The sequence below is a fragment of the Pseudoxanthomonas jiangsuensis genome, assembly GCF_010093185.1.
Classification (GTDB): Bacteria; Pseudomonadota; Gammaproteobacteria; order Xanthomonadales; family Xanthomonadaceae; genus Pseudoxanthomonas; species Pseudoxanthomonas jiangsuensis.
Genome location: NZ_PDWL01000006.1, coordinates 107009 through 160968 on the forward strand (window position 1 = coordinate 107009; position 53960 = coordinate 160968).

The 53960-nt window shown below is 71.8% G+C and carries 44 protein-coding genes and 1 tRNA gene (1 of these 45 cut by a window edge); 20 read left to right on the forward strand and 25 right to left on the reverse strand.

Translation table 11 applies throughout. The annotated features are described in order from the left end of the window. Nucleotides 1-86, reverse strand: partial view of a fimbrial biogenesis chaperone gene (locus CSC62_RS05770; RefSeq protein ID WP_162405217.1) — the beginning only. It extends 745 nt beyond the left edge of the window; only the first 86 of its 831 coding nucleotides appear in the window; its start codon is at nt 84-86; its stop codon lies off the left edge, out of view. A gap of 17 nt (nt 87-103) precedes the next feature. Beyond that, nucleotides 104-610 (reverse strand): Csu type fimbrial protein, encoded by a 507-nt coding sequence (locus CSC62_RS05775; protein WP_162405218.1) that lies wholly within the window; start codon nt 608-610, stop codon nt 104-106. A gap of 336 nt (nt 611-946) precedes the next feature. Here CSC62_RS05775 and map point away from each other — a divergent pair, with 336 nt between their 5' ends. The 5 genes from map to dapE are packed head-to-tail and all read left to right on the forward strand — an operon-like array spanning nt 947 to nt 6814. Then, a complete protein-coding gene (map, locus tag CSC62_RS05780; protein WP_162405266.1) occupies nt 947-1726 on the forward strand; it encodes a type I methionyl aminopeptidase in 780 nt (259 codons plus the stop codon). A gap of 8 nt (nt 1727-1734) precedes the next feature. After that, nucleotides 1735-4404: a [protein-PII] uridylyltransferase gene (gene glnD, locus CSC62_RS05785; protein WP_162405219.1), complete on the forward strand. Its 2670-nt coding sequence runs from the start codon at nt 1735-1737 to the stop codon at nt 4402-4404. Next, the gene (gene dapD, locus CSC62_RS05790) at nt 4404-5309 is read left to right on the forward strand and encodes a 2,3,4,5-tetrahydropyridine-2,6-dicarboxylate N-succinyltransferase (protein WP_162405220.1); all 906 of its coding nucleotides are present in this window, start codon (nt 4404-4406) and stop codon (nt 5307-5309) included. Before glnD ends, dapD begins: the two co-directional genes overlap by 1 nt. Nucleotides 5310-5313: 4 nt before the next feature. Continuing rightward, nucleotides 5314-5670 carry a Spx/MgsR family RNA polymerase-binding regulatory protein gene (locus CSC62_RS05795; protein WP_162405221.1) on the forward strand — a complete coding sequence of 119 codons (357 nt, stop codon included), beginning with the start codon at nt 5314-5316 and terminating at the stop codon, nt 5668-5670. Nucleotides 5671-5683: 13 nt separating this feature from the next. After that, the gene (gene dapE / locus CSC62_RS05800) at nt 5684-6814 is read left to right on the forward strand and encodes a succinyl-diaminopimelate desuccinylase (protein ID WP_162405222.1); all 1131 of its coding nucleotides are present in this window, start codon (nt 5684-5686) and stop codon (nt 6812-6814) included. Between the two features lie 11 nt (nt 6815-6825). On the opposite strand, the gene CSC62_RS05805 is transcribed toward dapE, so the two are convergent. After that, entirely contained in the window at nt 6826-8418 is a 1593-nt protein-coding gene (locus CSC62_RS05805) for an ABC1 kinase family protein (protein WP_162405267.1), read from the reverse strand. A 472-nt stretch (nt 8419-8890) separates the two neighbouring features. On the opposite strand from CSC62_RS05805, the gene asnB reads away from it, so the two are divergent. Further along, the gene (asnB, locus tag CSC62_RS05810) at nt 8891-10585 is read left to right on the forward strand and encodes an asparagine synthase B (protein ID WP_162405223.1); all 1695 of its coding nucleotides are present in this window, start codon (nt 8891-8893) and stop codon (nt 10583-10585) included. Between the two features lie 190 nt (nt 10586-10775). Here the strand turns inward: asnB and CSC62_RS05815 are convergent, their stop codons facing one another. Beyond that, nucleotides 10776-13130: a penicillin acylase family protein gene (locus CSC62_RS05815; protein WP_162405224.1), complete on the reverse strand. Its 2355-nt coding sequence runs from the start codon at nt 13128-13130 to the stop codon at nt 10776-10778. 192 nt (nt 13131-13322) lie between these two features. On the opposite strand from CSC62_RS05815, the gene bfr reads away from it, so the two are divergent. Beyond that, nucleotides 13323-13814: a bacterioferritin gene (gene bfr / locus CSC62_RS05820; RefSeq protein WP_162405225.1), complete on the forward strand. Its 492-nt coding sequence runs from the start codon at nt 13323-13325 to the stop codon at nt 13812-13814. Nucleotides 13815-13823: 9 nt separating this feature from the next. On the opposite strand, the gene CSC62_RS05825 is transcribed toward bfr, so the two are convergent. The 4 genes from CSC62_RS05825 to CSC62_RS05840 all read right to left on the reverse strand — a co-directional run bounded on the left by CSC62_RS05825 (nt 13824) and on the right by CSC62_RS05840 (nt 18874). Continuing rightward, entirely contained in the window at nt 13824-14480 is a 657-nt protein-coding gene (locus tag CSC62_RS05825) for a thiopurine S-methyltransferase (protein WP_162405226.1), read from the reverse strand. A gap of 26 nt (nt 14481-14506) precedes the next feature. Continuing rightward, nucleotides 14507-16753: a DNA topoisomerase IV subunit A gene (parC, locus tag CSC62_RS05830; protein ID WP_162405227.1), complete on the reverse strand. Its 2247-nt coding sequence runs from the start codon at nt 16751-16753 to the stop codon at nt 14507-14509. Between the two features lie 63 nt (nt 16754-16816). Continuing rightward, a complete protein-coding gene (locus CSC62_RS05835; RefSeq protein WP_162405228.1) occupies nt 16817-18637 on the reverse strand; it encodes an SLC13 family permease in 1821 nt (606 codons plus the stop codon). A gap of 152 nt (nt 18638-18789) precedes the next feature. Further along, nucleotides 18790-18874 (reverse strand) — tRNA-Leu (locus CSC62_RS05840). A 126-nt stretch (nt 18875-19000) separates the two neighbouring features. On the opposite strand from CSC62_RS05840, the gene rnr reads away from it, so the two are divergent. The 4 genes from rnr (at nt 19001) to CSC62_RS05860 (ending at nt 26263) form a co-directional block, all read left to right on the forward strand. Further along, the gene (gene rnr / locus CSC62_RS05845; RefSeq protein WP_162405229.1) at nt 19001-21556 is read left to right on the forward strand and encodes a ribonuclease R; all 2556 of its coding nucleotides are present in this window, start codon (nt 19001-19003) and stop codon (nt 21554-21556) included. 7 nt (nt 21557-21563) lie between these two features. Then, nucleotides 21564-22082, forward strand: coding sequence for a GFA family protein (locus CSC62_RS05850; RefSeq protein ID WP_162405230.1), 519 nt, complete (start codon nt 21564-21566; stop codon nt 22080-22082). Nucleotides 22083-22386: 304 nt separating this feature from the next. Beyond that, a complete protein-coding gene (gene rlmB / locus CSC62_RS05855; RefSeq protein WP_162405231.1) occupies nt 22387-23133 on the forward strand; it encodes a 23S rRNA (guanosine(2251)-2'-O)-methyltransferase RlmB in 747 nt (248 codons plus the stop codon). 37 nt (nt 23134-23170) lie between these two features. Continuing rightward, a complete protein-coding gene (locus tag CSC62_RS05860; RefSeq protein ID WP_246194219.1) occupies nt 23171-26263 on the forward strand; it encodes a ligand-binding sensor domain-containing diguanylate cyclase in 3093 nt (1030 codons plus the stop codon). Between the two features lie 9 nt (nt 26264-26272). On the opposite strand, the gene rnt is transcribed toward CSC62_RS05860, so the two are convergent. The 10 genes from rnt to pstS (CSC62_RS05910) form a co-directional block, all read right to left on the reverse strand. After that, on the reverse strand, nt 26273-26869 hold the full coding sequence (gene rnt, locus CSC62_RS05865; protein ID WP_425501994.1) for a ribonuclease T: 597 nt from the start codon (nt 26867-26869) through the stop codon (nt 26273-26275). Between the two features lie 653 nt (nt 26870-27522). Next, nucleotides 27523-28275, reverse strand: a complete 753-nt coding sequence (locus CSC62_RS05870; RefSeq protein WP_162405233.1) for an HvfC family RiPP maturation protein — start codon at nt 28273-28275, stop codon at nt 27523-27525. Continuing rightward, nucleotides 28268-29131, reverse strand: coding sequence for an HvfB family MNIO-type RiPP peptide maturase (locus CSC62_RS05875; protein WP_162405234.1), 864 nt, complete (start codon nt 29129-29131; stop codon nt 28268-28270). Before CSC62_RS05875 ends, CSC62_RS05870 begins: the two co-directional genes overlap by 8 nt. Before the next feature lie 40 nt (nt 29132-29171). Beyond that, nucleotides 29172-29603, reverse strand: a complete 432-nt coding sequence (locus CSC62_RS05880) for an HvfA family oxazolone/thioamide-modified RiPP metallophore (protein ID WP_162405235.1) — start codon at nt 29601-29603, stop codon at nt 29172-29174. A gap of 143 nt (nt 29604-29746) precedes the next feature. Continuing rightward, complete coding sequence (gene phoU / locus CSC62_RS05885; protein ID WP_162405236.1) at nt 29747-30460, reverse strand: phosphate signaling complex protein PhoU; 714 nt, start codon at nt 30458-30460, stop codon at nt 29747-29749. Next, nucleotides 30460-31290 carry a phosphate ABC transporter ATP-binding protein PstB gene (gene pstB / locus CSC62_RS05890; RefSeq protein WP_162405237.1) on the reverse strand — a complete coding sequence of 277 codons (831 nt, stop codon included), beginning with the start codon at nt 31288-31290 and terminating at the stop codon, nt 30460-30462. The genes phoU and pstB overlap by 1 nt, the downstream gene beginning before the upstream one ends. A gap of 19 nt (nt 31291-31309) precedes the next feature. Then, the gene (gene pstA / locus CSC62_RS05895; RefSeq protein ID WP_162405238.1) at nt 31310-32185 is read right to left on the reverse strand and encodes a phosphate ABC transporter permease PstA; all 876 of its coding nucleotides are present in this window, start codon (nt 32183-32185) and stop codon (nt 31310-31312) included. Continuing rightward, a complete protein-coding gene (gene pstC / locus CSC62_RS05900) occupies nt 32185-33156 on the reverse strand; it encodes a phosphate ABC transporter permease subunit PstC (RefSeq protein ID WP_162405239.1) in 972 nt (323 codons plus the stop codon). Before pstC ends, pstA begins: the two co-directional genes overlap by 1 nt. Before the next feature lie 91 nt (nt 33157-33247). Then, nucleotides 33248-34345, reverse strand: coding sequence for a phosphate ABC transporter substrate-binding protein PstS (gene pstS / locus CSC62_RS05905; protein WP_162405240.1), 1098 nt, complete (start codon nt 34343-34345; stop codon nt 33248-33250). Between the two features lie 192 nt (nt 34346-34537). Next, a complete protein-coding gene (pstS, locus tag CSC62_RS05910) occupies nt 34538-35560 on the reverse strand; it encodes a phosphate ABC transporter substrate-binding protein PstS (RefSeq protein WP_162405241.1) in 1023 nt (340 codons plus the stop codon). Nucleotides 35561-35867: 307 nt separating this feature from the next. Here pstS (CSC62_RS05910) and CSC62_RS05915 point away from each other — a divergent pair, with 307 nt between their 5' ends. The 4 genes from CSC62_RS05915 to CSC62_RS05930 all read left to right on the forward strand — a co-directional run bounded on the left by CSC62_RS05915 (nt 35868) and on the right by CSC62_RS05930 (nt 42293). Further along, nucleotides 35868-37163 carry an OprO/OprP family phosphate-selective porin gene (locus tag CSC62_RS05915; RefSeq protein ID WP_162405242.1) on the forward strand — a complete coding sequence of 432 codons (1296 nt, stop codon included), beginning with the start codon at nt 35868-35870 and terminating at the stop codon, nt 37161-37163. 165 nt (nt 37164-37328) lie between these two features. Beyond that, nucleotides 37329-38039 carry a TetR/AcrR family transcriptional regulator C-terminal domain-containing protein gene (locus CSC62_RS05920; RefSeq protein WP_162405243.1) on the forward strand — a complete coding sequence of 237 codons (711 nt, stop codon included), beginning with the start codon at nt 37329-37331 and terminating at the stop codon, nt 38037-38039. Between the two features lie 64 nt (nt 38040-38103). Next, the gene (locus CSC62_RS05925) at nt 38104-39210 is read left to right on the forward strand and encodes an efflux RND transporter periplasmic adaptor subunit (protein WP_162405244.1); all 1107 of its coding nucleotides are present in this window, start codon (nt 38104-38106) and stop codon (nt 39208-39210) included. Next, nucleotides 39207-42293, forward strand: coding sequence for an efflux RND transporter permease subunit (locus CSC62_RS05930; RefSeq protein WP_162405245.1), 3087 nt, complete (start codon nt 39207-39209; stop codon nt 42291-42293). The genes CSC62_RS05925 and CSC62_RS05930 overlap by 4 nt, the downstream gene beginning before the upstream one ends. A 275-nt stretch (nt 42294-42568) precedes the next feature. On the opposite strand, the gene nth is transcribed toward CSC62_RS05930, so the two are convergent. From nth to CSC62_RS05945, 3 genes are read right to left on the reverse strand one after another with little or no spacing between them, the layout of a single operon-like run. Beyond that, entirely contained in the window at nt 42569-43297 is a 729-nt protein-coding gene (gene nth, locus CSC62_RS05935) for an endonuclease III (RefSeq protein WP_162405246.1), read from the reverse strand. After that, nucleotides 43294-43680 (reverse strand): hypothetical protein, encoded by a 387-nt coding sequence (locus CSC62_RS05940; protein WP_162405247.1) that lies wholly within the window; start codon nt 43678-43680, stop codon nt 43294-43296. The genes nth and CSC62_RS05940 overlap by 4 nt, the downstream gene beginning before the upstream one ends. 17 nt (nt 43681-43697) lie before the next feature. Then, complete coding sequence (locus CSC62_RS05945) at nt 43698-44480, reverse strand: enoyl-CoA hydratase/isomerase family protein (protein WP_162405248.1); 783 nt, start codon at nt 44478-44480, stop codon at nt 43698-43700. Between the two features lie 175 nt (nt 44481-44655). On the opposite strand from CSC62_RS05945, the gene CSC62_RS05950 reads away from it, so the two are divergent. The 3 genes from CSC62_RS05950 to CSC62_RS05960 all read left to right on the forward strand — a co-directional run bounded on the left by CSC62_RS05950 (nt 44656) and on the right by CSC62_RS05960 (nt 47202). Next, a complete protein-coding gene (locus tag CSC62_RS05950; protein ID WP_162405249.1) occupies nt 44656-45357 on the forward strand; it encodes an FKBP-type peptidyl-prolyl cis-trans isomerase N-terminal domain-containing protein in 702 nt (233 codons plus the stop codon). A gap of 133 nt (nt 45358-45490) precedes the next feature. Then, nucleotides 45491-46312: a CoA pyrophosphatase gene (locus CSC62_RS05955; protein ID WP_246194221.1), complete on the forward strand. Its 822-nt coding sequence runs from the start codon at nt 45491-45493 to the stop codon at nt 46310-46312. Next, on the forward strand, nt 46309-47202 hold the full coding sequence (locus CSC62_RS05960) for a sulfurtransferase (RefSeq protein WP_162405251.1): 894 nt from the start codon (nt 46309-46311) through the stop codon (nt 47200-47202). The genes CSC62_RS05955 and CSC62_RS05960 overlap by 4 nt, the downstream gene beginning before the upstream one ends. 16 nt (nt 47203-47218) lie before the next feature. Here the strand turns inward: CSC62_RS05960 and CSC62_RS05965 are convergent, their stop codons facing one another. Beyond that, a complete protein-coding gene (locus CSC62_RS05965; RefSeq protein WP_162405252.1) occupies nt 47219-47989 on the reverse strand; it encodes an SDR family NAD(P)-dependent oxidoreductase in 771 nt (256 codons plus the stop codon). 114 nt (nt 47990-48103) lie between these two features. Between CSC62_RS05965 and CSC62_RS05970 the strand changes: the two genes are divergently transcribed. Next, complete coding sequence (locus tag CSC62_RS05970; RefSeq protein ID WP_162405253.1) at nt 48104-49036, forward strand: LysR family transcriptional regulator; 933 nt, start codon at nt 48104-48106, stop codon at nt 49034-49036. Between the two features lie 13 nt (nt 49037-49049). On the opposite strand, the gene CSC62_RS05975 is transcribed toward CSC62_RS05970, so the two are convergent. Further along, the gene (locus tag CSC62_RS05975) at nt 49050-49829 is read right to left on the reverse strand and encodes an enoyl-CoA hydratase/isomerase family protein (protein WP_162405254.1); all 780 of its coding nucleotides are present in this window, start codon (nt 49827-49829) and stop codon (nt 49050-49052) included. Nucleotides 49830-49874: 45 nt separating this feature from the next. On the opposite strand from CSC62_RS05975, the gene CSC62_RS05980 reads away from it, so the two are divergent. After that, nucleotides 49875-50345, forward strand: a complete 471-nt coding sequence (locus CSC62_RS05980; RefSeq protein WP_162405255.1) for a copper chaperone PCu(A)C — start codon at nt 49875-49877, stop codon at nt 50343-50345. Between the two features lie 176 nt (nt 50346-50521). Here the strand turns inward: CSC62_RS05980 and CSC62_RS05985 are convergent, their stop codons facing one another. After that, a complete protein-coding gene (locus CSC62_RS05985) occupies nt 50522-50938 on the reverse strand; it encodes an acyl-CoA thioesterase (protein WP_162405256.1) in 417 nt (138 codons plus the stop codon). Continuing rightward, entirely contained in the window at nt 50935-53859 is a 2925-nt protein-coding gene (uvrA, locus tag CSC62_RS05990; protein ID WP_162405257.1) for an excinuclease ABC subunit UvrA, read from the reverse strand. Before uvrA ends, CSC62_RS05985 begins: the two co-directional genes overlap by 4 nt. Nucleotides 53860-53960 lie beyond the last annotated feature (101 nt).

Below are 53960 nucleotides of genomic sequence, written 5' to 3' on the forward strand. Positions count from 1 at the left end.
AGCAGCCAGCCGATGCCGCGGAGGCGGCCGCGCGCCGGGCGCGGCCTTTGCGCCCGGGAGGCCGGGCCGGTACCTGCGTGGTCCATCGATCCTCGCGCAGCGGTCAGTAGGTGACGGTGGCGGTGATGGTATCCGCGTAGTCGCCGGCCGGCACGTTGACGTTGCTGCTGCCCAGCACGCGGCCGTAGACCGGCACGGTCTGGTCGGTGCCGTCGCCGGTGCCGGCCTGGGTGGTGCCGGTGGTGTCGCCCCAGTTCTGGGTCAGGGCGGCGTCGCGGTACAGGCTGTAGGGAATGGTCTCGTTGAGGCTGGCGTGCTTCATCAGGCGGCTGGTGACCGAGCTGCCGTTGGCGCCCTGGTTGAGGGCGATCGCGTACGGGGTGCCGGTGGTGCAGTTCACCACCAGGGCGCCGTTGGCGGTGACGTCGCCGGCCGCCGAGCGGACGGTGTCCGGGAAGACCACGTCCGAGCCGCCGGTGCGGAACTCGCAGGACTCGGTGATCTTGATCAGGACCTGGAAGGTATCGGTGTCGGTGGCGGCGTGGGCGTTGCCGGCCAGGGCGGCGGCGGACAGGGCGGCGGCGAGGGACAGCTTGGCGAACGGCTTCATCGGGAATGCTCCTGTGACGTTGCGGATGCAGGGGATGCGTTGCGGGCAGTCGGAGCAGGAACCGTGCCAAGTATCCGGCGCTCCCCATTCCAGGGAACTCAAGGCGCCAGACGGTCCCGTGACATGACTGAATGCGCTTATTGTGACCCAGTCCGCGGAGTATTGCCGAACTGCTAGGCGAAAAATGACGCATCGCGTCACTTTATTGACGTGACTCGTTCAGGTGGTCATCTCTCGCTGAATAGGCGATGGGGGAAACCGTCAAGTTCCCGCCCCGGACTCGCCGGCCGCGGAAGCACGCGTTCAGGAAGGCGCCGGATGGGCGATAATCCGGGCATGAGCCTGCACCTGAAGACCCCCGAAGAAATCGAGAAGATGCGCGTCGCCGGCCGCCTGGCCGCCGAGGTGCTGGAGATGATCACGCCGCACGTCAAGCCGGGCGTGACCACCGAGGAACTGGACCGGATCTGCCACGAGCACATCGTCAACGTACAGGGCACGATCCCGGCCAACGTCGGCTACCGCGGCTATCCCAAGACCGTGTGCACCTCGGTCAACAACGTGATCTGCCACGGCATTCCCAGCGCGGGCAAGGTGCTCAAGGACGGCGACATCCTCAACATCGACGTCACCGTCATCAAGGACGGCTGGCACGGCGACACCAGCCGGATGTACTACGTCGGCACGCCCTCGGTGATGGCGAAGAGGCTGGTGGACGCGACCTTCGAGGCGATGTGGCGCGGGATCCGCGCGGTCCGTCCGGGCGCGACCCTGGGCGACGTCGGCCACGCGATCCAGAGCTACGCCGAGGGCGAGCGCTTCTCGGTGGTGCGCGAGTACTGCGGCCACGGCATCGGCAAGGTCTACCACGACGATCCGCAGGTGCTGCACTACGGCCGCCCGGGCGAGGGCCTGGTGCTGCGGCCGGGCATGACCTTCACCATCGAGCCGATGATCAACGAGGGCACCCGCTACACAAAGGTGCTGCCGGATGGCTGGACCGTGGTGACCAAGGACCGCAAGCTGTCGGCGCAGTGGGAACACATGGTCGCGGTGACCGAGGACGGCGTGGACGTGCTGACCCTGGCGCAGGGCCAGCAGCCGCCTCCGGCGTGAGCGCCGGCATGGGCAGCACGTTCCCGCCCGATGCTTCCGCCGCCGTCGCGGTGGACGACAGCGACGCCGGCTGGGCCGCGCGCGCGCGCGAGGTGCTCGGCCAGGCCGACGCACGCCTGGCGCGCCGTTACGGTCCCGACGCCGACATCGACCGCCTGCTGGCCCTGCGCGCGCGCGCCGTCGACGAGCTTTTGCGCCAGGCCTGGCAGCGGTGCCTGCCGGCCGGTGCGCCGCTGGCGCTGTTCGCGGTCGGCGGCTACGGCCGCGGCGAGCTGTTCCCGCGTTCGGACATCGACCTGCTGGTGCTGGGCGATGCGTCGGCGCAGGAGGCGCGTCACGCCGAGCTGTCGCGGTTCTTCGCCCTGCTCTGGGACGTCGGCCTGCCGGTGGGGCATGCGGTGCGCTCGCCGGAACAGTGCACCGCGGCGGCGGCCGACCAGACGGTGATGACCGCCCTGCTGGAGTCGCGGCCGCTGGTCGCCGACGCCGCGGCGCAGGCGGCGCTCGCCGCGGCGATCGCGCCGGAAAGGATCTGGCCGCCGCGCGACTTCTTCGAGGCCAAGCGCGGAGAACTGCGCGCGCGCCACCAGCGCTACGGCGACACCTCCGACAACCTCGAACCCAACATCAAGGACGGCCCCGGCGGCCTGCGCGACCTGCACACGCTGGGCTGGATGGCCCTGCGCGCGTTCGGCGTGCGCGGGCTGGAGGCAGTGGTCGGCCTGGGCCAGCTCGGTCCGGACGAGGCCGCCGCGCTGGCGCGCGAGCGCCGCGCCCTGGGCCGGCTGCGTTTCGGCCTGCACCTGGTGGCCGGGCGGCCGGAGGAGCGGCTGCGCTTCGACTACCAGAAGGCCCTGGCCCAGCGCCTGGGCTTCGCCGACGACGACCACAGCCTGGGCGTCGAGAAGATGATGCAGGGCTTCTACCGCAGCGCGGCGATCGTGCGCCGGATCAGCGACCGGCTTTTGCAGCGCTTCGAGGAGACCTTCGACGGCGAGGCCGCGCCCGAGCCGCTGAACCCGGACTTCGCCCTGCGCCGCGGCTACCTGGCCGCCAACGCACCGTACTGGCCGGAGGCCGACCTGCGCGAGGTGCTGGCGCTGTTCGCGACTTGGGCGGCGCACCCGCAGGTGCGCGGGCTGCACTCGCGCACCGCGCGCGCGCTGGCCGAGTCACTGCCGCGGCTGCCGTCCTACACCGCCGCCGGGCCGGCCGCGCGCGAGCGCTTCATGGCCCTGATGCGCGGCCCGCGCGCGGTCCAGACCCTGACCCGGATGGCGCGCCTGGGCGTGCTCGGCCAGTACCTGCCGGCGTTCGCGCAGGTCTCCGGGCGGATGCAGTTCGACCTGTTCCACGTCTACACCGTGGACCAGCACACGCTGATGGTGCTGGCGAACCTGGCTGGCTTCGCTGGCGGCCAGGCCGACGCGCGCTTCTCCATCGCCCACGAGGTGTGGCCGCGGCTGCGCAAGCCGGAGCTTCTGCTGCTGGCCGGCCTGTTCCACGACATCGCCAAGGGCCGCGGCGGCGACCATTCCGAACTGGGCGCGGTGGACGCGCGCGAGTTCTGCCGGGCGCACGGCCTGAGCGAGGCCGATACCGGCCTGGTCGTGTGGCTGGTGGAACAGCATCTGCGGATGTCGGTGACCGCACAGAAGCAGGACATCTCCGATCCGGAGGTGGTGCACGCCTTCGCCACCCTGGTCGGCGACCGCGAGCGCCTGGACTACCTGTACCTGCTGACCTGCGCCGACATCGCCGGGACCAGCCCCAAGCTGTGGAACGCCTGGAAGGACCGGCTGCTGGCCGACCTCTACCTGTCCACCCGGCGGGTGCTGCGCGAAGGCCTGGAGGTGCCGGTGGACGCCGAGGCGCGGGTGGCCGAGGCGCGCGCGGAGACCCATGCCCTGCTGCGCGAGCGCGGGCTGGATGACGCCACCATCGCGCGCCAGTTCGCCGAGATGCCGGACGAGGGTTTCCTGCGCTTCCGCCCCGAGCAGCTGGCCTGGCAGGCCGCCTCGCTGGTCCGGGTGCGCAAGGGCGACACCCGGGTGGCGGTGCGCCGCATCGACGGCAAGTCCGGCGGCGAGTCCTGCGACCGGGGCGGGGCGCTGGAGGTGTTCGTGCACTCGCCCGACCGCGACGGCCTGTTCGCCGCGATCGTCGCCACCCTGGACCGGCACGGCTACGGCATCCACCAGGCGCGGGTGCTGATGGGTCCCAATGGCACCGTGTTCGACACCTTCGAAGTGCTGCCGGCCGACAGCTTCGCCAGCGGCGACCCGCACCAGCTCGAGCAGGCCCTGGCCCAGGCACTGTCCGGAACCTCGCTCGACCAGGTGCGCGCGCCGCGTCGGGCCGCGCCGCGGCAGCTGCGCCACTTCCGCTTCCCGCCGCAGGTGGAGTTCAACGCCACCGCCGACGGCCGCCGCAGCCTGTTCGGGCTGGTCTGCCCCGACCGCCCCGGGCTGCTGGCCGACGTCGCCCAGGCCCTGCGCGCCTGCGGCCTGCGGGTGCACGACGCGCGCATCGCCACCTTCGGCGAGCGCGCCGAGGACCTGTTCCAGATCACCGACGAACACGACCAGCCGCTGGACGCCGCCCGGCAGGACGCCCTGCGCGCCGAGCTGCGCGCCCGGCTGGATCCCGACAGCACATCCCAAGGAGCCGCCCGCTGATGGCACAGACGCCGAAGAAGACCCCCGCCCGCAAGGCCGCCGCGCCGCGCAAGCGCGCCGCCGCCGGCCACGACGTTCCCGGCCTGGCCGAGCTGAAGTTCTCGATCGAAAGCGCGTTCGAGCGCCGCGCCGCGCTGACCCTGGACGAGATCGACGGCTCGACCCGGCCGCTGGTCGAGCGGGTGATCGGCGGCCTGGAGACGGGCGAGTTCCGGGTCGCCGAGCCGAACGGCAAGGGCGGCTGGCAGGTCAACGAGTGGCTGAAGAAGGCGGTGCTGCTGTACTTCCGGGTCAACGACATGACCGTGATGGAAGGCGCGCCCGGCCCGTTCTGGGACAAGGTGCCGCTGCGCTTCCAGGGCTACGGCGAGGCCGAGTTCCGCAAGCTGGGCGTGCGCGTGGTCCCCGGCACCGTGGCCCGCCGCGGCAGCTGCTTCGGCAAGGACGTGGTGCTGATGCCGAGCTTCGTCAACATCGGCGCGCACGTGGGCGAGGGCACCATGGTCGACACCTGGGCCACGGTCGGTTCCTGCGCCCAGGTCGGCAAGCACTGCCACATCTCCGGCGGCGCCGGCATCGGCGGCGTGCTCGAGCCCTTGCAGGCCAGCCCCACTATCGTCGAGGACCACTGCTTCATCGGCGCCCGCTCGGAGGTGGTCGAGGGCGTGGTGGTCGGCCACCACAGCGTGATCGGCATGGGCGTGTTCATCGGCCAGTCCACCCGCATCTACAACCGCGCCACCGGCGAGGTCAGCTACGGCTACGTGCCGCCGGGCAGCGTGGTGGTGTCCGGCTCGCTGCCGGCCGCCGACGGCAGCCACTCGCTGTACTGCGCGGTGATCGTCAAGCAGGTCGACGCCAAGACCCGGGCCAAGACCAGCATCAACGACCTGCTGCGCGGGTAACGGCATGACCACGGTCTACGGCCTCAATAACTGCGACACCTGCAAGAAGGCGACCAGGTGGCTGGACCGCTTCGGCGTGGCCTACGCCTTCGTCGACTACCGCGAGCACAAGCCCGCGCCGGAGACGCTGGTGGAATGGGCGGGCAAGGCCGGCGGCTTCGATGCCCTGGTCAACAAGTCCTCGACCACCTGGCGGCAGCTGCCGGAGAGCCGCAAGGCGCCCGGCAGCGAGGCCGAGTGGAAGTTGCTGCTGCGCGAGCACCCGCAGCTGGTGCGGCGGCCGGTGGTGGTGAAGGACGACGGCAGCTTCAGCCAGGGCTTTTCCGACAATGGCTTCAAGAAGCTGTTCGGCGTGGGCTGAGGGCGGGCGGCCGATGAGCGACGTGCTCGACCTCACCTGCGACCTGATCGCGCGCGCTTCGGTCACCCCGGACGACGCCGGCTGCCAGGCGCTGATCGCCGGGCGCCTGCGCCAGGCCGGCTTCGCCTGCGAGCACCTGCGCTACGGCCAGGTCGACAACCTCTGGGCCACCCACGGCAGCGGCGAGGGGCCGGTGCTGGTCCTGCTCGGCCATACCGACGTGGTCCCGCCCGGTCCGCGCGAGGCCTGGACCAGCGACCCGTTCGCGCCGGACATCCGCGACGGCGTGCTCTACGGCCGTGGCGCGGCCGACATGAAGTCCGGGGTGGCCGCGTTCGTGGTCGCCGCCGAGCGCTTCGCCGCCGCCCATCCCGACCACCCCGGCACCCTGGCCCTGCTGCTGACCTCCGACGAGGAGGGCGACGCGATCGACGGCGTGCGCCGGGTCGCGCAGACCTTCCGCGAGCGCGGCCAGCGGATCGACTGGTGCATCACCGGCGAGCCGTCCTCCACCGCGAGACTGGGCGACCTGTTGCGCGTGGGCCGCCGCGGCAGCCTGTCGGCGACGCTGACCATCAAGGGCGTGCAGGGCCACGTCGCCTACCCGCACAAGGCGCGCAATCCGATCCACCTGGCCGCGCCGGCGCTGGCCGAACTGACCGCCCGGGTCTGGGACGGGGGCTACGAAAGCTTCCCGCCGACCAGCCTGCAGGTCAGCAACATCCACGCCGGCACCGGCGCCAACAACGTCATCCCCGGCGAACTGCAGGTGCTGTTCAACCTGCGCTACAACCCGCACTGGGACGCGCCCAAGCTGGAGGCGGAGATCGCCGCGCTGCTGGACCGGCACGGCCTCGAGTACGCGCTGCGCTGGCACCGCAGCGGCGAGCCGTTCTACACCCCGGAAGGCCGGCTGCGCGCGGTGGCGCGCGAGGTGCTGGGCCGCTTCGCCGGCGCGCGGCCGGAGGAAAGCACCGGCGGCGGCACCTCCGATGCGCGCTTCATCGCTCCGCTGGGCGCGCAGTGCATCGAGGTCGGACCGGTCAACGCCAGCATCCACCAGGTCGACGAACACGTCGCCGTCGCCGACCTGGAGGCCTTGCCCGAGCTCTACCTGCAACTGGTCGAACGCCTGCTCCTGTAGGCGCCGCAGGCTCAATGCGGCCCGTGCTGCTCGTTCGGCCGCGCCTTGCGGTCGCGCAGGAGCGCGCTGAGGGCGATCGCCAGGCCCAGCACGCTGGCGATCAGGAACAGCCCCACCGCCAGCGCCGGGTAGCCGAACAGGTGGGTGGGCGTGTCCACCCGCATCAGCATCGCCGAGGAGACCAGCAGCGCCGCGGTCACCACCGCCGCGGCGATCCGGTTGGCGATCTTCTGCATGTTCTCCATCAGCCGCGAATGCTCCAGCCCGTCCAGGCGGATCTGCAGCCGGTTCTCGGCGATCAGCGACAGGGCGTCGGACAGCTTGCGCGGCGCGTCGCGCAGCAGACCCTGCACCTCCAGCAGCTCGCCGGCCAGGTTGGCGCTGGAGAACGAGCGCCGCAGCTGCGCGCGCATGATCGATTCCAGGTGCGACTCCACCAGCGCGCGCACGTCCATCTGCGGGTCCAGGGCGTCGGCCACCCGCTCCAGGTTGAGCAGGGTCTTGCCCAGCAGGCTGATCTCGGCCGGCACCCGCAGCCCGCGCTCGGCCGCGCAGCCGACCAGGTCCAGCAGCAGCCGTCCTTCCGAGGTGCGGCGGCCGCCGGTGGCGTAGCGCGCCACCAGCTGGCCGGTGTCGCGCGCGAACGCGGTCTCGTCGAACTGCTCCAGGCGGGTGCCGATCGCCACCAGTTCGCGGGCCACGTCCTCGCCGCGCGCGTCCACCGCGGCGAACAGCAGCTTGAGCAGGCGCTCGCGCATCCGCGGCGGCACCTGCGCGACCATGCCCAGGTCGATCAGCGCCAGCCGCCCGTCGTCGCACAACAGGACATTGCCCGGATGCGGATCGGCGTGGATGTCGCCGTTCACGAACACCTGGTCCAGGTAGGCGCGCATCAGCTCGGCCGCCGGGGTGGCCAGGTCCAGCTCGGTGCGGCGCAGGCCGGAGACCGCGGTCACCTTCTGGCCGTGGACCAGCTCCATGGTCAACACCCGCGAGGTGCACAGGCCCCAGACCGGCGCCGGCACGTACAGCTGCGGATACGCGGACAGGCGCTCGCGGAAGCGTTCCAGGTTCTCGGCCTCGCGCCGGTAATCCAGCTCCAGCAAGAGGATCTTGCGGAACTCGGCGATCCAGTCGGCGAAGTGCAGGCGGCGGCCGGTCTCGGTCAGCGCGTCGGCGGTGCCGGCCAGGCCGGCCAGCACCTCCAGGTCCAGACGGATCGCCTGATCCATGCCCGGCCTTTGCACCTTGACCGCGACCTCGCGGCCGTCGCGCAGCACCGCGCGGTGCACCTGGGCCAGCGAGGCGGCGGCCAGCGGCACCGGATCGAAGGAGGCGAACAGGCGCCCGATCCTTGCGCCCAGTTCCTCCTCGACGATCTTCTCCACAACCGTGGTGTCGACCGGCGCGACCTCGTCCTGGATCCGGTCCAGGGCGTCGATGTAGGCCGCCGGCACCAGGTCCGGGCGGGTGGACAGCGATTGGCCGAGCTTGATGAAGGCCGGCCCCAGCGATTCCAGGTCGGCGGCGAAGGCCTGGGCCTCGGCGATGCCGGAGGCGTCGGCGATGGTCGGCTCGACCGGCGGCGCATGGCTCCAGTCCATGCCGGTGAGGATCCGCCGGTGGCGGGCGAGGCGGGCGACGACCTGGGCGGTACGGGCCAGGCGCTGGGTGGTGTCGGGCAAGGCGGCTCTCCCCTGTGCGGTCTGCGTGTTGCAGCGGCGCGTCGTAGCGGCACGGGCCGTCGCGGCTGCAGGCGGCGGCAGTATTGGCCGGTCTGCGTGAGGGGGGCGTCAGTTGCCCAGGCAACGGTTGCGCGGCGCTCCCGGGGCGGGTTAGTGTCGGCCCATGCTTTCTGTCCTCCGCGCCAACCCGGCCAATTCGAACCGCAACAATATTGCGGTCAATAACCGTGCGCGGCCGATGCGGGGGCGCGACCAGGCATAAGCGGCACAGCCTGGACGAACCGGAAACCCGCATCGGCCGATGCGGGTTTTTTTGTGTCCGGGAAGTGCCAATGCATGGCCGCGATGCACGCGCCAATCCGTAACACCACCCACACCCAGGAGTTTTCCCATGTGTTCGATCTTCGGCATCTTCGGCCTGCAGCCGGGCGATGACCTGCCCGGCCTGCGCCGGCAGTCGCTGGACCTGTCGCAGAGGCAGCGCCACCGCGGCCCGGACTGGAGCGGCGTGTACGTCGACGACGGCGCGATCCTGGTCCACGAGCGCCTGGCCATCGTCGATCCGGCCGGCGGCTCCCAGCCCCTGCTGTCGCAGGACGGCCGCCTGGCGCTGGCGGTCAACGGCGAGATCTACAACCACAAGCCGCTCAAGGGCGAGCTGAAGCAGGCCTACGCGTTCCAGACCGAATCGGACTGCGAGGTGATCAACGCCCTGTACCTGGAAGACGAGCCGGCCTCGTTCCTCAACCGGCTCAACGGCATCTTCGCCTTCGCCCTGTGGGACAAGGCCAAGGGCCGGGCGATCATCGCCCGCGATCCGATCGGCGTGGTGCCTTTGTACTGGGGCCACGACAAGGAAGGCCGCCTGCGGGTGGCCTCGGAAATGAAGCCGCTGGTGGACGAGTGCGCGGACGTGGCCCAGTTCCCGCCCGGCCACTGGTACGACACCGCCACCGGCGAGCTGACGAAGTACTACGAGCGGCCGTGGCGCGACTACGCCGCGGTGGAAGGCGTGGAGGTCTCGCCGACCGAGCTGCGCGAGGCCTTCGAGGCCGCCGTCCATCGCCAGCTGATGACCGACGTGCCCTACGGCGTTTTGCTGTCCGGCGGCCTGGATTCCTCGCTGGTGGCCGCGGTGGCCGCGCGTTATGCCCGCCACCGGATCGAGGACGGCGACAAGTCCGAGGCCTGGTGGCCGCGCCTGCATTCGTTCGCCATCGGCCTCAAGGGTTCGCCCGACCTGGCCGCGGCCGAGGTCGCCGCGCAGGCCCTGGGCACCGTCCACCACGGCTTCGAATACACCTTCGAGGAAGGCCTGGACGCGCTGCCCGAGGTGATCCGCCACATCGAGACCTACGACGTCACCACCATCCGCGCCTCCACCCCGATGTTCCTGCTGGCGCGCCGGATCAAGGCGATGGGGGTGAAGATGGTGCTCAGCGGCGAGGGCAGCGACGAGGTGTTCGGCGGTTATCTCTATTTCCACAAGGCGCCGAACGCGCGCGAGTTCCACGAGGAGTTGATCCGCAAGCTCGACGCGCTCAACAACTTCGACTGCCTGCGCGCCAACAAGTCGATGATGGCCTGGGGCGTGGAGCCGCGGGTGCCGTTCCTGGACCGCGAGTTCCTGGACGTGGCCATGCGCATGGATGCCAGCCACAAGATGGTGCACAAGGGCCAGGCCGGCCCGCAGAGGATGGAGAAGGGCGTGCTGCGCCAGGCCTTCGACGGCTACCTGCCCGAGCAGATCCTGTGGCGGCAGAAGGAGCAGTTCAGCGACGGCGTCGGCTACGGCTGGATCGACGGGCTGAAGGCGCACGCCGAGGCGCAGGTGTCCGACCGCGAGCTGGCCGCGGCCGACAAGCGCTTCCCGGTCAATCCGCCGCAGACCAAGGAAGCCTATTTCTACCGTTCGGTGTTCGAGCGCTTCTACCCGACGCCCGCTGCAGCCGAGACCGTGCCGGGCGGCAAGTCGATCGCCTGCTCCTCGCCGGCGGCGATCGCCTGGGACGCCAGCTTCGCCAAGATGGCCGACCCGTCCGGCCGCGCTGTGGCGGGCGTGCACGAGCAGGCCCTGGCCGGCTGAGCGGCACGCGCCTGCAGCCGCGTCGCCGTGGCTGCAGGCGCTGACCCCCTTGTAGGAGCCGGGAGACCGGACATCCGTCCGTGGAGAAGCGCCGGCGACCGTGGAGGCGGACGCCTCAATGGCAGCCGGTTTCACGCAGACGCATTCGCCATGGCGGTCGCCGGCAAGACCGGCTCCTACAGGGGGACGGTCAACGGGACGTCGAAGGCTCCGGCGCCAGCCGCAGCGTATGCCGCGCCGGTCCCGGCAGGAACGGCGTCGGCCGGCCAGCGACCCAGTCCTCGTGGCCGGCGCCCCAGAACGGCGACAGCAGGTGCCCGCTCTGGCCGCCGGGCATGTGCACGATGCCGTCGGCCTCGTGGCCGGGCGCGACCACCATGCGCTCGGAGGCGCCGAAGGACGGGCCCTGTACCCGCGGCATGTGGCTGTCGCCCGGCAGGGGATCGGCCGGCATGCACAGCCAGCGCCGGGCGATCGCCGGCAGCGCGGCCGCCAGCGGGTGGCAGATCGCGGCGGTGTTGCGTTCGCCCCAGGTGCGTTCTTCCAGCGCAGGGCCCTGCGCGGCCAGGTCCTTTTCCAGGGCGCGCGCGGCATCGGCCAGCAGCGCGTCCCAGCTGGCGTGGCCGGGCGGCAGCAGGTGCGGCGGGCGTTGCTCGACCAGCGGCCACAGCACGCCTTCCAGCTGCGGCAGGTAGGGTTCGACGAAGTCGTCGCCGAGCGCTTCGCGGGCCGGGGCCAGCAGGCCGGCCTGGACCCGCTCCAGCACCATCCCGCGGAAGCCGCGCGCGATCCGGTAGCTGGCCGAGTCGACCGAGGCGCGGCCGTCCCAGTGCCGGCTGGCGGCTTCCAGGCGGCGCAGGGCCGGGTCGTCCTGGCCCTCCGCGGTGGCGCGCAGCAGCTGCCACCAGCGCTGCAGGAACAGCGCGCGGTCATCGAGCTGGATCGCGAGCAAGGCCCGCTCGTCGAAGCGCGTTCCCGCGCGCAGGCCGTCGCGGATCTGTCCGGCGCGCGCACCCAGGTCGTAGCCGCCGTCGCCCAGGCGCTGCAGCTGCGCGCCGCCGGCCACGCGCGCATTGGCGGTCCACAGGCGGCCGTCGGCGGGATCGAGCAGGGCCGGATGGCCGGCCTGGACCGCCGGCCACGGCGGGCACGAAGGCGTGGCCGCGGCCTCCACGCCTTCGGCGCAGCCCGGGGCGCGATCCGGCAGGGTGCCGAGGATGCGCCAGGCGATGCGGCCCTGGCGGTCGGCCAGCAGCAGGTTCTGCGCCGGCAGGCCGGCGCGGTCGGCGAAGCGGTTGGCCTCGTCCAGGTCGTGGGCGCGGGCGAACTCCTTCAGGCCCAGGTTGAGCGAGCCGGGCAGGTGCGCGACCCAGCGCAGGGCCAGGTGGCGGCCGTTGGCGGTGTCGTGCAGCACCGGGCCCCAGTCGCTCTCGCGCACTTCCAGGGTCTGCGCGGGTGCACCGGCGACCTCGATCGTCTCGCGCACGGTGCGCAGGGGCGCGTCGGCCGGCAAAAGGGCCCAGTCGGCGGTGTCGGCATAGGCATTCGTGAAGCCCCAGGCGACGTGGCCGTTGCTGCCGGCGATCACCGCCGGCAGCCCGGGCAGGGTGAAGCCGGTGACGTCGACCCGGCCGCCGGGTGCGCGCGGGTCCGGGTAGCGCAGGCGGGCGCGGAACCAGATGCCGGGCGCGCGCAGGCCCAGGTGCATGTCGTCGGCCAGGATCGCGCGGCCGTCCGCGGTCAGGCTGCCGGCGACGGCGAAGTTGTTGCTGCCCGGCACGCCGTCGGCGGGATCGGGCGCGTCCGCGTCCTTCGGGGCCGGCGCGGAGGCAAGCCCACGCAGGTCGAGGGCGTCGGCGCCCGGCAGCACCGCATCGCCCAGGGCCTGGCCTTCCAGCGGCGCATCCCAGCTGCTGCCGGCATGGGCCAGCAAGGCGTACAAGGGCGCCGGCACCGCCCCGCGGATGCGCAGCATCGCCAGCTCGGTGCGGTTGCCGGAGTCCTGCAGGTCGAAGTACATCGCGTGTCCGGCCAGGCCCGAGTCGGCGGCCTGCCATGGCTGCGGCGCCTGCCGCAGCAGCAGGTAGGGCCAGGGCCGGGTGCGCAGGGCGCCGAGCCCGGCGTTGACGCCCGCCACGTAGGCCTGCATCTGCGGCGCGTCGGCGCCCAGGGTCTCGGCCAGGCGGCCTTCGATCCGCGCGCGCAGTCGGTGGACGCGGCGCTCGCGGTCCAGCGGCAGCGCGATCGCGCCGAACAGCGCCGACAGTTCGCCGGCGGCGCTGCGCCGCATCAGGTCCATCTCGAAATAGCGTTCCTGCGCATGGACGTAGCCCAGGGCGCGCAGCGCGTCGTCCTGGCTGGACGCGTCGATGGTGACCACGCCGAGGGCGTCGCGCTGGATCGAGACCGGCGCAGCCAGGCCGGGCAGGGCCTGTTCGCCGTCGAGCACGGGCAGGCTGCCGCGCAGCAACCACCAGGCGGCCAGCGCGGACAGCAGGACGATCGCCAGCAGCGCGAGCAGGACGCGCCGGGTCCACTTGAGCATGGCCGTTCCCCCGGAAGGACCGGCTCATTCTAGGCGGCGACCGTGGCGGGACGGTGGCGGCGACGGGTAAGGCGGGCGGGTAAGGCCGGGCCGGGGTCAGGATGCGGCCGCGATTGCGACTGATTCCGATTGAAACACCCTGCCCGCGGCTGCGGCACACTGCGCCCGTTTCCTGTTCCCGGAGTTCCCCGCATGAAAGGCCACCCTGACGTCATCGACTGCCTGAAGGAGCTGCTGCGCGGCGAGCTGGCCGCGCGCGACCAGTATTTCCTGCACTCGCGCCGCTACGAGGACCAGGGCCTGAAGGCGCTGTACGAGCGCATCAGCCACGAGATGCAGGAAGAGACCGAGCACGCCGACGCGATCCTGCGCCGGATCCTGTTCCTGGAAGGCGACCCGGACATGCGCCCGCACGCCTTCGTCCCCGGCAGGACGGTGGTGGAGATGCTCGAGGCCGACCTGCAGATCGAGTACCAGGTCCGCGCCAACCTCGCCGCGGGGATGAAGCTGTGCGAGGAGAAGCAGGACTACGTCAGCCGCGACATGCTGCTGGCCCAGCTCAAGGACACCGAGGAAGACCATGCCTGGTGGCTGGAGCAGCAGCTGGGCCTGATCAAGCGGATCGGCCTGGAGAACTATCAGCTGTCCAAGATCGCCGGCGTCGGCGGCCCGGCGCACGGCTGAGGCCGGCTCCTACCGCCGCGTCAGGCGATAGACCGCGGTGGACAGCGCGGTCACGCCCTCATCGCGGAAGCGCGGCTCCTGGTCGAGGATGTCGCGCCGTTCCCGCAGATCCACGTCCCAGCCCGGGGCGAACAGCCGCCGCACCTCGGCCTCGTCCACCGAGAACGGCGGCCCGTCCTTCTCGGCCTGCGGGTACTCCAGGGTGATCAGCAGGCCGCGGCTGCCGGCCGGCAGGCGGCCGTAGACCTCGGCCACGTAGCGCGCGCGCATCGGCGGCGGCAGGGCGATGATCGCGGCGCGGTCGTAGACCGCGGCGACCGTGCCGAGCAGGCCGGCGGACAGGGCGAACACGTCGCCGCGCACCAGGTCGAGCGGGCCGGCGCGGTGGTGGATGCCGTCGGCGTCGGTGGAGACCTCGGGCGCCAGGCCGGCTTCGGCGAAGAACGCGTCCACCGCCAGCGGCGACAGCTCGCAGCCGAGCACTTCGTGCCCCTGCGCGGCCAGCCAGTGCATGTCCAGGGTCTTGCCGGCCAGCGGCACGAACACCCGGCTGTCGGCGGCCAGGCCCAGCGCCGGCCAGTGCTTTTCCAGCAGCGGCATGACCTTGTCCTGGTGGAAGGCGGTCCTGCCTTCGTTCCAGCGCTGCAACCAGAAATCCGCGTCCATCTTCCGCTCCGGTGCCGTGATCCGCCTTACTCGACCGCCAGCCCGTCCACCTTCTGCCAGCCGCGCGGCAGCAGCCCGCCGCGGGTGGCGCGCGCACCGAGGTAGGCGTCCAGTTCCTTGAACGAGAGGGTCATGGTGCGCTGGCCACTGCGCACCTGCAGGCTCTGCCCGGGCGCGACCGCGGCCACCGCGACCACCCGCTCGGTCGCCAGCTTGGCCTTGGGGATGTCGATCAGCTTGTTGCCCTTGCCCTTGTCCAGCTCGGGCAGCTCGGCGGCCGGGATCGCCAGCAGGTGCCCGGCGCTGGTCACCGCCACGATCCGGTCGGTCTCCACGCCGGCCACGGCCGCCGGCTGCAGCACCGCCGCGTTCGGGGTCAGGTTGAGCAGCGCCTTGCCGGCCTTGTTGCGGCCGGTGAGGTTCTCGAAGCGGGTGACGAAGCCGTAGCCGTGCGAGGACGCCAGCACGAAGCGGGCCTCGTTCTCGCCGCTGGCCATGGCCTGGAAGGCGGCGCCGGCGGCCGGCGAGAAGCGCCCGGTCAGCGGCTCCCCGTTGCCGCGCGCCGAGGGCAGGCTGTGCGCGGCGGTGGAATAGCTGCGGCCCTGCGAGTCGAGGAAGGCCACCTGCCAGGTGCTGCGCGCGCGCACCGCCGCCAGCAGGCCGTCGCCTTCGCGGTAGGACAGGCCGGCCGCGTCCACGTCGTGGCCCTTGGCCGCGCGGATCCAGCCCTTCTCCGACAGGACCACGGTCACCGGCTCGGACGGCACCAGCTCGGTCTCGTCGATCGCCTGGGCGGCGCCGCGCTGGACCAGCGGCGAGCGGCGCTCGTCGCCGAACTTTTTCGCATCGGCCAGCAGCTCGTCCTTGACCAGCTTCTTCAGCCTGGCCGCGCTGCCGAGGATGGCGACGATCCGCTCCAGTTCCCTGGCCAGCTCGTCCTGCTCGCCGCGGATCTTCATCTCCTCCAGGCGCGCCAGCTGCTTCAGCCGGGTCTCGAGGATGTAGTCGGCCTGATCCTCGGACAGCTCGAAGCGCGCGATCAGCGCCGCCTTCGGCTCGTCCTCGGTGCGGATGATCCGGATCACCTCGTCCAGGTTGAGGAAGGCCACCAGCAGGCCTTCCAGCAGGTGCAGGCGGCGCTCGACCTTCTCCTGGCGGTGCTTCAGCCGGCGGGCGACGGTGTCGGTGCGGAACCTCAGCCACTCCTCCAGCAGGGTGCGCAGGTTCTTGACCGCCGGCTTGCCGTCCAGGCCGATCACGTTGAGGTTGACCCGGTAGCTGCGCTCCAGGTCGGTGGTGGCGAACAGGTGGCCCATCAGCTGTTCGGCGTCCACCCGGTTGGAGCGCGGCACCAGCACCACCCGCACCGGGTTGGCGTGGTCGGACTCGTCGCGGATGTCCTCCAGCCACGGCAGCTTCTTGGCGCGCATCTGCGCGGCGATCTGCTCGATCACCTTGGACGGGGAGACCTGGTAGGGCAGGGCGGTGACCACGAAGTTGCCGCTGGCCTCCTTGGTCCAGGTGGCGCGGGCGCGGACGCTGCCCTGGCCGGTCTCGTACAGCGTGCGCAGGTCGGCGGCCGGGGTGATGATCTCGGCGGCGGTCGGGTAGTCCGGGCCGCGCACGTGCTCGCACAGGTCGGCGACGCTGGCCTCCGGGTCGTCGAGCAGGCGCACGCAGGCGCTGACGACCTCGTTGAGGTTGTGCGGCGGCACGTCGGTGGCCATGCCCACCGCGATGCCGGTGGTGCCGTTGAGCAAAAGGTGCGGCAGCCGCGCCGGCATCCAGCTCGGCTCGTCCAGGGTGCCGTCGAAGTTCGGGGTCCAGTCCACCGTGCCCTGGCCCAGCTCGCCCAGCAGGACCTCGGCGATCGGGGTGAGCTTGGACTCGGTGTAGCGCATGGCCGCGAACGACTTGGGGTCGTCGGTCGAGCCGAAGTTGCCCTGGCCCTCGATCAGCGGGTAGCGGTAGGAGAACGGCTGGGCCATCAGCACCAGCGCCTCGTAGCAGGCCGAGTCGCCGTGCGGGTGGTACTTGCCGATCACGTCGCCGACGGTGCGCGCGGATTTCTTCGGCTTGGCCGCCGCGTTCAGGCCCAGCTCGCTCATCGAGTAGACGATGCGCCTCTGCACCGGCTTGAGCCCGTCGCCGATGAACGGCAGGGCGCGGTCCAGCACCACGTACATCGAATAGTCCAGATAGGCGCGCTCGGCGTACTCGCGCAGGGGGATCTGTTCGAAGCCGTGGAAGGTGGGGCGGATGGTTTCGGTCATCGTGGCGGAACTGCGGGACAGGCCGGCGATTCTACCCGTCCGGGCCGCGGCGCTGTTCCGGGTTCAGCCGCCCAGGGCCGGCCACAGCGGCCCGCCCAGCCACAGCCAGCGCGCCATCCAGGCCGTGGCCAGGGCGATCGCGGCGGTCAGCGGCACGCCCACCCGCAGGAAGTCGCCGAAGGTGTACTGGCCGGGATTGAGGATCAGCAGGTTGCCGTGGTGGCCGATCGGGGTCAGGAATGAGGCCACCGCGCCCATCGCGGTGCAGACCACGAACGGCGTCGGCGAAAGCTCCAGGCCTTGGGCCACGGCCAGGGCGATCGGGGCCAGCAGCACGGTGGTGGCCGCGTCCGACAGGATCTGGGTCAGCAGGGCGGCCACGCCGAACATCACCAGCAGAAGCACGAACACTGGCCAGTGCGCGGCGTGGGCCATCAGCAGGTCGGCGACCAGCCGGGCGGTGCCGCTCTGTTCCATGGCGATGCCCAGCGGAATGACGCCGGCGATCATCACGAAGATGCGCACGTCGATCTGCTGGTAGGCCTGTTCGATCGGCACGCAGCGGCACAGGACCATGGCCACCGCGCCGGCCAGGAACGCGATCTGCGGCGGCAGCAGTTCGGTGGCCGCTGCGGCGACGGTGGCGACCATGATCGCCAGCGCCAGGGGCGCGCGCCGGCGCGGCTTCTCCCGGCCCTGGAACGGCATCAGCATCAGGAAGCCGTGATGCGCGGCCAGGGTCTCGAACTCCGGCTGCCGGCCCCACAGCACCAGCAGGTCGCCTTCCTCCAGGCGCATCTCCGACAGCTCGCCATGCAGCCAGCCCTCGCGCCGCCACAGCCCGACCACGACCACGCCCAGGGTGCGCAGGAAATCGATGTCGCTCACGCTGCGGCCGATGAATTCCGAGTGCGGGGCGACCACCGCCTGGACCAGCTGCTCCTCGCCCAGCAGCTCGGCCTGGCCGGCCTCGCGCGGCTTGTCGCCGTACTTGGCCACCGCGTGCAGGACAAGGCCGGGCTCGTCCTTGATCGAGGCGATCTCGTCGGGCGAGGCGCGCACCAGCAGCACGTCGCCGGCGGCCAGCGGGCTGTCCCCGGCCTGGCGCCGGCGGCGCATGCCGTGGCGCAGCCAGTCCACCACCTGCAGGCGCTCGGCGAAGGCCTGCTCGAACTCGCCGCGGGTGCGGCCGATCCAGGGCGAGTCGCGCTCCACCAGCAGCTCGGTGTAGTAGCGCTCCAGGCGCAGGTAGTCGGCCTGCTGGGCCTCGCCCTCGCGTTTGGGCAGCAGCCAGCGCCCGAGCAGCATGTAGGCCGTGCCCAGGGCCACCAGCGCCGCGCCGATCGGGGTGATGGCGAAGATGTCCAGGCCTTCGCCGCCGGCGCGCTTGAGCAGGTCGCCGGCCAGCAGGAAGGCCGGGGCGCTGAACAGGGTCAGGGTGGTGCCGAGCGAGGCGGCCAGCGACATCGGCATCAGCAGCCGCGAGGCGGCCAGCTTCTGCTCGCGCGCCAGCCGCATCAGGATCGGCAGCATCATCGCCGTGACCATGACGTGGTGCGAGAACGCCGCCAGCGCGGCGGTGGCCGGCATCACCACCGCGATCGTGCGCCACTCGCTGCCGCCGGCCGCGCGGCCGATCGCCGCGCCCATGCGGTCGGTGATGCCGGTGGCCGACAGCCCGGCCGAGAGCACGAACACGGCGGCCACGATGATCGCCGGCTCGCTGGAGAAGCCGGCCAGCGCCTGCCGCGCATCGAGGATCCCGGTGAACGTGAGGGTCAGCAGGGTGAGCATGGCCACCACGTCCACCCGCATCCGGCCGCTGACGAACAGCGCCAGCGCGGTGGCGAGGATGGCGAGGAAGACGATCTGCTGCGGCTCCATGGGCGGAGTGTGGCGTGGCCGGGAAGTGGGGTGGCCCGCGCATGCTAGCGGCAACGGCAACGTCTCCGCTGCAACGGCCGTGGCGATGCGGCGCCGGAAACGAAGAACCCCGCCGGAGCGGGGTTCTTCGAGAGGCCTTGCGGCCTTGCATGTGGTGCCCAGGAGAGGACTCGAACCTCCACGGTTTTACCCGCTAGTACCTGAAACTAGTGCGTCTACCAATTCCGCCACCTGGGCAGGTGAGGCCGCGCATTCTGGGGGAGCCCCGGAATCTTGTCAACGCCCGCGCCGGAAATTTTCCGCGGGCGCCGCCGGCGGCCGCGTCGACATGGTGCCCATGGGGGTGGGGTGTAGGATCGCGGCATGAAAAACACAGGCAATCGCGGCGGCAAGGCCGCGGGCGGCGCAGGCCGCAAAGGGACCGGCAAGGCCGGCACGTCTGCCAAGGACGGCGCGTCGCGCGCGGCCAAGCCGGCCGGCAAGCGCCCGGGCGCGGCCAAGCTGCCGCCGTGGATGCCCGAGCCGCCGGCGGCCGCGGCCAGGCCCGGGTCGCGTGCCGCCAAGGGCGGCCGCGATCCCGGCCAGGCGTCCGCCGCGCCGCCGCGCAAGGCCGCGGCCGCGCGAACGGCCTTCCACGATCCGCACGCCGCGCGCGAGGCCGACCGCTACGCCAATCCCATCGCCAGCCGCGAGGCGATCCTGGCGACCCTGGACGCGGCCGACGGCCCGCGCACCGCCGAGGAACTGGCGCAGCTGCTCGGCCTGGCCGAGCCCGAGCGTTTCGACGCCCTCGGCAAGCGCCTGGGGGCGATGGTCCGCGACGGCCAGCTGGTGCAGAACCGCCGCGGCGGCTTCGCCCCGGTGGCGGCCACCGATCTGGTCTCCGGCACGGTGATCGCCAACCCCAACGGCTTCGGCTTCCTGCGCCCGGATGCGGGCGGCGGCGACGACCTGTTCCTGCCGCCGTTCGAGATGCGCAAGGTCATGCACGGCGACCGGGTGCTGGCCAACGTCACCGGCATCGACCGGAGCGGCCGGCGCGAGGGCAGCGTCGCCCGCGTGCTCGAGCGTGGCGTGACCCGCCTGATCGGCAACTTCGGCACCGAGGCCGGGATCAGCTTCGTGGTGCCCGACGACAAGCGCCTCCAGCGCAACATCCAGGTGCCGCCCGACGCCACCGGCGGCGCCCGCGAGGGCCAGCTGGTGGTGTGCGAGCTGACCCAGCCGCCGGACGCACGGCGCCCGCCGATCGGCAAGGTGATCGCGGTGCTGGGCGACAAGCTCACGCCCTCGCTGGTGGTGGAGGCGGCGATCCACGGCCACGACCTGCCGCACGAGTTCCCGCCGGCGGTGCTGGACGAGGCCACCGCGGTGCCGCTGACGGTGGAACCGTCGATGGTCGGCGACCGGGTCGACCTGCGGGCGACGCCGCTGGTGACCATCGACGGCGAGGACGCCAAGGACTTCGACGACGCGGTGTATTGCGAGCCCAACCGCCAGGGCTTCCGCCTGGTGGTGGCGATCGCCGACGTCTCCCACTACGTGCGCCCGGGAACGCCGCTGGACGAGGAGGCGCAGAAGCGCGCGACCTCGGTCTACTTCCCCGGCTACGTGGTGCCGATGCTGCCGGAGACCCTGTCCAACGGCATCTGCTCGCTGAACCCGAAGGTCGACCGCATGTGCTTCGTCTGCGACATGCAGGTGGACCGCGAGGGCGAGGTGGTGCGTTCGAAGTTCTACGAGGCGGTGATGAACTCGCACGCGCGCCTGACCTACACCCAGGTGTGGAAGGCGGTGGGCGAGGACGACGCCGAGGCGCAGGCGCAGATCGGCCCGGCGCTGCTGCCGCAGGTGCAGCGCCTGCACCAGCTCTACCAGGTGCTGGCCAAGGCGCGCGCGCGGCGCGGCGCGATCGAGTTCGAGACCTCCGAGGTGCGCTTCGTCCTGGACAACCGCGGCGAGGTCACCCAGGCCGGGATGCTGGTGCGCAACGACGCGCACAAGCTGATCGAGGAATGCATGATCGCCGCCAACGTCGAAGCGGCGCGACACCTGCTCAAGGCCGGAATCCCGGCGCCGTACCGGATCCACGAGAAGCCGCCGGAGGCCAAGTACGCCGACCTGCTGGAGTTCCTCAAGGAGTTCAAGCTGTCGATGCCGGCCTGGAGCAAGGTCGTCCCGGGCGACTACACCCGGCTGCTGAAGAAGGTGCGCGAGCGCCCGGACGCGGCCCTGCTGGAGTCGGTGCTGCTGCGTAGCCAGAGCCTGGCGGTGTACTCGCCGGACAACGCCGGCCACTTCGGCCTGGCGCTGGACGCCTACGCCCACTTCACCTCGCCGATCCGGCGCTACCCGGACCTGCTGGTGCATCGGGCCCTCAAGTACGCGCTGGCCACGAAGAAGCCTGGCCCGCTGGTGCAGCGCGCGATCGAGTACGCGCTCAACAGGAAGAAGGGCGTTGAGGACTACCAGTATTCGCCGCGCGACATGGCCGCGCTGGCTTTGCAGTGCTCCGAGCGCGAGCGCCGCGCCGACGAGGCCGAGCGCGAGGTCGACGAGCGTTTCCGCGCGGCATGGATGGAGCAGCACGTCGGCGGCCGGTTCGACGGCGTGATCAGCGGGGTGACCAGCTTCGGCCTGTTCGTGGAGCTGGACCAATCCAAGGTCAACGGCCTGGTCCACGTCACCCAGCTGCCGCACGACTACTACCACTTCGATCCGGTGCGCAAGACGCTTTCGGGCGAGCGCCGGGGGATGCAGTTCCGGCTCGGCGACCGGGTCCGGATCATCGTGCTCAAGGCCAGCCTCGAGGAGCGCAAGATCGACTTCCGCCTGGTCGAGGAGAAGGAGGCCGACACCGGCCTGCCGCCTCCGCCGCCGCGCGGGCAGCCGGCGAAGCGGGCCAAGCAGAAGTATTGAGGTGGCAATGGCCGGGACGGCGGGCGGAACGGGTGGGGATGACGGCGCTGCGCTGCCGGTGCATGCCGGCGGATGCCAGTGCGGCGCGGTCCGCTTCCGGGTCACCGGGATGCTGGAGGACGCCTCGATCTGCCACTGCCGGATGTGTCAGAAGGCGTTCGGCGGGTACTACGCGCCGCTGGTCGGCACCCGCGGCGCGGTGCTGGAATGGACCCGCGGCGCGCCGGCGCACTACCAGTCGTCGAACCTTGTGCGGCGCGGCTTCTGCGCGGCCTGCGGCACGCCGTTGACCTACGAGGCTCCGGACGGGGTGGCGCTGGCGGCGGGCGCGTTCGACGACCCGGCGACTTTGCCGCCGCGGATCCAGTACGGAATCGAAGGGCGGCTGCCGTTCGTGGACGCACTGACCACGCTGCCGGCGCGGCGCACCGAGGAGGACGAGGCCGCCGCGGAGTTCCTGTCGCGGATCGTCTCCTTCCAGCACCCGGACCACGACACGGCCGACTGGCCGCCGCCGGGTCGCTGACTCCGCTTCCGCGTTTTCCTGCCAGGTAGCCGGGACACGGCAACGGCAAAGCAACGGCATCGGATTTGGCTGTCTTCGTGCCGAGCCGCGGCGAACCGGTCGTGTCGTGGCCGCTCCGGCGCACATCCCTGTGGGCACTCGCTACCGCGGGCATCATCCTTATCGAAGCAGTGGCAATGGCCTCCTGGCAGGGTCAGCCGTGGCGACGGTCCGGGCGATGCCGGGGGCGGGTAGGCTCTGCCTGGCGCGCCCCGCCCGCACCGGCGGATGCGATAATGCCGGCCTTCCTCCGGCAGCCGCGTACATGAGCAGCAAGCAGAACCAGTGGGTCGTCGGCGTCAACGCCGTGGCTTCGGCCATCGAGAACGATGCCGAGCACGTGCGCGAGGTGCTGGTCGAATCCGGCGCCCGCAACCCGCGGCTGGTCGAGATCGAGGAGCAGGCCCGGCGCCGCGGGATCGAGGTGCGCAAGGTCGCCACCCAGGCGCTGGACGGCATCGGCGGCCAGGTCCGCCACCAGGGCGTCGCCGCCCGCTACGCCGCCGCGAAGACCTGGGACGAGCACGAACTGGCCGGCCTGGTCGAAGCGGCCGGGGGCAAGGCCCTGCTGCTGGTGCTGGACGGCGTCCAAGACCCGCACAACCTCGGCGCCTGCCTGCGCAGCGCCGCGGCCGCCGGCGCCACCGCCGTGGTCATCCCCAAGGACAAGTCGGCGCCTGTCAACGCGACCGTGCGCAAGACCTCGGCCGGCGCCGCCGACCGCCTGCCGGTGGTGTCGGTGACCAACCTCTCGCGCACCCTGCGCGAACTGCAGAAGCTGGGCGTGTGGATCTACGGCCTGGCCGGCGAGGCCGAGCCGAGCGTGTACGGCCTGGACCTGAAGGGCAACGTCGCCCTGGTCCTGGGCGGCGAGGCCGAGGGCCTGCGCCGGCTGACCCGCGAGCACTGCGACGGCCTGGTGCGGATCCCGATGCCCGGCGACATCGAGAGCCTGAACGTGTCCGTGGCCGCGGGCGTATGCCTGTTCGAGGCGGTGCGCCAGCGGTCCTGAGGCCGCCGCGCGCGACGGACACGCTGGGGGCGTGACGATGTCGGAAGCAGGGTCGCCGCGCACACCGCGGCATCCCACCAGGCAGGGCGCCGCGCGCGCGGCCGCGGCCGCCGTCGTCGCGGCCGTGGTCCTGCTATGCGCCGGCCTGGCGATGCAGCCTGCGCCGGCCACGGCGCGGGCTGCCGATGACGCGAAGGCGACGCCGGCGAAGGCCGCGCCGCGCGGCAGCGCACAGGCCGGCACGCCGCCCCTGCGCGACTACGCCATCGATGCCTGGACCACCCGCAACGGCCTGCCGCACAACTCGCTGCGCGACATCGCCCAGACCCCGGAGGGCTACCTCTGGTTCGCCACCTGGGAGGGCGTGGTCCGCTACAACGGCGTGGCTTTCACCGTGTTCGACCGCGGCAGCCAGCCCGGCCTGCGCGACAACGGCGTCGGCGCGCTGTACGTGGATCCGGCTGGGCGGCTGTGGCTGAGCGATTCGCGCGGCAACCTCGGTCGCCTGGAGGCGGACGGGCAGTGGCGCTTCTCCGCCCGCAGCGCCGACTGGCCGCAGGTGCTGGTCCACGACCTGGCGATGGACCGGCAGGGACGGATGTGGCTGCTGTTCGAAGGCCGGGGCCTGGGCTGCGTGCATCCGGACGGACGCTTCGAATACTTCGACCCGCCGCCGCAGATGCCCTTGCAGGCCAGTTTCCCGCACATGGCGGTGGATGCCGCGGGGCGGGTCTGGATCGGCACCCTGGAGGGGCTGGTGATGCGCGATGCCGGCGGCGGCTGGCACCGCTACGGTGCCGCGCACGGCCTGCCCGCCGGCCTGGTCTGGCCCTACCTGGCGCCGGACGGCACGGTCTGGCTGGCGGCCGAAGGCCACGTGTTCCGGCTCGAGGGCGAACGCGTGGTGCCCGCCTTCCTGCTGCCCGGTTCCGGGCACGTGACCACGATGCTGGTCGACCGCCACGGCGCGGTCTGGGTGGGCACCGAGAACCGTGGCGTGGCCCGGATCGGCGCGCACGGCATCGAGTGGCTGCGCCCGGGCGAGGTTCTGCCGCGCGGGCGCGTGGCCAGCCTGCTGGAGGATGCCGAGGGCAGTATCTGGATCGGCGCCAACGGTGGCCTGTTCCGCCTGCGCGAGACCCTGTTCACCGGCTGGACCGGGCGCGACGGTCTGGCCAGCGATTACGTGCGCGCGGTGTTCGAGGACCGCGACGGCGTGCTCTGGGTCGGCGACGGCGGCGGCCTGGACCGTCAGGACGCCGACGGCCGTTTCCGGCCCGTGCCGCTGCCGGGCGGCGGCGGCCAGCCGCCCTCCGTGCTGAGCTTGGCCCAGGGCATCGACGGCGACCTGTGGGTGGGCACCTTCGCAGACGGCGTGTACCGCCTGCGCGACGGCGCCCTGCACCGGCATTACGCCGCCGAGGAAGGGCTGCCGACCGGGCACGTGCGCGCGATCGGCGTCACCGCCGATGGCCGCGTCTGGATCAGCAGCCGCCGTGGCGTGGTCCGGGTCGACGACGACGGCGTGCACCCGCCGCCGCCGGTGCCCGGGCTGCCGCAGGGGCTGGTGACCGCGCTGGCCGGAATCGGCCAGGACCTGTGGATCGGCTCGGTCGAGGGCGCCAGCGTCCTGCGCGGCGATCGGGTGGAACGGATCGACCTGGAGGCCGCCGGCGGCGGCGCGCGCTCGGTGTTCGGCTTCCAGGCGGTGGGCGATGCGGTGTGGATCGCCACCGACCGCGGCCTGTACCGCTGGCGCGGCGGCCGGGTGGCGCGGGTCGGGCTGGAACAGGGACTGGGCGTGGACGCGGTGTTCGCGCTGGTGCCCGACCGCCACGGCCAGGCCTGGATCAGCAGCAACCGCGGCGTGCTGCGGGTGCCGATGGCCGAGCTGGAGCAGGTCGCCGACGGCCGCGCCCCGCGCCTGGGCCAGGTGCGCCGGCACACCGAGATCGACGGCCTGCCCAGTTCGCAGGGCAACGGCAGCTCCTCGCCGGCGGCGATCCTGCGCCGCGACGGCAGCCTGTGGATCGCCACCGCCGCCGGCGTGGCCAGCGTCGCCCCGGCGCGGCTGCCGCGATATCTGGACCGGCCGCCGCCGCCGGTGGTGATCGAGTCGGTGTGGCGCGACGGCCGCGCGGTGGACTGGCGGGTGCAGCATGCGCTGGCCGGCGGCGGCCGCATCCAGGTCGCCTACGCCGGCCTGAGCTACCTGCTCCCGGAGCGGATCCGCTACCGCACCCGGCTGCTGGGCCTGGACCAGGACTGGATCGAGCGCGGCACCCAGCGCAACGTCGAGTTCATGGGCCTGGCCCCGGGCGACTACGTGCTGGAGGTGGCGGCCGCGCACCCGGAAGGCGAGTGGACGCTGCAGCCGGCGCAGTGGCCCTTCAGCGTGCGCCCGCTGTGGTGGCAGAGGCTGGACGTGCGCATCGGCGCGGCACTGGCGGTGCTGCTGGCCCTGGCCCTGGCCTACCAGGTGCGGGTGCGACGCTACCACGCCCGCAGCGTGCGCCTGCAGCAGCTGGTGGATGCGCGTACCGCCGACCTGCAGGCCCAGGCGCAGCGCCTGGTCGCCGCCGACCGCGAGCGCACCGAACTGCTGGAACGGCTGCGCGAACAGGCCGAGGCCTACGGCCGCCAGGCGCGCGAGGACGCGCTGACCGGGCTGCCCAACCGCCGTCATTTCGACGAAGTCCTGGCCCGCGACTTCGCCCTGGCCCGGCGCGGCGGCCACCCGCTGTGCCTGGCGCTGCTGGACATCGACCATTTCAAGCGGATCAACGACACCTGGTCGCACGGCGTCGGCGACCAGGTCCTGCGCGAGGCGGCGCAGGTGATGGCGGCGCAGTGCCGCGGCTCGGACCTGCTGGCGCGGCTGGGCGGCGAGGAATTCGCCCTGCTGCTGCCGGACACCCTGCTGGAGGAGGCGCAGCTGGTGTGCGAGCGCCTGCACGCCCACTTCCGCGCGCACGCAGGCTGGGCCGGGATCGAGGGCCTGCGGGTGAGTTTCAGCCTGGGCGTGGTCGCGCGGCGCGACGACGACACCCCGGAAAGCCTGGTGGAACGCGCCGACGCGGCCCTGTACCGGGCCAAGGACGGCGGCCGCGACCGGGTCGAGGTCGGCTGAGCGAGCGGCTCAGCCCGGCAGGGGCGAGGGCCAGGCGTTGGCGATGCGGCAGAACAGACGCGCGGTCTGCTCGGCGTCGTACACCGCCGAATGCGCGTCCTCGGCGTTCCAGTCGAAGCCGGCCGCGTGCATGGCCCGCGCCAGCACGGTCTGGCCGTAGGCGATCCCGGCCAGGGTCACGGTGTCGAACACGCTGAAGGGATGGAACGGGTTGCGCTTGTGGCCGCTGCGGGCGACCGCGGCGTTGACGAAGTTCAGGTCGAAGTGGGCGTTGTGCCCGACCAGGATCGCGCGCTGGCAGCCGTGGCGGCGCACGGCGGCGCGGACGTGGTTGAACACGTAGCCGAGGCCGTCGCGCTCGGGCTTGGCCAGGCGGAAGGGATGGTCGAGGTCGATGCCGGTCACTTCCAGCGACTTGGGGTCGATCTCGGTGCCGGGGGCGGGGATGAAGTGGACGCTGACGGTCGGGCCGGGAACGAACAGGCCCTGGGCGTCCAGTTCGATCGGCACCGCGGCCATTTCCAGCAGGGCGTGGCGGTTCCAGTCGAAGCCGCCGGTCTCCACGTCCACCACCACCGGCAGGAAGCCGCGGAAGCGGCGGGCCATGGCGCCGGGCGGCGCGGCGGGTGCCTCGCCTTCGGCGTCGGTACTGGTGTCCAGATCGGTTTCGCTCATGCGCGAAGGGTACTGTAGAGGCGCCTTGGCGGCGACCGGGAGGCATCCGCTGGGGGTGTGCGGCGTTCATGCTTGGGGCAACCGCAAAGGCATCGGGTCTGGCTGGCTTCGGACGGAGCCGCGGCGAACCGGCCGTGTCGTGGCCGCTCGGGCGCACATCCGTGTGCGCACTCGCTACCGCGGACATCCATGTCCGCTGCCCCGACACAACCGGCCCGCCGCGTCTTCTGCGCGCTGGAAGTTCAGGGCTTCTATCAACCGTCGTCCCGGCGAACGCCGGGACCCAGCGCCTTGCTTCTCTGCTTCGCCTTGCTCCTGGAAGGAGAGCAAAGACGCTGGGTCCCGGCGTTCGCCGGGACGACGGTAGTGGGAAAGGCGCAGCAGAAGCCTGAAGAGCGGAAGCCCCCGAAGCGGTGAACTCCAAGTCCGCAGAGGCCGTCGTGCCTTGGGTCTGCGGGGCAAGTGGCACAGGGACGTGCCACGGCCGCGAGTTGCGGGCAGGAGGCCCGCCCGAGCGGTGCACCGCAGACCCAAGGCACGGCGTTCCCTCCCGGAGCCAGCGCGTTTGCCCCACAGGGTGGCCCCTACCGCGGAACAGTGCCCAGCAAAGTCCCCTCGCCGCGCATGCGTTCGAGCATCGCCGCGCCCTGTTCGAGGAAGGCGGCGTCGGCGGCGACGCCGGCTTCTTCCGCCAGCGCCTGCAACTGGGCGCGGCCGCTGCGGCCGCCCTCCTGCAGGCGCTCGAGCAGGCGATGGACCAGCGGCGAGAGCGCGGCGAAGCGGGCGCGGCCCTCGGGGTCGCGGCGCACCAGCAACAGGGTCGGGGCCTCGGGCGCGGCCTGCGGCTGCCAGTCCGGGCCGATCCGTGGCACCGGCCAGGCATAGGCGAGCACGCGCAGGTACGGCGACGGCACCGGTACGGACGCGAGCAGGTCGCCGTCCGGGTCGTGCGCCGGCAGCGGGCTGTCGTCGATCTGCACCGCCAGCTCGATCCACTCGTAATGCGCCAGTTCCGCCAGCCAAGGAGGATCGCCGCCGGCGTCGGCCGACTCCAGGTGGCGCAGGAACTCGCGCCCCAGTTCCGGGAACAGCGGCGTGCGGCTGGCGTGGCGGGCATAGAAGCGGCGCACCAGCGCCTTCCAGGCGTCCTCGCCCAGGGTCCGGCGGATCACCGGGAAGGTGCTGCCGAGCAGGCCGGCGATGTTGTTGAAGAACAGCTCGCGATACACCGCGATCCGCCGCGGCTCGATTCCCGCCGGCGCCGGATGGGCCTGCGGGTCGCGCAGGTGCGCGGCGAAGGCGGCCTGCTGCCGGCGGAAGTCGCCGGCCTCAGCCACGGCCGGCGGCGCCGTGCGCGCCGGACGTGGATGCCGCGCCGGCCTGCAGGTCGCGGATGCGCGCCAGCTCCTCCAGCAGCTCGCCCAGCGGCGGCAGGTTGAAGTCGCGCTCGAGCAGGGTCGGGCGCACGCCGTGCAGGCGGTAGGCCTCGCCCAGCAGGGCCCAGACATCGTCCTTCACCGCCGCGCCGTGGGTGTCGATCTTCAGGTCCTCGGCCTCGTCGTAGTGGCCGGCGACGTGGTAGGAGGCGATCCGCGCCGACGGCATCCGGGCGAGGAAGGCGCGGGCGTCGTAGCCGTGGTTGACCGCGTTGACGTAGATGTTGTTCACGTCCAGCAAGAGGTCGCAGCCGGCCTCGGCGAGCACCGCGAGCACGAACTCCGCCTCGTCCATGTCGTGGCCGGGATGGGCGGCGTAGTAGGAGACGTTCTCCACCGCGATCCGCCGCCCGAGCGCGTCCTGGACCCGGACGATGCGCGCGGCGACGTGGCGCACCGACTCGGCGGTGAACGGCAACGGCATCAGGTCGTAGAGGTGGCCCTCGCCGGTGCAGCTGCTCAGGTGCTCGCTGTAGAGCACGGCCCGGTGGCGGTCGAGGAAGCGCCGGGTCTTTTCCAGGAACACCTCGTCCAGCGGCTCCAGCCCGCCCAGCGACAGCGACAGGCCGTGGCAGGTCAGCGGATGGCGCGCGGACAGGTCCTGCAAGGCCTCGCCGAGGCGGCCGCCGACGCCGATCCAGTTGTCCGGCGCGCATTCGAGGAAGTCGAAGGCGCCGGCCGGCGCGGCGCGCAGGGGCTCGAGCAGGGCGCGGCGCAGGCCGAGTCCGGCGCTGGCATCGGGCAGGGTACGGATCATCGTCGGTCGCGCGGGCGGCCGGGGCCGCCCGCGTGGCGGATCAGGCGCTGGCGCCGCAGCCGCCTTCGCCGCACTTGCCCTCACCGCATTTGCCTTCGCCGGCCTTGGGCTCGTCGGCCTTGCCGCCGCACTTGCCTTCGCCGCCCTTGCCGGCGTGCCAGGCCTTGCGCTCGGCCTCGTCGACGAAGCCGTCCTGGTTGGCGTCCATCTTCGCGAACTGCTCGGCCTTGTCCGGATGGACGGCGATGAACTCGGCCTGCGCGATCCGGCCGTCCTTGTCGGCGTCGACCTTCTCGATCCCGCACTTGCCCTCGCCGCACTTGCCTTCATGGTCCTTGGCGCCGTCGTGGGCGGCCCCGGCGGCGAGCATGTAGCCCTGCGCCAGCTCGTCCATGGCGAAGCCGGAGCCGGCCAGCAGGCTGCCGCCGGCGAGGACCGCGCCCAGGGTGGCGTGGCGGATGTTGCGGTTCATGGTCGTACCCTCCCGTGGTCGATGTGCGGCGAGCTTACCGCGGCCGCGCCGGGCCGGCATCATGCCGCGTCGATGGAATCGCCGGAAAACGAAAGGCCCCGCGCATGGCGGGGCCTTCGCACGCCCGGGCGCTGGCCTTGCGTTCAGGTTCCGGCGTCGGTGCTGGTGTCGTCGCGCTTCTCGCGCGGCGGCAGGGGTTGTTCGCCGTGCAGCAGGAACCACACGTTCTCGGCGATGTTGGTGGCGTGGTCGCCGATCCGCTCCAGGTTCTTGGCCATGAACAGCAGGTGCGTGCACGGGGTGATGTTGCGCGGGTCCTCCATCATGTAGGTCAGCAGCTCGCGGAACAGCGCGGTGTACTGGCGGTCCAGCTGGGCGTCGTTGTCGCGCACCCGCAGGGCCAGCTCGCCGTCGCCCTCGCGGTAGGCCTCCAGCGCCTGGCGGACCTGGCCGGCGGCCAGGCTGCCGAGCGCGCGCAGGCCGGTTACGTGCGGCATCGGCGGGGCGGCGTTGAGGGCGATGCTGCGCTTGGCCACGTTGGCGGCGTAGTCGCCGATGCGCTCGATGTCGGCGGGGATGCGCAGGCCGGCGAGGATCTCGCGCAGGTCGCGCGCCATCGGCCCGCGCAGGGCCAGCAGCATCACGTCGTGGCTGATCCGGCGCTCGGCGGCGTCGATCGACTCGTCGTTGGCCACGATCCGGCGCGCGGCGCTGTCGTCGCGGCGGTCGACCACGTCCAGCGCGGCCTCCAGCTGGGCCACCGCGGTCAGGCCCATGCGCACGATGTCCTCGACCAGCTGGCGCTGCTCCTCGTCGTAGCTCTTGACGATGTGTTCGTGGGGAATGCTGCTGCTCATCAGCCGAACCTCCCGGTGATGTAGTCCTCGGTCTGCTGCTTCGAGGGGCTGGAGAAGATCGCCTGGGTGCGGTCGTGCTCGATCAGGTCGCCCAGGTACATGAAGGCGGTGTAGTCGCTCACCCGCGCGGCCTGCTGCATGTTGTGGGTGACGATGACGATGGTGTAGTCGCGCTTGAGCTCCTCGACCAGCTGCTCGATGCGGCTGGTGGAGATCGGGTCCAGGGCCGAGGTCGGCTCGTCCAGCAAAAGCACGTCCGGCTTCAGCGCCACCGCGCGGGCGATGCACAGTCGCTGCTGCTGGCCGCCGGACAGGCCCAGGGCGCTCTGCCCCAGCTTGTCCTTGACCTCGTCCCACAGCGCGCCCTGGCGCAGGGCGTGCTCGACCCGCTCGGCCATCCGCGCCCGGGACAGCTTCTCGTGGTGGCGGATGCCGTAGGCCACGTTCTCGAAGATCGTCATCGGGAACGGCACCGGCTTCTGGAACACCATGCCGACCTTGGAGCGCAGGCGGTTCATCGGGTACTTGGGCGAGAGGATGTTCTCGCCGTCCAGCAGGACCTCGCCGCGCGCCTCCAGCTTCGGATAGAGCGCGTAGATCCGGTTGAAGATCCGCAGAAGGGTGGACTTGCCGCAGCCGGAGGGGCCGATCAGCGCGGTTACCCGCTTCTCGGGGATCTCCAGGTCGATGTTCTTCAGCGCGTGGTACTGGCCGTAGTAGAAGTCCAGGCCGCGCGCGGCCAGCTTGACCGGGGCCGGGGCGATGCCGGCGTCGGCATGGGCCGTGACGGCGATGCGCTGCATGGGCGCGGCGGAGTGCAGGTCGTTCATGGCCGGGTTCCGGGAAAGGTCAGTCATGGGTGATCTTGTTGCGCAGGAGCAGGGCGCGGGCGGTCAGGCTGACCAGCAGCACGAACACGGTCAGCACCAGGGCGCCGGCCCAGGCCAGCACCTGCCAGGATTCGTAGGGGCTGCCGGCGAACTGGTTCATCACCACCGGCACCGAGGCCATCGGCTGGAACACCTTGGTGCTCCAGTACTGGTTGCCGAAGGCGGTGAACAGCAGCGGCGCGGTCTCGCCGGAAATCCGGGCCAGCGCCAGCAGGATGCCGGTGACGATGCCGGCGCTGGCGCTGCGGTACAGCACCTGCACGATCACCTTCCACTGCGGGATGCCCAGCGACAGCGCCGCCTCGCGCATCTGCACCGGCACCAGCCGCAGCATCTCGTCGGTGGTGCGCACCACCACCGGCAGGACGATGAAGGCCAGGGCCAGGGCACCGGCGAAGGCGGAGAAGTTGCCGCCGGTCTGCATCACGTACAGGGTGTAGACGAACAGGCCCAGCACGATCGATGGTGCCGACAGCAGGATGTCGTTGACGAAGCGCACCACCGTGCCGGCCTTGCGCGCGTTGCCGTACTCGGCCAGCCAGGTGCCGGCGGCGATCCCGAGCGGGGTGCCGATCGCGATCGCCAGGGCGCACATCACCGCGCTGCCGAAGAAGGCGTTGGCCAGGCCGCCTTCCTGCATCGGCGGCGGGGTCATCTTCGTGAACAGGTTCCAGTCGATCCCGGCGATGCCCTTGGCCACCAGGGTCCACAGGATCCAGCCCAGGAAGAACAGGCCGAACAGCGCGGTGGCGCAGGCCAGGGCGATGGCCAGGACGTTGGTGACCCGGCGCCGGGCGTACAGGCCGGAGGAGGAGGGGGCGGCGACGGCGGACATCAGTTGCCCTCCCGGCGGGACAGCTGCATCAGCATGAAGCGGGCGATGGCCAGCACGATGAAGGTCACGATGAACAGCACGAAGCCCAGCAGAAGCAGGGCCGAGCGGTAGGTCTCGGTGGCCTCGCCGAAGTCGTTGGCGATCAGCGCGGCGATGGTGGTGCCCGGCTCCAGCAGGGAAGGCGACAGCCGCACCGCGTTGCCGATCACGAAGGCCACCGCCATGGTCTCGCCCAGGGCGCGGCCCAGGCCGAGGAAGATGCCGCCGATCACCGCCGAGCGGGTGTAGGGCAGGACGATGTCCCAGCTCACCTCCCACTTGGTCGAGCCCAGCGCGTAGGCCGATTCCTTCAGCCGGGTCGGCACGGTCAGGAACACCTCGCGCATCACCGAGGAGATGAAGGGCACGACCATGATCGCCAGCACGAACCCGGCGGTGAGCATGCCGATGCCCAGCGGCGGGCCCTGGAACAGCGGACCGATGATCGGCCACTGGCCCAGGTTCTCGTTGAGGAATGGGGTGACGTATTCGGTCATCACCGGCACCAGCACGAACAGGCCCCACATGCCGTAGATGATCGAGGGGATGCCGGCCAGCAGCTCGATCGCGGTGCCGACCGGGCCGCGCAGCCAGCGCGGCGCGACCTCGGTCAGAAAGAAGGCGATGCCGAAGCTCACCGGCACCGCGATCAGCATCGCGATCAGGGCGGTGACCAGGGTGCCGTAGATCGGGGCCAGGGCGCCGAACTTGTTCTCCACCGGGTTCCATTCGGCGGTGTAGAAGAAGCTCAGGCCCTGCACCTGCAGGGCGTGGCGGCCGCCCCACAGCATCGACAGCGCCGCGCCGGCCAGGGCGACCAGCACGAACACGACGCAGGCGGTGAGCGCGTAGCGGAACAGGCGGTCGGCGCGGGCGTCGCGGACATCGCGCCCGCCGGCGGCGGGAAGTGCAGCTAGGGTGGTGGTGTTCATCGCGTCTTCGGCTGCGGGGTGCGCGTGGGGTGCGGAGGGCGGCGGCCCGTTGGGAGGGGAGGCGGGCCGCCGGCTCCGCGGAGGAAACGCTCTACTGGAACTCGGCTGCCCAGTACGCCTCGATCTGCTGCACCAGCGCCGGCGGCAGCGGCACGTAGTGCAGCTCGTCGGCCTGCGCCTGGCCTTGCTCGAAGGCCCACTTGAAGAACGCCAGGGTCGCCTGGCTGCGCGCCGGGTCCTTGGCCTGCTTGGGCACCAGCATGAAGTTGGTCGCGGTGATCGGCCAGGCGGCCTCGCCCGGGGCGTCGGTGATCACCAGGTTGAAGTCCTTGGCACCGGCCCAGTCGGCGCTGGCCGCGGCGGCGGCGAAGCTCTCCGCGTTCGGCTGCACCCACTGCCCGGCCGCGTTCTGCAGGGCGGCGTAGGGCATGCCGTTCTGCAGGGCGTAGGCCAGCTCGACGTAGCCGATGCCGCCCTTGATCTGCTTCACGTACGCGGCCACGCCCTCGTTGCCCTTGCCGCCGACGCCGCCCGGCCACTGCAGCGAGGTGCCTTCGCCGACCTTGGCCTTCCAGTCGGCGCTGACCTTGGACAGGTAGTTGGAGAAGTTGAAGGTGGTGCCCGAGCCGTCGGAGCGGTGGACCACGGTGATCTTCTCGGAAGGCAGGTTCACGCCCGGGTTGGCCGCGGCGATCGCCGGGTCGTTCCAGGTGGCGATCCTCCCGAGGAAGATGTCGGCCAGCAGCGGGCCGGTCAGGCGCAGCCGGCCCGGCTCGATGCCCTGCAGGTTGAACACCGGGACCACGCCGCCGATCGCCGAGGGGAACTGGCCCAGGCCCGAGGCGGCCAGCTCCTCGGAGGGCAGCGGCTTGTCGGTGGAACCGAAGTCGACGGTGCCGGCCTTGATCTGGGCGATGCCGCCGCCGGAGCCGATCGACTGGTAGTTGACCTTGTTGCCGGTGGCGGCGTTGTAGTCGGCCGACCACTTCGACACCAGCGGGTAGATGAAGGAGGCGCCGGCGCCGGAGATCTCGGCGGCGACCCTGTCGCCGGCGGCGGGCGCGCCGCTGGCGGCCTGCGGGGCCTCGCCCGCGGCGGGCTGGGCGGCGTCGCCGGCCGGCTTGCAGGCGGACAGGGCCACGGCGGCGGCCAGGGACAGGGCGAGGAGGCGGACCGGGGAGGGCTTCATGGGCGCTTGGGTCTGTCAGGCCGGGCTTTCCGGCGGGTGCGCACATGAAATGATGTTTTTGTTACAGCTTGATGACCCGGCCGGCGGTGGCGGACGGATGGCCGGGCTGCATCACCGGGAACGCGATGAAGAAAGGGCGCGGACCTCGCGGTCCGCGCCCCGGTGAGCGGCAAGGGGGAGAGAGCCCGCCGCTCAGTACTTCAGGTTCTGCGACCAGTAGGTCTCGATCTGGCGGACCAGGGCGTCCGGCAAGGGCACGTAGTCCAGCTGGCGGGCCTGGGCGTCGCCGTTGGCGTAGATCCACTGGAAGAAGGCCTTGGCGTTGCGGGCGCCGGCGGCGTTCTTGGGCTGCTTGTACATCAGGATGAAGTTGGTGGCGGTGATCGGCCAGGCGTTCTCGCCCGGGGCGTTGGTCATCACCAGGTAGAAGTCCTTGCTGGCGCCCCAGTTGGCGCTGGCCGCGGCGGCGGCGAAGGTCTCGTCGGACGGCTGCACGAAGCGGCCGGCGGCGTTCTTCAGCGAGGCGTGCGCCAGGCGGTTCTGCAGCGCGTAGGACAGCTCGACGTAGCCGATGCCGCCCTTGATCTGCTTCACGTACGCGGCCACGCCCTCGTTGCCCTTGCCGCCGATGCCGGCCGGCCACTGCACCGAGGTGCCTTCGCCGACGCTGTTCTTCCACTCGGCGCTGACCTTGGACAGGTAGTTGACGAAGTTGAAGGTGGTGCCCGAGCCGTCGGAGCGGTGGACCACGGTGATCTTGGCGTCCGGCAGGGCCACGCCCGGGTTCAGGGCGGCGATGGCCGGGTCGTTCCACTTGGTGACCTTGCCCAGGAAGATGCTGGCCAGGGTCGGGCCGTCCAGCTTCAAAGCGCCCGGGGCGATCCCCTGCACGTTGACGATCGGCACCACGCCGCCGATCACCGACGGGAACTGGGCCAGGCCGTACTTGGCCAGCTCCTCCGGCTTGAGCGGGGCGTCGGAGGAACCGAAGTCCACCGTGCCCGCCTTGATCTGGGCGATGCCGCCGCCCGAGCCGATCGACTGGTAGTTCACCTGCTTGCCGGTGGCGTTCTTGTAGTCGGCCGACCACTTGGACATGACCGGATAGATGAAGGAGGCGCCCGCGCCGGTCACGTCGTTGGCGTGGGCGAGGGAGATCGAGGAGGCGGCCGCGAGCACGGCGGCGGCGACGCGGGTCTTGAACGTGACGTTCACGGGAGAACTCCGTAAGAGCGGGTGGGTGGTGGTGGACGCGCAATCCCCTGCATCCAACGGCGGCCATTGCATAACCGGACGATGACAGCAGCGCGTAGCGCGCATGACAGCCCGGTGACAGCGCCGCCGGGCGCGGCGCGACGGGCGCGCGCGGGTCGAGTCACGGTTCTGTCATGAGGATGTCGCGCCGCTGTCAGGTGCGCGTCGCAAGCTGCGCGGCGTTTAACGGGCGCTTCACGCTTCCAGGCCGCGCGTCTCCGGCCGGCGCCCGTTCCCGCCAGAACCACCACCCACCGGAGAGTCCTCCATGCGTCATTCCCTTCTTGCCGTCGCGCTGGTCGCGGCCCTGGGCACCACCGCTTCGTTCGAGGCCGCCGCCGCCGACCCGGCCGAACTGGCCGAGCTGAAGGCGCAGCTGGCCGCCCTGCAGGCCAAGGTCGCCGAACTGGAGACCCGCACCGACGCCCAGTCGGACATCAACGTCGGCACCCAGCAGAGCATCGAGAACATCGCCGCGACCACCCCGAAGGTGGAGACCAAGGGCGGGATCAAGATCACCTCGCCGGACAAGAAGTTCGAGGCCTCGCTCGGCGGCCGCATCCACTTCGACGCCTACGCCTTCGACCGCGACCTGGCCGCCACCACCGGCACCAGCGAGTTCCGCCGCGCGCGCCTGACCCTGGCCGGCAAGGCCCTGGGCTGGGACTACAAGGTCGAGCAGGATTTCTCCGCCGGCAGCAACCTGGACGGCCTGCGCGACGCCTACATCGCCACCGCCTTCGCCGGCGGCAAGGTCACCATCGGCCACTTCAAGCCGTACCGCTCGATGGAGGAGCTGACCAGCTCCAACGAGATCTTGATGATGGAGCGCCCGTTCGCCTCGGCCACCGGCCTGTTCAGCGGCCGCCAGTTCCAGCAGGGCGTGGGCTACCAGCGCGCCGGCGAGAACTACACCGCCGGCTTCACCGTGTTCAACCTGCGCGGCGCCGCCGGCAGCCGCAACGAGGGCATGGGCGCCTCGGGCCGCGTCACCTTCGCCCCGATCAACAACGACAACAGCACCCTGCACTTCGGCGGCTGGGCCAGCCAGGAAGACAACAACCAGGGCTCGGCCGACCTGACCGCGACCGCCAACTACGCCGGCCGCCGCGGCCCGGCCCAGGCCATCGCCACCACCACCGGCGCCAGCCGCAACACCGTCACCGCCTACGGCCTGGAAGCGGCCGGCGCGTTCGGCCCGCTGTTCTTCCAGGGCGAATACGTCAACGCCACCTTCGGCCAGCCGATCGGCGGCGACCAGGACGTGACCACCTGGTACCTGCAGGGCAGCTGGCTGCTCAACGGCGGCCACAAGGGCTACAAGGCGGCCACCGGCGTGTTCGGCTCGCCCAAGGTCGACAAGGGCCTGTGGGAGCTGACCGCGCGCTACGACACCATCGAGAACAAGGACATCGCCAACCGCGAGGCGACCAGCGTGATCCTGGGCGTGAACTATTACGTCAACCCGAACCTGCGCTTCATGTTCAACTACACCCAGGGCGAGAACGAGGTCAACGGCGACGAGACCGGCCAGTACGCGCTGCGCACCCAGTTCAGCTGGTAAGCGCCGCGGGGTCGCCGCCCCCGGAATGGGCAGTCCAGGAACGCCCCGCACAAGCGGGGCGTTCCGCTGTCCGGCGGGCCGAATCCCGCGCGACTGTGGTGTCTTGCCGGCCGAATCTAACGCTGTTAGGCTTGCCGCCCTAACGGTGTTAGGTAGCGGCTGAGCGTGGCCATCCAGCGGGACCAGATCATCCAGACCGCGTTCCGCCTGCTCGACGAGGAGGGGCTGGACGGCATGACCCTGCGCAAGCTCGCCTGCGGGCTGGGGGTGCGCGCGCCGTCGCTGTACTGGCACTTCGCCGGCAAGCGCGCCTTGCTGGACGCGATGGCCGACGCCCTGCTCGCCGACGTCGCCCTCGCGATCCCGCCGGGCCAGCCCTGGCGCGACACCCTGCACCAGGTCGCGGCCGAACTGCGCCGCGCGTTCAAGCGCCGCCGTGACGGCGCGCGGGTGTATGCCGGCAGCTACGTCGCCGGCACCCACGTGCTGCGCACGGGCGAGGCGCTGACCCGCGCCTTCGTCGATGCCGGCGCGGACCCGGAGTTCGCCGCCGGCGCCGGCCTGCACGTCATGTACTACGTGCTCGGCTTCGTGATCGAAGAGCAGGCCTTGCCGGCGTATGCCGACGAGGCCGAGCAGATCAGGGGCGCCTTCCTGGAGATGGCGCGCGCCCAGTTCCCCTGCCTGTGGGCGGCCCGGAACGCGCTGGTCGAGCTGGACGAGCCGACCTTCGACGCGCGCTTCCGGGAAGGCCTGGAGCTGCTGTTCGACGGCGTGGAACTGCGCCTGGCACGCGCGGCCGGAGGGGCGGGGGGAGCGCCGCGCCCGCCGCCGGCACGACCATCGCTTCCGGTCCGTGCCCGGAAACGACCGTAATCCCATTCCCATGCAACGGCGGCCCCGGATCGCGGCGCCGCCTCCAACCGTGACCGGAGGTCACATGCAAGCAAGGATCCTGCGCTGGCCGCTGCTGGTGATGGTGTCGCTGTCGATGCTGGCCGCCTGCGGCGGCGCGGACGAGGCCGAGGAGGTGGCGCTGCCGCCGGCGGTGACCGTGGCCGTGGCGCAGCCGCAGCAGGTCGCGCGCAGCGTGCGCGTCTCCGGCCCGGTGGCGGCCTACGAGGAGATGCAGCTCGGCTTGGAGCTGAGCGGGCTGCGGGTGACCGCGCTGAAGGTCGACGTCGGCCAGGCGGTGCGCGCCGGCCAGGTGCTGCTGACCCTGGACCATCGCACCCTGGACAGCGACCTGGCCCAGGCCAACGCGTCCCTGCAGCAGGCGCAGGCCTCGCTGGAACTGGCGCGGGCCAACTATGGCCGCGCGGAGACCCTGGCCGCCGAGCGGCTGGTCAGCGCCAGCCAGCTCGACGAGCTGCGCGCCGCGCGGGTCCAGTCCGAGGCGCAGCTGGCCACCGCGCGCGCCGCGCGCGATGCCGCGCAGCTGCGCCGCGACTTCGCCGAACTGCGCGCGCCGGCGGACGGCATCGTCTCGCGGCGGCTGGTGCAGCCCGGGCAGGTGGTGGCGGCCGGCAGCGAGCTGCTGCGCCTGATCCGCGACGGCCGCCTGGAATGGCGCGCCGAGCTGCCGGAGGCGCAACTGGCCATGGTCGCGGTCGGCAATCCGGTCGAACTGACCTACCAAGGCCAGACCGTGACCGGGCGGGTGCGCGCGGTCAGCCCCGGGGTCGACGCCCAGACCCGCACCGGCACGGTCTACGCCGACCTGCCCGAGCCGGGCCCGCTGCGGTCCGGCGCCTACCTGGAAGGCCGGATCGCCACCGGCCAGGGCCAGGCGCTGATGCTGCCGGCGGTGGCGGTGGTCCAGCGCGATGGCCACAGCTACGTGTTCGCCCTGGTCACGGACAAGGGCCAGGACAAGGCGCAGACGGTGCAGCGCCTGCGGGTGCGCACCGGCCTGGCCGAGGGCGGCCGGATCGAGATCGTCGAGGGCCTGGAACCGGGCCGGCAGGTGGTCGCGCAGGGCGCCGGCTTCCTCGGCGACGGCGACCGGGTGCGGGTGGTGGCCGACGCGGAGGCCAAGGCGCCATGAACTTCTCCGCCTGGGCCATCCGCCGGCCGTTGCCGGCGATGATGGTGTTCCTCGTGCTGTGCGTGGCCGGCCTGTGGGGTTTCCACCAGCTGCCGGTGGCGCGCTTCCCCGATATCGCCTTCCCGATGACCACGGTCACCGTCACCCAGCCCGGCGCCTCGCCGTCGCAGCTGGAGGCCGAGGTCACCCGCAAGGTCGAGGACTCGGTGGCCACGGTCCCCAACGTCAAGCGGATCATGTCCACGGTCAGCGAGGGCGTGAGCACGACCACGATCGAGTTCCAGCTGGAGGCCGACCTGGCCACCGCGCTGGACGACACCCGCGACGCGGTCACCCGGATCCGTACCGACCTGCCGCAGGACATCCAGGAACCGGTGATCTCCAAGGTCGACATCGGCGGCTCGCTGATGACCTACGCCCTGGTGGCGCCGGCGATGACCCCGGACGAGGCCAGCTGGTTCGTCGACCGCGAGGTCGCGCGGGCGATGTACGGCGTGCCCGGGGTGGCCCAGGTCAAGCGCGTGGGCGGCGTGGACCGCCAGGTGCGGGTGGACCTGGACCCGGACGCCCTGCAGGCGTTCGGCGTCACCGCCGGCGACGTCTCCGCGCAGCTGGCGCTGATCCAGGTCGAGCGCGCCGGCGGCCGCGCCGAGCTGGCCGGCGAAGAGCAGGTGATCCGCACCATCGGCACCGTCGCCGACGCCCAGGCGCTGGGCGATTACACCATCAGCCTGCCGGACGGCCGCGCGGTGCGGCTGTCGGCGCTGGCGCGGGTGAGCGACGCGGCCGCCGACCCGACCGAGGCCGCTTTGCTGGACGGGCGCGACGTGGTCGCGTTCTCGATGTCGCGCACCCGCGGCTCCAGCGAGGTGAAGGTGGAGGCCGGCGTGCACGCGGCCCTGGACGCGCTCAAGGCCGCGCACCCGGGGATCGACTTCCGCCTGGTCACCACCGTGATCGACGAGACCCACCGCTCCTACGACTCGTCGATGACCATGCTCTGGGAGGGCGCCCTGCTGGCCCTGCTGGTGGTGTGGCTGTTCCTGCGCGACTGGCGCGCGACCTGGGTCTCGGCGGTGGCCCTGCCCTTGTCGATCGTGCCGACCTTCGCGGTGATGCACTGGTTCGGATTCAGCCTGAACATGATCACCCTGCTGGCGCTGGCGGTGGTGGTCGGGATCCTGGTGGACGATGCGATCGTGGAGATCGAGAACATCGTCCGCCACCTGCGCATGGGCAAGTCGCCGATCGAGGCCGCGCGCGAGGCCGCCGGCGAGATCGGCAACGCGGTGATCGCCACCTCGCTGACCCTGGCCGCGGTGTTCGTGCCGGTGGCGTTCATGCCCGGCATCGCCGGCAAGTTCTTCCGCGAGTTCGGCTGGACCGCGGCCACCGCGGTGCTGTTCTCTTTGCTGGTGGCGCGGCTGCTGACGCCGATGATGGCCGCCTACCTGCTCAAGCCGCATGGCGAGGAGGAGCGCGAGTCGCGGCTGATGCGCTGGTACCTGGGCTGGGTCGACGCAGCCCTGCGCCACCGCGCGCGCACCCTGTGGATCGCCACCGGGCTGTTCTTCGCCTCGCTGGCGCTGGTGCCGCTGATCCCGGCCACCTTCATCCCGGCCTCGGACCTGGGCCGCAGCAACCTGAATCTGGAACTGCCGCCGGGCACCCGCCTGGAGCAGACCCTGGCGGTGGCCGAGCGCGCGCGCGGGCTGCTGGCCGACATCCCCGAACTGAAGCAGGTCTACACCACCGTCGGCAGCGTGCTCGACCTGGGCGATCCCTCCGCCTCGGGCGTGGGCGAGTCGCGCAAGGCGACCCTGGTCCTGGACTGGGGCGTGGCCGACGAGCGCGAGCGCGGCCAGAAGGCGCTGGAGCACGAGGTCCGGCAAAGGCTGTCCGGGCTGCCGGGCGTGCGCGTGAGCTACATCAGCTCCGAGCCGGGCAACCTGCTGCAGCTGGTGCTGTCCGGCGACGACCCGCGCCACCTGGGCGAGGCCGCACAGGCGCTGGAGCGCGACCTGCGCGCCATCCCCGGACTGGGCAGCGTGACCTCCTCGGCCTCCCTGCTGCGCCCGGAGATCCAGATCGTGCCGGACCCGGCGCGCGCGGCCGACCTGGGCGTGTCCACCGCCGACATCGCCGAGGCCGCGCGCATCGCCACCTCCGGCGACTACGTGCAGCGCCTGGCCAAGCTCAACCTGCCGGACCGGCAGATCCCGATCCGGGTCGGTTTCGCCGAAGCGGCTTTGGACAACCCGGCGCTGATCGGCCAGCTGCGGGTGCCCGGCCGCCAAGGCCCGGTGCCGCTGGCGGCGGTGGCCGAGATCGGCATGGGCAGCGGCCCGTCGCAGATCTCGCGCTACCAGCGCCAGCGTAACGTCACCCTCACCGCCGAGCTCAACGGCCGCCCGCTGGGCGAGGTGATGGAGACGGTGCAGAAGCTGCCGAGCGTGCAGCAGCTGCCGCCGGGGGTGAGCTTCCTCAACGCCGGCGACGCGGAGGTGTTCGTCGAGCTGTTCGTCGGCTTCCTGCTGGCGATGGCCGCCGGCATCGTCTGCATCTACATGGTCCTGCTGCTGCTGTTCAACCATGCGCTGATGCCGCTGACCATCCTGGTGGCGGTGCCCTTGTGCGCCGGCGGCGCCTTCGGTGCCTTGCTGCTGACCCAGAACATGCTGTCGCTGCCGGCGCTGATCGGGCTGCTGATGCTGATCGGCATCGCCACCAAGAACTCGATCCTGCTGGTGGACTACGCGGTGATCGCCGAGGACGAGCACGGCCTGAGCCAGCACGACGCGCTGGTCGACGCCTGCCGCAAGCGTGCGCGGCCGATCATCATGACCACCCTGGCGATGGGCGCGGGGATGATGCCGATCGCGCTGGGCCTGGCCGGCGATTCCAGCTTCCGCGCGCCGATGGCGATCGCGGTGATTGGCGGGCTGATCACTTCGACCCTGCTGAGCCTGATCGTGGTCCCGGCCGCGTTCACGGTGCTGGACGACCTGGGCGAGTGGCTGACCCGGCGCTTCCGCCACCGCTCCAGCCATCCGGCGCGGGAGGCGGAGGCTCAGGGGGACTGAGCGGGGAACAGGGCGGGAGGCATGGTTGCGGCGTCCCGGCACGATGCCTGCCGCCGCTCATGTCCCCCGACTCCGGCCTGCGGCCGCAGCCTCCTCCTTTACTTGCCGGCGGCAGGCATCGCACCGGGACGCTTCCCGTCGGCTGGCCGCTTCCCATGTAGGAGCCGGTCTTGCCGGCGACCGTGGAGGCGGACGCATCGTTGGCACCCGGTTTCACGCAGGCGTATCCGCCATGGTGGTCGCCGGCAAGACCGGCTCCTACACAGTGCTGGCCGCTATGGCTTTCCGCCGGCAACCGTCTTGTCCGGGAACCGGCAGATGTCGCGGATCACGCACTGCGGGCAGTCGGGCCTGCGCGCCTTGCAGACGTAGCGGCCGTGCAGGATCAGCCAGTGGTGGGCGTCGTGCATGAACTCGGCCGGCACCACCTTCAGCAGCCCGTCCTCGACCGCGCGCACATCCTTGCCGGGAGCCAGGCCGGTGCGGTTGGCGACGCGGAAGATATGGGTGTCCACGGCGATGGTCGCTTCGCCGAAGGCGGTGTTGAGGACCACGTTGGCGGTCTTGCGGCCCACGCCGGGCAGCGCTTCCAGGGCGGCGCGGTCGCGCGGCACCTGGCCGCCGTACGCGTCCACCAGGATCGCGCAGGTTGCGATCACGTTCCTGGCCTTGGCGTTGAACAGGCCGATGGTGGCGATGTATTTCTTCAGCCCGTTCTCGCCCAGGGCGAGGATCGCCTGCGGAGTGTTGGCGACCGGGTAGAGGCGGCGGGTGGCCTTGTTCACGCCTACGTCGGTGGCCTGCGCCGAGAGGATCACCGCCACCAGCAGCTCGAACGGGGTGGTGTATTCCAGTTCGGTGGTCGGATGCGGGTTCAGCTCGCGCAGGCGCGAGAACAACTCGTGGATTTCCGCGGAAGAGAGCAGGCTGCCACGGACGCGTGCTTTCGGCGACGCCTTGGGCTTGGCCACGATCGTGTTGCTGCCCTTGCGTGGCGCGCTCATGCCGAACGCCCGCCGCCGGCCCTGGCACGTGCGCGCGCCAAGGCCGCCGCCGCCGCGGGCGGCAAGGCCGGTGCGGCCGGTGGCGTGCCGGGGGCGGCGGCATCGATCACGGGAGCGCTGGCCGCGCGCCGGCGCGCCTCGCGCTCGGCGGCGATTCGGGCCAGCCGCGCTTCGCGCGCGCGGTGGCGGTCGCGCGCGGCCCAGGCCTCGCGCAGGCGGGCCTGGGCCTGGCGCAGGGGCGCGTCGTCTTCGCTGTCCCGGTCGGCGGCGAATTCCATCAATCCGGCCTGCAGCGCCGCGTCCAGGTCGCCGTCGGCCAGCAAGGCCCGCAGCCGCCGGCGCAGGTCGTCGTGGGCTGCGCCGGCGTTAGGCGTGCGCGTCATGGCCGATGCAGGGGCGGTCAGCGGTTGCGGAACTGCGGCCTGCGCTTTTCCAGGAAGGCGGCGGTGCCCTCGCGCATGTCCTCGCTGGCGAACAGCAGGCCGAACTGCGCGGTCTCGAACTGCAGGCCTTCCTCCAGCGGGCATTCGCCGCCGAGCACCACCGCGTCGAGGATCCCGCGCAGGGCCAGCGGCGCGGAGGCGGCCAGCTGCGCCGCCAGCTTCATCGTTTCCGCTTCCAGTTCCGCGGCCGGGACCACCCGGTTGACCACGCCCAGCTGCAGGGCGCGGGCGGCGTCGATCGGCGCGCCCAGCAGGCACAGCTCCAGCGCCGCGGCGCGGCCGGCCAGGCGCAACAGGCGCTGGGTGCCACCGAAGCCGGGGATCAGGCCCAGGTTCACCTCCGGCTGGCCCAGGCGGGCGCTGTCGGCGGCGATGCGCAGGTGGCAGGCCATCGCCAGTTCCAGGCCGCCGCCCAGGGCGTAGCCGTTCACCATCGCGACGACGGGCTTGGGCAGGCGCTCGATCCGGCGCATCAGGCGCTGGCCGAGCAGGGAGAACTCGCGGCCCTCGATCGGGGTGAGGGCGTTCATCTGGGCGATGTCGGCGCCGGCGACGAAGGCCTTGGGACCGGCGCCGGTCAGCACCACCGCGCGCACCTGGTCCGCGTCGGCGGCCGCGGCGAAGGCGGCGTCCAGCGCTTCCAGGGTCTGCCGGTCCAGCGCGTTCAGCTTGTCCGGGCGGTCGACGGTGATCACGCGCACGCCGTCGGCGTCGCGGCTGAGGACGGGGCTGGCCGTCATGCGGGAAACTCCTGGCTGAATCGGGAAAACAGGGGTGCCGGGGCGGCGGAACTTCCCCGGACGGGTGGGGTCGGAGGGTTCCGGGCCGCGCTGGCGGGCCGCCGGTGCGGCGGCTATCCTAGCGCGTCCGCTACAGCCGGGACCTGCCCGGCGCCACCCTTCCGGAGAAGATTTGATGAAGTTGCGTCCTATCGCTGTCGCCATCGCCGCCCTGGCCCTGGCCGGCGGTGCTTTCGCCCAGGACACCTCGTCCGAGAAGGGCAAGCTGAGCTACTACTTCGGCTACGACTACGGCAACAACCTGGCCCAGCTGACCGACCGTGGCGAACAGCTTGACGTCAACTCGGTGGTCAAGGGCCTGCAGGACGCGCTGGCCAAGAAGGAACCGTCGATCACCGCCGAGCAGCTGAAGCCGGCGCTGGAGGCCTTCCAGAAGCGCGAGCAGGCCCGTGCCCAGCAGGCCAAGGCCGAGTACGACAAGGTCGCCGCCGAGAACAAGACCAAGTCCGACCAGTTCATCGCCGGCTACAAGGCCCAGGCCGGCGCCAAGACCCTGCCCAGCGGCGTGGTCTACAAGATCGTGGAGAACGGCACCGGCGCCAAGCCGACCCAGGCCAGCACCGTGCAGCTGGAAGTGGCCGGCCCGTATCCGTTCGGCCAGCACCCGGAGCAGGCGCGCCCGGCGCAGCAGATCCCCAGCATCAAGGTCAGCGAAGTGGAAATGGCGGCCATGCGCGAAGTGCTTTTGCAGATGCCGGCCGGCTCGAAGTGGGAAGTGGCTCTGCCGCCGGACAAGGCCTACGGCGCCGATCCGCGCACGCCGTTCCCGCCGAACGTGGCGGTGGTGTTCCAGATCAAGCTGGTTTCGGTCAAGTAAGCGACCGCTTCCCGTGTGTGCGTCGATTGCGCCGGCTTCCATGCCGGCGCAGTCGTTTCTGCCGGACGCGCCCGCACGGCGCGCCCGGGTAGCGTGTTTGGCGCTACGCTTGCCTTCCCATGCCGGATCCCGAGTGCCGCCTCCCCCGTCCCCCGCGGCTGCGCCGCCGCCTTCAACGCCCTGCGTGCGCCTGTGCCGGATCGGCGCCGACGGCCTGTGCGAAGGCTGCCTGCGCACGGGCGGCGAGATCGCGCAGTGGTCGCGGCTGGACGAGCACGGCCGCCGGCGGATGATGGAGACGGTCCTGGCCACGCGCACGCGCGAGCGTTACGGATTCCTGGAGCGGCTGCACGAGCGCGCCCCGCTGGCGCGGGCGTTGCACCCCCTGCGCCAGCCGCCGGCCGGCGAGGGCTGGAACCGCACCGAACTGGACGACCTGTTGCCGCCCTCGCCGGCGTTGGCCGAGGCCGCGGTGCTGGTCGGGCTGGTGCCGCGCGAGGATGGCACGCGGGTCTTGCTGACCCGGCGCACCGACGCCCTGCGCCACCATGGCGGCCAGGTGAGTTTTCCCGGCGGGCGGGTGGAAACGGACGATGCCGGCGTGCTCGGCGCGGCCCTGCGCGAGAGCCACGAGGAGATCGCGCTGGAGGCGCGCCAGGTCGCACCGCTGGGCTACCTCGATCCGCTGCTGACCGTGAGCGGTTTCCGGGTCACCCCGGTGGTCGCGGCGGTCGATCCGGAGTACGTGCCGCAGCCGCATCCGGGCGAGGTCGCCGAGGTGTTCGAGGTGCCGTTCGCCTACCTGATGTCGGCCGCGCACGTGCGCCAGGTGGAGATGGAGTTCCGCGGCCGCGCGCGCAGCGTGCTCGAATACGACTGGCCCGGGCAGCGCATCTGGGGCGCGACCGCGGCGATCCTGTACAACCTGCGGCGACGCCTGGAGGAGGGCGCATGAGCGATCCGGACTGGACCACCCTGGTTTCCGTCGAGCAACTGCGCGAGGCGCTGGGCGATGCGGTACATCCGCCCGCCGCGGACGCGGCCCCGGCGCTGCGCCTGCTCGATGCGCGCGCGGTGCTGACAGATCCGGCCGCCGGCGCCGCGGCCTGGGCGGCCTCGCACCTGCCCGGCGCGGCGCATGCCGACCTGGACCGCGACCTTTCCGACCATTCGCTCGCAGGGCAGGGCCGGCATCCCCTGCCGGCCGCGGCGGACTTCGCCCGCCGGGTCGGCGGCTGGGGCATCGGCCCGCAGCACCAGGTCGTGGTCTACGACGCCGGCGACGGCAGCATGGCCGCGGCGCGGGCGTGGTGGCTGCTCAAGCTGCTGGGTCATCGCCGGGTGGCGGTGCTGGACGGCGGCCTGGCCGCATGGCGCGCGGCCGGCCTGGCGGAAACCGCCGATCCGGCGGTGCCGGCGCCGCTGCCGCCTTATCCATCGGCGGGGTTCGATCGCGCGCGCATCGTCGATGCGACCGAGGTGCTGGCGCGCCTGGGCCAGGCGCCGGGCTGGCTGCTGGACGCGCGCGGCGGCGAGCGCTTCCGCGGCGAGGTCGAGCCGATCGACCCGGTCGCCGGGCACGTGCCCGGCGCGCTCAACCGGCCGTTCGCGCTGAACCTGCGCGATGGCCGCTTCCGCCCGGCGGCCGAACTGCGCGCCGAGCTGGAGCCCCTGCTGTACGGCCGCGCGCCGGCCGAAGCGGTGCTGATGTGCGGCTCGGGCGTGACCGCCTGCCATCTACTATTGGCGATGGAACACGCCGGCCTGTCGGGCGCGCGCGTGTTCGCCGGCTCCTGGAGCGGCTGGATCGCCGATCCCTCGCGCCCGGTGGCAACCGGCGCCTGAGCCTTTCCCTGTCGCGCTAGAGCATCATCCCGCCGGAGGCCTCGATCCTTTGCGCGTTGATCCAGCCGGTGCCCGGCGCCAGCAGCGCCGCGACCACCGCGCCGATGTCATCCGGCAGGCCGACCCGGCCCAGCGCGGTCTGCGAGGCGACGAAGGCGTTGAGCCCGGCGTTGTCGCGCACCGCGCCGCCGCCGAAGTCGGTCTCGATCGCGCCGGGCGCCAGCGTGTTGACGCTGATCCCGCGTTCGCCCAGCTCCTTGGCCAGGTAGCGGGTCAGGACCTCGATCCCGCCCTTCATCGTCGCGTACGCGGCATACCCGGGCAGGGCGAAGCGGGCCAGGCCGCTGGACACGTTGAGGATCCGGCCGCCATCGGCGATCAGCGGCAGCAGGGCCTGGGTCAAGAAGAACGGGCCCTTGAGGTGGATCTTCACCAGTTCGTCGAACTGCGCCTCGCGGGTCTCGGCGAAGGCCGCGTGGATGCCGGTGCCGGCGTTGTTGAGCAGGTGGTCGAAGCGCTCGCGGCCCCAGCCGGCGAGCACTTCGCGCACCTGGGCGGCGAAGGCCGGGAAGCTGGCGCTGTCGGCCACGTCCAGGCGCAGCACCGCCGCCTGGCGGCCCAGGGCGCGGATCTGGGCGGCGACCGCCTCGGCCTCGTCCGCGGCGGCGCGGTAGGTCAGGATCAGGTCCTGGCCCTGGCGGGCCAGATGCACGGCGGCGTTGCGGCCCAGGCCGCGGCTGCCACCAGTGACCAGGGCGATGGGAGCGGGGGAAGGGGAAGCGTTCATGCCGGGACTCCTGCGGTGATGGTGCGGGCAGGTTATTGATCTGTTTGTAAGCGATAAACTGGCTGGAGTTGATTATTTTGTTCGTGAAAATCGAACAATCTTGCCGGGATCGCCATGGACCAGCTCGACCAGTACCGGATCTTCCTGCGCGTGGCCGAGCTGGGCGGCTTCAGCCGCGCCGCTGCCGCGCTGGGCCTGCCCAAGGCCAGCGTCTCCACCGCCGTGCGCCGGCTGGAGGCCGCGCTCGGCGCCCAGCTGCTGCACCGGACCACCCGCCGGGTGCAGCTGACCCGCGAAGGCGCGCTGTTCCTGGAGCGCTGCCGCGACCTGCTTGGCGAGGCCGAGGAACTGCAGGCGCTGTTCCGCGAGGAGCCGGCCCTGCTGCGCGGACGGGTGCGGGTGGGCATGTCCGGGAGCATGGCCGCGCGGCTGGTGATGCCGCGGCTGGGCGCGTTCCTGCAGGCGCATCCGGGGCTGGAGATCGAGCTGGGCGCCGGCGAGCGCCGGGTCGACGTGGTCCGTGAGGGCTACGACTGCGTGGTCCGCACCGGTGCGGTGGTCGATCCCAGCCTGGTCGCGCGGCCCCTGGGCCTGGCCCCGGTGGTGAACTGCGCCAGCCCGGACTACCTGCGCCGGCACGGCACGCCGCGGGCGCTGGACGAACTGGCCGGGCACCGCCTGGTGCATTTCGCCGGTAGCTTCGGCCAGCGCCCGGCCGGCTTCGAATACCCTTTGCCCGGCGGCGGCTACGCCAGCCTGGAGATGGCCGGCGCGGTCACGGTCGACGGCGGCGAGGCCTACACCGGCGCCGCCCTGGCCGGACTCGGCCTGATCCAGGTGCCGCGCCTGGGCGTGGCCGCGGCGCTGGCCGACGGCCGCCTGGTCGAGGTGCTGCCGCAGCTGGCGCCTGAGCCGATGCCGGTTACCCTGCTGTACCCGCAGCAGAGGCACCTGCCGCGACGGGTGCGCGAGGTGATGGACTGGCTGGCGCAGGTGCTGGCGCCGCACCTTTCGCCGTGGCCGTCGGCCGTGGGCTCGTCGTTGTAGAAGCCGCCGCCGCTCAGCCCTTGCCCAGCCGGGCCATCAACGCCTGCAGCCCGGCCTGGGTGTCCGGCTCGTACCAGCCGTCGACGAAGCGGTCCAGGTGCAGGTGCTCCGGGTCCAGCGCCCGCACCAGGTCGGCGCGGGCCAGGGCGCGGGTCTGCAGCATCGGCGCACGCGGCAGGCGCAGCAGGCCTTCCAGCCAGGCCAGGGCGCGGGCGACCACGGCATCGCCTTCGGCCAGTTCGTCGACCAGGCCGATCCGCCACGCTTCCTCGGCCGGCACCATCGTCCCGGCCACCAGCAGGCGCTCGGCGGGGTGCTGGCCGATCACCCGCCGCATCAGCTGCTGGGCGCCATCGGGCACGGCCAGGCCGACCTGGGTCTCGTTCATGCCGATCGCGTACGGCCTGGCCGGATCGGGCGAGCGCGCCATCACCCGGTAGTCGCAGCACAGCGACAGCACGCAGCCGCCGGCCGGGGCATGGCCGGCGATCGCCGCCACCACCGGGATGCGCAGCGCGGCCAGCGCCCGCGCCGCGCCGAAGAACGCGCCCCAGGCCGCGTGCAGCGCGTGCCGGTCCTCGCCCAGCGACAGCAGGTGCGGCACGTCCAGGCCGGCGGAAAAGATCCCGGGCGCGCCGGACAGCACCACCGCGTCGGCGTCGCCGGCCACCGCCGCGTCCAGCGCGGCGATCAGGGCCCGGCACAGCGCCGGGTCGAGCGCGTTGACCGGCGGCCGCGCCAGGCGCAGCTCGCGGATGCGGCCGTGGTCGAGGATCTGCACGTGGCTGGTCATGTCCGGTTCCGGGGCGCGTTCGCAGGTGGCGGCTATCATAGGCGCATGCGCATCCGACCGATCCTCGCCGCCCTGCCTTTGCTGCTGTCGCTGCACGCCGTCGCTGCGCCTCCGCCGGGCGGCGGTGGTGGGACCGCGGGTGCCGCCTGTGTCACCGTGGCCGACGGCTGGATCCGGATGCCGCCGGCGCCGCGGCCGATGCTGGCCGGCTTCGGCCGCATCGCCAACGCCTGCAAGGACGCGCAGGCCGTGGTCGCGGTGCGCAGCCCGCGCTTCGGCGAAGTGTCCCTGCACGAGACCCGGGTGGTGGACGGCGTCAGCCGGATGCGCGAAATCGAACGCCTGCCGCTGGCGCCCGGCGCGGAGGCGGTGCTGCAGCCCGGCGGCCTGCACCTGATGCTGATGCAGCCCGACCGCGCCCTGGCCGAAGGCGAGCAGGTGCCGCTGGTCCTGGTCCTGGCCGATGGCCGCGAAGTCGCCGCGGCCCTGACGGTGCGCAAGACCCCGCCGCGCTGACGGAACGGCTGGCTACAGCGACGTACCGGCTCTCAGCGTCAGCGTGTCGTTCGTCGCCATGCATTGATGCCTGCCGGTGCCGCGCTTGCGCTGGTGGTCGCTGGCAGGCGGGTTCCCGAGGGAAGCGGGAACGGCAGCGCTGCCGGGAACAGGTGAAAACGGGCCTTCGCAGGCTCTCAGCTGGAGGCGGCGCGGATCGCCTCCGGCAGGGGCGCGCTGCGGCCGGTCTGCGTGTCCATCCACACCACCACCACGTTCCCGTCCGAGTACAGGATCTTCTCGTCCTTCTGGTCGACGATCCGGTGGCCGATGGTCACGCTGCTGTTGCCCAGGCGTTCGACGAACAGCTCCACCACGATGTCGTTGGGCCACACGATCGGTGCGCGGTAGTTGACGTTGGTCGCGGCCACCACCGGGGCGATGCGGTCGCTCATCGACACCCCCGGCACGCCGAGCATCCAGCGCACCCGCGCCTCCTCCAGGTAGGAGACGTACTTGGCGTTGTTGACGTGGCCCATGGCGTCCATGTCGCGCCAGCGCACGCTCATCGGGATCCGGGCCAGCTGCTTCGAGGCGGGGGCGCTTTCGCTCATTTCGCGGTCTTCTTCGCTTTCTTGGCCGCGCTCTTGCGCGGCGGCAGGACGTCGGGCCTGGCCACGGCGGCGGGCTTGCTGCCCTTGGCGGTCTTCGACTCGGGCAGCAGCTTGGCCAGGAAGCGGCCGGTGTGCGAGGCGGGATTGGCGGCGATCTCCTCCGGCGTGCCGGTGGCGATGATCTGGCCGCCGCGGTGGCCGCCCTCCGGGCCCAGGTCCACCACCCAGTCGGCGGTCTTGATCACGTCCAGGTTGTGCTCGATCACCACCACCGTGTTGCCCTCGTCGCGCAGCCGGTGGAGCACGCCGAGCAGGTGCTCGATGTCGTGGAAGTGCAGGCCGGTGGTCGGCTCGTCGAGGATGTACAGGGTGCGGCCGGTGTCGCGCCGCGACAGTTCCTTGGACAGCTTCACCCGCTGCGCCTCGCCACCGGACAGGGTGGTCGCGCTCTGGCCGAGCTTGACGTAGCTCAGGCCGACGTCGACCAGAGTCTCGAGCTTGCGCGCGATCGCCGGCACCGGCTCGAACAGCCGCAGCGCGTCCTCGACCGTCATCTCCAGCACGTCGTGGATGCTGTGGCCCTTGTACAGGATGTCCAGGGTCTCGCGGTTGTAGCGCTTGCCGTGGCAGACGTCGCAGGGCACGTACACGTCCGGCAGGAAGTGCATCTCCACCTTGATCAGGCCGTCGCCCTGGCAGGCCTCGCAGCGGCCGCCGCGGACGTTGAAGCTGAAGCGGCCCGGCGAGTAGCCGCGCGCGCGCGCCTCCGGCACCTGCGCGTACAGCTCGCGCAACGGCGTGAACAGGCCGGTGTAGGTGGCCGGATTGGAGCGCGGGGTGCGGCCGATCGGCGACTGGTCGATGTCCACGACCTTGTCGAACAGGTCCAGCCCCTCGATCTCGCTGTAAGGGGCCACCGTGTGCGAGGCGCCGTTGATCTCGTTCGCCACCAGCGCGTACAGGGTGTCGTTGACCAGGGTCGACTTGCCCGAGCCGGACACGCCGGTGACGCAGGTCAGCAGCCCGGCCGGCACGTCTAGGTCGACGTCCTTGAGGTTGTTGCCCGAGGCGCCGCGCAGGTGCAGGGTCATCTTCGGGTTGGGCTTGTGCCGCAGCTTCGGCACCTCGATCCGGCGCTTGCCCGACAGGTATTGGCCGGTCAGCGAGCGCGGCGAGGCGAGGATGTCCTCCAGACTGCCCTGGCCGACGATCTCGCCGCCGTGCACGCCGGCGCCGGGGCCGATGTCGAGCACGTGGTCGGCCATCCGGATCGCGTCCTCGTCGTGCTCGACCACGATCACGGTATTGCCCAGGTCGCGCAGCCGGGTGAGGGTGCCGAGCAGGCGCTCGTTGTCGCGCTGGTGCAGGCCGATGGACGGCTCGTCGAGCACGTACATCACTCCGACCAGGCCTGCGCCGATCTGGCTGGCCAGGCGGATGCGCTGGGCCTCGCCGCCGGACAGGGTGTCGGCCTTGCGTTCCAGGGTCAGGTAGTCCAGGCCGACGTCGACCAGGAAGCCCAGCCGCTCGTTGATCTCCTTGACGATCTTGGTCGCGATCTCGCCGCGCCAGCCGCTCAGCTTCAGGCCGCTGAAGAACGCCAGCGCCTCGTCCACCGGCAGCACCACCAGGTCCGGCAAGGGCCGGTCGGCGACGAACACGTTGCGCGCGGCGCGGTTCAGGCGCGCGCCGCCGCAGTCCGGGCAGGCGCGCTCGCTGATGTACTTGCCCAGTTCTTCCTGGACCGCGGCCGATTCGGTTTCCTTGTAGCGCCGCTCGAGGTTGTTGATGATGCCCTCGAAGCGATGCCTGCGCTGGGTGCGGCCGCCGGCCTCGGTGAGGTAGGTGAAGCCGATGGTCTCTTCGCCGCTGCCGTACAGCACCGCCTGGCGCACGGACTCGGGCAGGCTGCTCCAGGGCGCGTCCACGTCGAAGCGGTAGTGCTTGGCCAGCGAGTTGATCAGCTGGAAGTAGTAGGCGTTGCGCCGGTCCCAGCCACGCACCGCGCCGGCGGCCAGCGACAGCTCCGGGTGCGCGACCACCCGCGCCGGGTCGAAGAACTCGGCCACGCCCAGGCCGTCGCAGGACGGGCAGGCGCCCATCGGCGCGTTGAACGAGAACAGCCGCGGCTCCAGGTCCGGCAGCGAGTAGTCGCACACCGGGCAGGAGTACTTGGAGGAGAACAGCTGCGGCGGCGCCTGCGGGTTGTCCAGCGACATGACCATGGCCATGCCGTCACCCAGCTTGAGCGCGGTCTCGAACGACTCGGCCAGGCGCTGCTTGATGTCCTCGCGCGGGCGGAAGCGGTCGATCACCGCCTCGATGGTGTGCTTCTGGCGCAGGGCCAGGGCCGGCACTGCGTCGATCTCGTGCAGCTCGCCGTTGACCCGGACGCGGACGTAGCCCTGCGCCCGCAGCTGTTCGAACACCTGGGCGTGCTCGCCCTTGCGCTCGCGCACCACCGGTGCCAGCAGCATCCAGCGCTGCTCGGGATCCAGGGCCAGGACCTGGTCGACCATCTGGCCGACGGTCTGCGCCTCCAGCGGGTAGCCGTGGTCCGGGCAGCGCGGGATGCCGACGCGCGCGTACAGCAGGCGCAGGTAGTCGTAGATCTCGGTGATCGTGCCGACGGTCGAGCGCGGGTTGTGCGAGGTCGACTTCTGCTCGATCGAGATCGCCGGCGACAGGCCCTCGATGTGGTCGACGTCCGGCTTCTCCATCACCGACAGGAACTGCCGGGCGTAGGCCGACAACGACTCGACGTAGCGCCGCTGGCCTTCCGCGTAGATGGTGTCGAACGCCAGCGACGACTTGCCGGACCCGGACAGGCCGGTGATCACGATCAGCTTGTCGCGGGGCAGCTCGAGGTCGAGGTTCTTGAGGTTGTGGGTCCGCGCGCCGCGGATCTTGATGCTGTCCATCAGTGGGGTCTGCGGAGCCAATAGGCCAGCCTAGCGAACGCCCGATCTGGGGGCAAACCGCCCGGTGGGCAAGGCGGGGAGCTGGCTCTTATACACATATG

What these genes read in the sequence shown, in the direction of transcription:
- bfr (WP_162405225.1), top strand. Translation starts at nt 13,323, where the DNA reads ATGAAAGGCCACCCTGACGTCATCGACTGCCTGAAGGAGCTGCTGCGC.
- CSC62_RS05980 (WP_162405255.1), top strand. Translation starts at nt 49,875, where the DNA reads ATGCGCATCCGACCGATCCTCGCCGCCCTGCCTTTGCTGCTGTCGCTG.
- glnD (WP_162405219.1), top strand. Translation starts at nt 1,735, where the DNA reads ATGGGCAGCACGTTCCCGCCCGATGCTTCCGCCGCCGTCGCGGTGGAC.
- CSC62_RS05965 (WP_162405252.1), bottom strand. Translation starts at nt 47,989, where the DNA reads ATGAACGCTTCCCCTTCCCCCGCTCCCATCGCCCTGGTCACTGGTGGC.
- CSC62_RS05925 (WP_162405244.1), top strand. Translation starts at nt 38,104, where the DNA reads ATGCAAGCAAGGATCCTGCGCTGGCCGCTGCTGGTGATGGTGTCGCTG.
- nth (WP_162405246.1), bottom strand. Translation starts at nt 43,297, where the DNA reads ATGAGCGCGCCACGCAAGGGCAGCAACACGATCGTGGCCAAGCCCAAG.
- rnr (WP_162405229.1), top strand. Translation starts at nt 19,001, where the DNA reads ATGAAAAACACAGGCAATCGCGGCGGCAAGGCCGCGGGCGGCGCAGGC.
- CSC62_RS05875 (WP_162405234.1), bottom strand. Translation starts at nt 29,131, where the DNA reads ATGATCCGTACCCTGCCCGATGCCAGCGCCGGACTCGGCCTGCGCCGC.
- CSC62_RS05915 (WP_162405242.1), top strand. Translation starts at nt 35,868, where the DNA reads ATGCGTCATTCCCTTCTTGCCGTCGCGCTGGTCGCGGCCCTGGGCACC.
- map (WP_162405266.1), top strand. Translation starts at nt 947, where the DNA reads ATGAGCCTGCACCTGAAGACCCCCGAAGAAATCGAGAAGATGCGCGTC.
- pstA (WP_162405238.1), bottom strand. Translation starts at nt 32,185, where the DNA reads ATGTCCGCCGTCGCCGCCCCCTCCTCCTCCGGCCTGTACGCCCGGCGC.
- CSC62_RS05970 (WP_162405253.1), top strand. Translation starts at nt 48,104, where the DNA reads ATGGACCAGCTCGACCAGTACCGGATCTTCCTGCGCGTGGCCGAGCTG.
- CSC62_RS05945 (WP_162405248.1), bottom strand. Translation starts at nt 44,480, where the DNA reads ATGACGGCCAGCCCCGTCCTCAGCCGCGACGCCGACGGCGTGCGCGTG.
- pstC (WP_162405239.1), bottom strand. Translation starts at nt 33,156, where the DNA reads ATGAACACCACCACCCTAGCTGCACTTCCCGCCGCCGGCGGGCGCGAT.
- CSC62_RS05775 (WP_162405218.1), bottom strand. Translation starts at nt 610, where the DNA reads ATGAAGCCGTTCGCCAAGCTGTCCCTCGCCGCCGCCCTGTCCGCCGCC.
- CSC62_RS05960 (WP_162405251.1), top strand. Translation starts at nt 46,309, where the DNA reads ATGAGCGATCCGGACTGGACCACCCTGGTTTCCGTCGAGCAACTGCGC.
- CSC62_RS05975 (WP_162405254.1), bottom strand. Translation starts at nt 49,829, where the DNA reads ATGACCAGCCACGTGCAGATCCTCGACCACGGCCGCATCCGCGAGCTG.
- CSC62_RS05985 (WP_162405256.1), bottom strand. Translation starts at nt 50,938, where the DNA reads ATGAGCGAAAGCGCCCCCGCCTCGAAGCAGCTGGCCCGGATCCCGATG.
- pstS (WP_162405240.1), bottom strand. Translation starts at nt 34,345, where the DNA reads ATGAAGCCCTCCCCGGTCCGCCTCCTCGCCCTGTCCCTGGCCGCCGCC.
- CSC62_RS05835 (WP_162405228.1), bottom strand. Translation starts at nt 18,637, where the DNA reads ATGGAGCCGCAGCAGATCGTCTTCCTCGCCATCCTCGCCACCGCGCTG.
- CSC62_RS05880 (WP_162405235.1), bottom strand. Translation starts at nt 29,603, where the DNA reads ATGAACCGCAACATCCGCCACGCCACCCTGGGCGCGGTCCTCGCCGGC.
- rlmB (WP_162405231.1), top strand. Translation starts at nt 22,387, where the DNA reads ATGAGCAGCAAGCAGAACCAGTGGGTCGTCGGCGTCAACGCCGTGGCT.
- asnB (WP_162405223.1), top strand. Translation starts at nt 8,891, where the DNA reads ATGTGTTCGATCTTCGGCATCTTCGGCCTGCAGCCGGGCGATGACCTG.
- CSC62_RS05940 (WP_162405247.1), bottom strand. Translation starts at nt 43,680, where the DNA reads ATGACGCGCACGCCTAACGCCGGCGCAGCCCACGACGACCTGCGCCGG.
- pstB (WP_162405237.1), bottom strand. Translation starts at nt 31,290, where the DNA reads ATGAACGACCTGCACTCCGCCGCGCCCATGCAGCGCATCGCCGTCACG.
- CSC62_RS05795 (WP_162405221.1), top strand. Translation starts at nt 5,314, where the DNA reads ATGACCACGGTCTACGGCCTCAATAACTGCGACACCTGCAAGAAGGCG.
- CSC62_RS05950 (WP_162405249.1), top strand. Translation starts at nt 44,656, where the DNA reads ATGAAGTTGCGTCCTATCGCTGTCGCCATCGCCGCCCTGGCCCTGGCC.
- CSC62_RS05930 (WP_162405245.1), top strand. Translation starts at nt 39,207, where the DNA reads ATGAACTTCTCCGCCTGGGCCATCCGCCGGCCGTTGCCGGCGATGATG.
- CSC62_RS05805 (WP_162405267.1), bottom strand. Translation starts at nt 8,418, where the DNA reads ATGGACTGGAGCCATGCGCCGCCGGTCGAGCCGACCATCGCCGACGCC.
- dapD (WP_162405220.1), top strand. Translation starts at nt 4,404, where the DNA reads ATGGCACAGACGCCGAAGAAGACCCCCGCCCGCAAGGCCGCCGCGCCG.
- CSC62_RS05825 (WP_162405226.1), bottom strand. Translation starts at nt 14,480, where the DNA reads ATGGACGCGGATTTCTGGTTGCAGCGCTGGAACGAAGGCAGGACCGCC.
- parC (WP_162405227.1), bottom strand. Translation starts at nt 16,753, where the DNA reads ATGACCGAAACCATCCGCCCCACCTTCCACGGCTTCGAACAGATCCCC.
- phoU (WP_162405236.1), bottom strand. Translation starts at nt 30,460, where the DNA reads ATGAGCAGCAGCATTCCCCACGAACACATCGTCAAGAGCTACGACGAG.
- uvrA (WP_162405257.1), bottom strand. Translation starts at nt 53,859, where the DNA reads ATGGACAGCATCAAGATCCGCGGCGCGCGGACCCACAACCTCAAGAAC.
- CSC62_RS05850 (WP_162405230.1), top strand. Translation starts at nt 21,564, where the DNA reads ATGGCCGGGACGGCGGGCGGAACGGGTGGGGATGACGGCGCTGCGCTG.
- CSC62_RS05815 (WP_162405224.1), bottom strand. Translation starts at nt 13,130, where the DNA reads ATGCTCAAGTGGACCCGGCGCGTCCTGCTCGCGCTGCTGGCGATCGTC.
- CSC62_RS05860 (WP_246194219.1), top strand. Translation starts at nt 23,171, where the DNA reads ATGTCGGAAGCAGGGTCGCCGCGCACACCGCGGCATCCCACCAGGCAG.
- rnt (WP_425501994.1), bottom strand. Translation starts at nt 26,869, where the DNA reads ATGGCCCGCCGCTTCCGCGGCTTCCTGCCGGTGGTGGTGGACGTGGAG.
- dapE (WP_162405222.1), top strand. Translation starts at nt 5,684, where the DNA reads ATGAGCGACGTGCTCGACCTCACCTGCGACCTGATCGCGCGCGCTTCG.